Source organism: Streptomyces sp. NPDC091412 (assembly GCF_044756885.1).
Taxonomy (GTDB): Bacteria; Actinomycetota; Actinomycetes; order Streptomycetales; family Streptomycetaceae; genus Streptomyces.
The window spans coordinates 723,617-781,287 of sequence record NZ_JBIVTV010000001.1; the positions used below are offsets into that span (position 1 = coordinate 723,617).

Consider the following 57,671-nt stretch of genomic DNA (forward strand, 5'->3'; position numbering starts at 1 on the left):
AGCGGTACGACACGGCGGAACGGCCCGGCGGTGACCGCGAGTTCGTCGCCGAGCCGGATGAGGTCCAGTTCCTCGCGTATGGCGCCGGGCAGCGGGATGTGCCACACGAGGACCCCGTCCTCGGTGAGCCGGTCGGTCACGGGCCACTCGACCGGCGCGCTCGCCGGGTTCACGCCGGGCACGGCGAGGGCGGCGAGATCGTCCAGGCCGCGCGGGTCCCGGCCCAGGTGGGCGGCCGGGTGGACGGCGTACGTCTCCCGCCACTCGTCGAGGGTCTTGCGCTGCTGTGCGACCGGACCGGCCAGCCAGGAGTCCGCGGCGGTCTCCGGCAGGACCCGGCCGGCGACCAGGCACTCCACGGCCAGTCCGCGCACGGCCAGGCCCAGGGCGGCGCTGCGGACGGCGTCGGCGCCGGCCGGGCCGGGCTCGGCGACCAGGCGTACGCGGGTGGCGCGGTCGGCGAGGACCGCGGCCACGGCGGCGAGTTCGACGTCCCAGCGTGCCGCCGTCTCGTACAGCCACTCGGCCGGCATGGGGACGCCGGCGAGGCGGCCGAGCACCGGCCGCAGAGCGCGGGCCGCCTGCCGCTCGGGCGGGAGCAGCCGGCGCAGATAGCGGCGCAGTTCCCCGGGCAGCGCGAGCAGGGCGAGTGCCTGCGGTGCCGGGGGCAGGTCGACGACCAGCAGTTCGAACCGCTCCGACAGGGCCGCGTCGCGCAGCGCGCGCAGCAGGGCGAGTTCCTCGGCGCCCGGCAGCGGCGTGACCTCCTCGGTGTCCAGGCGGGAGGCCCCGAGAAGGTCCAGTACGTTGCCCGCGCGGTCCTGGAAGGCGGTGAGGTCGGCCCGGAAGCCGGCCGCCGCGTCGGGGCGCCAGGCGGTCAGCCGCGGCGCGACGGGCACCGGCTCCGCACCCGTCGGCACCCCGAGCGCCGCGCCGAGGGAGTCCGTTCGGTCGGCGCTGAGCACGAGGGTGTCGACGCCGTCACGGGCTGCGGTCAGGGCGGTGGCGGCGGAAACGGTCGTACGGCCGCTGCCGCCCGGGCCCGTGATCAGGAGGGTGCGCATGACGTTGAACGGTAGCTGGCTTTGACGTCCCGGTCGCCCACGGGCGCCCTCCGCCGGTGTCGGCGGCGCGGCCTCCGGCTCCGTCGCGCCGACGCCCGGCGACGCGTGTCGCGGGTGGGCCCGCGCCGTCGGTCCGGGACCGCCCGCGGGCCGGGCGGGCCTTACTTCTCGCCCGACTCCACGCGCTTCTTCAGGCCCGCGAGGGCGCGGTCGATGATGACCTTCTCGGCCTTGCGCTTGATCATGCCGAGCATGGGGATCTTGACGTCGACGGTGAGGCGGTAGGTCACCTCGGTGGCGTACACGCCCGCGGGCCTGAGGACGTAGGAGCCGTCCAGGGAGCGCAGCATCTGGGACTTCACCAGGGTCCAGGAGACCTCGTGGTCACCGGTCCAGGTGTACGCGAGGGTCTGGTCGTCCTTGATGGCGCCCGCGTCCATGACCAGGCGGACCTGATGGGCACGGCCCTGGCCGTCGGTCTTGAGGACCTCGGCCTCCTTCACCTCGCCGGTCCAGTCGGGGTAGCGGGCGAAGTCGGCGATCACCTCCATGACCTCGGCCGGTGGCGCCTCGATCGTGATGCTCGAGCTGGTGTGTTCCGCCATCGCCGTGGCTCCTCCAGATGCGGGCCGGTAGTGCGGCCGGGTGAGGCCGGGGGTGCGCTCCTCGTGCGCACGTGTGTGCAGCGTGAAGGCTACCGCGCGGCCGACCGCCGGACTCCACCCCCACCTGCGCGCTCGGCCGGAATGCTCACCATTCGAGCACCCAGGGCCGGCCGCTCCCGGCGAAGTGCCCCACGTTCACGCATTCGGTCGCGCCGATCCTCATCCGCCGTACCAGCGGCTGGTGGACATGGCCGAAGAGGGCGTACCGGGGCCGGGTGCGGCGGATGGCCTCCAGCAGGGCCCGGCTGCCCCGTTCGAAGCGGCGCGCGACGGTGTCGTAGACGAGTTCCGGCACCTCGGGCGGGATGTGCGTGCACAGCACGTCGACCTCGCCGACCGCCTCGATCTTCGCCGCGTACTCCTCGTCGCCGATCTCGAACGGGGTGCGCATGGGCGTGCGCAGACCGCCGCCGACGAAGCCGAAAACACGGCCGCCGATCTCCACCCGCTGACCGTCGAGCACGGTGGTGCCCTCGCGGGCGTACTCCTGCCACAGGGCCGGCATGTCGACGTTGCCGTAGGTGGCGTACGTCGGGGTGGGGAACACGGCGAAGAGTTCCGCGTACTGCTTGCGCACCGCCTGCTCCATCACCGTGGCCCGGTCACCGTCGATGCCCGCCCACAGCCGGGCGCCGAACTCGCGTGCCTCGGTGAAGCGGCGGGCGGTGCGCAGCGCGACGATGCGGTCGGCGTTCTCCACGCCGAACAGGTCGGGGAAGATCCCGCGCGAGTGGTCGGCGTAGTCGAGGAAGAGGATCAGGTCGCCGAGGCACACCAGGGCGTCGGCGCCCTCTCCGGCTCGGGCCAGGTCGCGCGCGTTGCCGTGCACGTCGCTGACCACATGGATACGCGTTCTGCCGTGACGGGCCGGTGTGGGTGCCATGACGATCAAGCGTAGGCGGGCGTGGCATACGTGAACAGTGGCGGCCGGAAACGGCGTTACTGGCCGGTCATTCGGCGGGTCGACTACTGTGCGCAGGGGAACATCGATCCGTGTGACGCAGCGAACATCTCGCCGGATCCCCCTGTCGAAGAAGCATACCGACGGGTAACGTCCGGCCCGTCCAGTCGTTTCTGGATTTCAACAACGTCGTGGCGCCGGCGCCCTATGAGGAGCAGCAGTCTTGCGCGAGTTCAGCCTTCCGGCTCTGTACGAGGTCCCTGCGGACGGGAATCTGACCGACATCGTCCGCAGAAACGCCGCGCAGCATCCCGACGTCGCCGTCATCGCGCGCAAGGTGGACGGCGCCTGGCGGGACGTCACGGCACGGGCCTTCCTCGCCGAGGTGCACGCCGCCGCCAAGGGGCTGATCGCCTCCGGCATCCAGCCCGGCGACCGGGTGGGCCTGATGTCCCGTACGCGCTACGAGTGGACGCTGCTGGACTTCGCGATCTGGAGCGCGGGCGCGATCACCGTGCCGGTGTACGAGACCAGTTCGCCGGAGCAGGTGCGGTGGATCCTCGGCGACTCGGGCGCGACCGCCTGCGTCGTGGAGCTGGACCAGCACGCCGCCGCCGTCGACGCGGTGCGCGACACGCTGCCCGCGCTGAAGAACGTCTGGCAGATCGAGGACGGCGCGATCGAGGAGCTCGGCCGGGCCGGGCGGGACATCAGCGACGCCATGGTGGAGGAGCGCGGCTCGCTGGCGAAGGCCGACGACCCGGCGACCATCGTGTACACCAGCGGCACGACCGGCCGCCCCAAGGGCTGCGTGCTCACCCACCGCGCCTTCTTCGCCGAGTGCGGCAACGTCGTGGAGCGGCTGCGCCCCCTGTTCCGCACGGGCGAGTGCTCGGTGCTGCTCTTCCTGCCGCTGGCGCACGTCTTCGGCCGGCTGGTCCAGGTCGCCCCGATGATGGCGCCGATCAAGCTGGGCTGCGTCCCGGACATCAAGAACCTCACCGACGAGCTGGCCGCGTTCCGCCCCACGCTGATCCTCGGTGTCCCGCGGGTCTTCGAGAAGGTCTACAACGGGGCGCGCGCCAAGGCGCAGGGGGACGGCAAGGGCCGGATCTTCGACAAGGCGGCCGACACGGCGATCGCCTACAGCAAGGAGCTGGACAGCCCCTCGGGCCCCTCGCTCGGGCTGCGGATCAAGCACAAGGTGTTCGACAAGCTGGTCTACGGCAAGCTGCGCGCGGTGCTCGGCGGGCGCGGCGAGTACGCCATCTCCGGCGGCGCCCCGCTCGGCGAGCGCCTCGGGCACTTCTACCGCGGTATCGGCTTCACGGTCCTGGAGGGCTACGGCCTGACCGAGTCCTGCGCGGCGACCGCCTTCAACCCCTGGGACCGGCAGAAGATCGGCACGGTCGGCCAGCCGCTGCCCGGCTCGGTGATCCGCATCGCCGACGACGGGGAGGTGCTGCTGCACGGCGAGCACCTGTTCAAGGAGTACTGGAACAACCCCGGCGCGACCCGGGAGGCGCTGGCCGACGGCTGGTTCCACACCGGTGACATCGGCACCCTCGACGAGGACGGCTACCTCAGGATCACCGGCCGCAAGAAGGAGATCATCGTCACCGCCGGCGGCAAGAACGTCGCCCCGGCCGTGATCGAGGACCGTATCCGGGCGCACGCGCTGGTCGCGGAGTGCATGGTGGTGGGCGACGGGCGGCCGTTCGTCGGCGCGCTGGTCACCCTCGACGAGGAGTTCCTGCGCCGCTGGTGCGCCGAGCACGGCAAGCCGGCCGACTCCACGGCGCAGACGCTGCGCGACGACCCGGACCTGAACGCGGCGATCCAGGCGGCGGTCGACGACGGCAACGCCGCGGTGTCGAAGGCGGAGTCGGTGCGCAAGTTCCGCATCCTGCCCTCCCAGCTCACGGAGGACTCGGGTCACCTCACCCCGTCGCTGAAGCTCAAGCGGAACGTGGTGGCACAGGACTTCGCGGACGAGATCGAGACGCTCTACGCCAAGTAGCGCGCCGCTCCCCTACAGCAGTTCCCGGAGCCGCTGGGCCAGCAGGTCCCACCGCCACTTCTCCTCGACCCAGGAGCGTCCGCGCTCCCCCATGCGGCGGCGCAGCTCGGCGTCCCCCAGGAGCGTGACGACGCGGTCGGCGGTGTCCTCGGGGGAGCCGCCGCGCACGACCCAGCCGGTCTCGCCGTCGAGCACCGCGTCGGGGGCGCCGCCGGAGTCCCCGGCGACGACGGGCAGCCCGGTCGCGGACGCCTCCAGGTAGACGATGCCGAGCCCCTCGACGTCGAGTCCGCCGCGCCGGGTGCGGCAGGGCATGGCGAAGACGTCACCGGCGCCGTAGTGCGCGGGCAGCTCGGCCCAGGGGACCGCGCCCGTGAAGCGCACGGAGCCGGCCACCCCGGTCCGCTCCGCCAGGGCGCGCAGCTCCTTCTCGTACGGGCCACCGCCGACGATCAGCAGCACGGTGTCCCGTTCGGCGGCCAGGATCCGCGGCATGGCCCGGATCAGCGTGTCCTGCCCCTTGCGCCTGACCAGCCGTGAGACGCACACGACGACCGGCCGGTCGGTGAGCCCGAGCCGGGCCCGCACCTCGTCACCGCCCGAGCCGGGGTGGAACGTCTTCTCGTCCACGCCCGGGGGCAGTCGCACCATCCGGCCGGCCGCCTCGGGCGTCAGCGCGGTGGCGATCCGGGAGCGGGTGTACTCGCCGAGGTAGGTGATCGTGTCCGTCGACTCCCCGACGCGGCGCAGGAGTCCGCGCGCCGCGGGCAGTTGCGCCCACCCCGCCTCGTGCCCGTGGGTGGTGGCCACCAGCCGCTCGGCGCCCGCCCTCCGCAGGGCCGGCGCCATCAGCCCGAGCGGCGCCGCCGCCCCGAACCACACCGCGGTGCACCCGTGTTCGCGCAGGAGTCCGACAGCGCGCCGGGTCGCGCCCGGCGTCGGCAGCAGCATCGTGGTGCGGTCGCGTACGACGGTGAAGGGCTGCTCCGCGTCGAACGCGGCCGTCGCCTCGGCACCCTCCCGGCCCCGCTTCCAGGTGGAGGCGTAGACGACCAGCCGCTCCGGGTCCAGCCGCAGCGCCATGTTGTGCAGGAACGCCTGGATCCCACCCGGCCGGGGCGGAAAGTCGTTGGTCACGATGAGGGTCTTGCGCACACCGGCCGACCCTACCGAACCCGACCGGGGCACCCGGCCACGGCCATGCCACCCGCCCCGCACCGGCCCCCCGGGAGATCATGTGCCCCGCACCACGAATCGCGCGAACCACGCAAACTGATCGGAACCATCGGACCGGTCGGGCTCACGGGAGAGGACCGAGGTGGACGGGACAGGTACCCGGCGCAGGCTCACCGGGGTACTGGCGGTCTGGGGTGTCAGCCGGGCCGTGTTGGTGCTCCTCGTGTTCAAGGTGTTCGTCCTCGCGGGGGCGGAAGACGTCACGGCGGACGTGTCGGTGATCTACCAGGGCTGGTACGAGGTGCTGCGGCAGGGTGGCTTCCCCGTCGGCGACGTCACGTGGCAGTACCCGCCCGCCGCCGCGCTGGCGATCCTCTCCCCCGCCACCCTGCCGTTCCTCGGCTACACCGCGGCCTTCCACGTGCTGGCGCTGCTGGCCGACCTGGCGGTGCTGTGCCTGCTGCTGTGCGCCGGGCGGCGGGCCGGCCGGCCGCTGCGCGGTGCCTGGGTGTGGACGGCGGGCGCGCCCCTGCTCGGCCCGATCCTGTACGCGCGCTACGACGTGATGGTGACCGCGGTGGCCGTGGCCGCGCTGCTCGCGGGCGTCCGTCACCCGCGCGCGATGGGCGCGCTGGCCGGCTTCGGAGCGCTGCTGAAGGTGTGGCCGGTCCTGCTGCTGCCCGGCCTCCGGGGTGCTGCCGGGCGCCGTGCGTGGACGGCGGCGGCACTGACCGCGGCGCCGCTCGCCTCGCTGTTCGCGCTCACCATGCCCGGCGCCCTGTCCTTCGTGACCGCGCAGCGCGACCGGGGCGTGGAGGTGGAGTCGCCGGCCGCGCTCGTCCTCCACGTGGCCCGGCACCTCGGCTGGAACGGACAGGTGCTGCTCACCTACGGCTCGCTGGAGTTCGTCGGCCCGTACACCGACGTGGTCGGCACCGCGTCCCTGGCCCTGACCGCGGCCGCCCTCGGCTGGCTGGTGCTGTGGCGGCTGCGGGCCCGCCGCTTCCGCCCGCACACGGCCGCCCAGGCCGCGTTCACGGCCGTACTGCTGTTCACGGTCACCAGCCGGGTCCTCAGCCCCCAGTACCTGGTGTGGCTGATCGGGCTGGCCGCCGTCTGCCTGTGCTTCCGGGACGACGGCATGCGGCTGCCGGCCGGCCTCGTCCTGGCGGCGGCCCCGGTGACGGCCCTGGAGTTCCCGGTGTACTTCGCGCACGTCGTCGCGAGCGACCGCCTCGGCGTCACCCTCCTGCTGCTGCGCAACGGCCTGCTGGTGGCCGCGGGCGTGACCGCCTGCCGGGCCCTGTGGCGCTCGACGGTCACCGCCGCGCCCCGGACGCGGGCACCGCACCGGGCCGCCCGGCCCACCGCCCGGCTCGATCAGCCCAGCTGACGTCCGAGATACGCGTGCCACTGCTCGGTGAACCGGTCCAGGGTGGTGCCGAGGACCTTCCGCAGGGCGTCCTCGACCGCGCCCTCGCGGGTGCCGTGCGCGCCGACGGAGCGGTAGAAGTCGTCGAGGCGCCGCTCGCCCCACTGGTCGGCGATCATGCGACAGGCCATCCAGCCGCTCTCGTACGCCCGGGCGAGCCGGGCCGGGTCGCCGGCGAAGCCGAAGTCCTCGTCGGACGGCAGCGCGGCGGGAACCTCCCCGTCGGTCACGGCGCGCCGCAGTTCGGGCGCGACCTGGTCCGGGGGGCGGCCGGTGCCTCGGTAGCCGACCCAGTCGGCGTAGCCCTCGGAGAGCCACAGCGGGGTGGCGGCGTTGGTGTGGGCGCGAGTGGCGACGTGGGTCGTCTCGTGGGTGAGGACGACCTGCTTGCCGAGCGACCCGAGCATGCCGTAGGCGGCGGGGTTGACGATGATCCGGTCCGCGGGCGCCCGGCCCGCGCCCCCGGTCTCGCCCGTGGTGACGGCGGCGATCCCGCGGTAGTTGGAGGCGGGCGAGCCGAGCAGTCCGGCCATGCCCTCCAGGGACTTGGGCACCAGCAGGACGACGTGCCGGCTCCAGTCCGTGCCCCACGCGTCCGACACCGCGGGTATCGCGCGGTCGGCCAGGCCCGCGTAGCCGCGCAGGACCGCGTCGCCGTGTCCGACGCCGAGCACGAGGCTGCTCCGCCCGTGCACCACCGAGACCGTGCCCTGATCCCACAGCTGCTCGGCGGACTTCTTCTCCGGCCGGTCGGAGTCGACGTACCACTTCCCGTCGGCGCCGGTGGACAGGGTCAGCGTGCGGCCCACGGTGACGGGCGCCTTGTCGTACCCGGTGACCCGGTAGCGCAGTTCGGCCCGCGCGACCGCGGTGTCGCCGCCGCGGCGCAGGCTCTTCAGCCGGTAGGACCAGTCCGTCAGCGGGACGGCCCGCAGCCGCGCGTACGGGGCCCGGGTCCCGGTGGCGGCGTACGCCTTCGGGTCGTGGTGCAGGACCGCCGCCGCCCGCCGGTCGAGCACCCGCTGCACCTCGGCCTTCGCGGTGTCGGCCGCGGACGGCCCGCCGCAAGCCGTCAGGGACGCGAGCAGCAGGCACACCACCGTCACCGAGGATTTCGACGCCCGCCCACGACCAGCCATTTCCCGATCGTACGGCGGCACCGGGACGGCCGTCAGACCCTGGTGACCGACGAGACCGGCATCATGTTCACCGGGTCGTAGCGCACCGGAGCGCCCGGATGGGGCGCGTGGATCACCCGGCCGTTGCCCGCGTACATCGCGACATGGCCGGCGTCGGAGCGGTAGACGACCAGGTCGCCGGGCCTGGCCTGGGACAGCGGGATCCGCCGGCCCGCGTTGCGCTGCTCCTGCGAGGTACGCGGCAGATGCACCCCGGCCTGCGCGTACGACCACTGCATCAGGCCCGAACAGTCGAATCCCGTGGGCCCGCTGGCGCCCCAGATGTAAGGGCGGCCGAGGGCGGAGCGGGCGGCGGCGAGGGCGGCGGCCGCGCGGACCGAGGCGGCCGGTCCGGCGTCGAAACCGGGGAGGAAGTCCTCGCGGCCGGAGCGGGAGGCCCGGTCGTAGGCCTCGCGCTCCGACGGGGACAGGGAGCCGAGGAGTTGGCGGGCCCTGGCGAGCTTCTGCTCGACCGTCCGCTTGTGGGTCGCGACCGCCTTGCGGCTCTTGTCCAGTTCGGCGAGGGCGCGGGTGGCCTCGGCGCGGTCCTGGGAGAGTGCGCGCAGCGCCCGCCGCAGGTCCTTCAGTTCGCCGGTCTGGTGGTCGGTGATCCGGTCGAGCGTGGCGGCCCTGTCGAGGTATTCGGCCGGGTCGTGGGAGAACAGCAGGGCGATCGACGGGTCGAAGCCGGAGCGGTACTGGGCTCCGGCCAGCGAACCCAGCGATTCCCTGAGGTCGTTGACGCGCTGCTGCCGTCGGGCGATGCGGTCCTGGAAGTCCCGCACCCGGGTGCGCAGGAGGTCGGCGCGCTCGCCGGCCTTGTCGAAGGCCTCGGTCGCCTTCTCGGCCTCCTGGTAGAGGCGGTCCACCTCGGACCGGGCGTCGCCGTGCGGAGCGGCGACGGCCGAGGTGGCCGGAACGGCGCCGAGGGCGGCGGCCGCGGCGGACAGAACGCAGAACGCGGCGCCCGCGCCCCGGTCGAACCCGGACGGTGCCGGGCGGCGATGAGACCCCACGGGAAGCCGTACTCCCTCCACTGGCGGACACTGACCGCTTCCCGGGGCCGAGACGCCGAGCGCCCGTCCTGCGGGAAACGCGCCAGACAGTAGCCGCGCGGACACACGGCGACCAAAGCCGCGGAGGGGGCACCGAACACGGGCGCCCCGCCTCTGACGCAGGTCATCGGCGGGGCGTGGGGTCACCGTGGGGTGCCGGGATTCGCCCGTTCGGGCGAGTACGAGGCGTGCTCCCGGGGTGGCGTCAGATGCGGACGCCGAACTGGAAGGGCATGTTGTTGATCGACTCGTAGCGCACGACGGTGCCGGTGCGCGGGGCGTGCAGCACCTGGCCGTTGCCCGCGTAGAGGCCGACGTGGTGCTGGTCGCCGTAGAAGATGACCAGGTCGCCGACCTGGAGCTGGCTCTGCGAGTAGATCCGGGTGCCCGCGTTGGCCTGCGCCTGGGAGGTGCGCGGGATGCTGACACCGGCCTGGGCGTAAGCCCAGGAGGTCAGACCCGAGCAGTCGTAGGAGGACGGGCCGGTGGCGCCGTAGACGTAGGGTGAGCCGATCTTGGTCTGGGCGGCGGAGAACGCGGCGCCGGCCCGGCCGGAGGCGGGGGTGGAGCTGCCCAGCTGCACGCGGTCGGCGGAGGCCCGGCTGGCCCTGTCCTGCTCGGCGGCGAGCGCGGCCTTCTCCGCTGCGGTGAGGCTGTTCAGGAGCCGCTGCGCCTCGGCGAGCTTGCCCTGGACCTCGCTCTTCTTCTTGCCCAGCTCGGTGCGGGTGGCGGCGAGGTCCTTGAGCTTCGAGGAGGCCTCGGACCGCTCCTGGCTGAGCTCGCGCTGCTTGTCCTGGATCTTCTTCAGCGCCTCGACCTGCTGGCCGCTCAACTGGTCGAGCGTGGAGGCCTTGTCGAGGTAGTCGTCCGGGTCGGCGGACAGGAAGAGCTGGAGCGACGGATCTATCCCGCCGGTGCGGTACTGGCCGGCAGCCATCGAACCGAGGCCGTCGCGGAGCTTGTTGAGCTCCTGCTGGCCGCGGGCGACGTTGTCCTGGATGGTGGAGATCTCCTTCTGGAGCTTCTCCTGCTTCTCCTTGGCCCCGTTGTACTTCTCGGTGGCCTGCTCCGCCTGCTCGTAGAGCTCGTCGACCTTGGACTTGACTTCGTCCTTGCTCGGCTTCGCGCTCGGGGCGGCATTGGCGGCCTGGGCACTGATGGCTACAGCCGCTGCCGCCGCGGTGGTGAGCACGGTCACGCGCGCACGGCTGGGTTGCTTGGGTCGACGGTGGGACGCCACGGAAGCGAGCTCCTTCTTCTGAGTGATCACCCGCTCGGAGGTTCGAGGCTCGACCCTAGTGACCTCATCGTGATGAATTCAAATCCTGAGGCGGAAAATCCCACCAGTCACTTCATTCTTTGCCCATAACTCACCGGCAGTGAGGACCACTTGACCCTGCGTCGCGTGACGCTTCCGGTGAATTCGGGAATGCTGCCTGTATGTTGCGCTTGAGGCTTACGTAGCCCTACGTCCGGTTTCAGCCGCGCGAGAGCCGCTTCAGCAGCACCGCCGAGGCCACCGGCCGCGCCCCCGCCTTCGCGATCCCGTCGGCGACCTCACGGTCGGTCGAGACGACGATCACCGGACGGCCGGGCGGCTCGGCCCGCACCAGCTGACGGATCAGCTCGTCCGCCGTGACCCCCGGCTTGGAGAACAGCACCCGCACACCGCGCGGCGGCGCGAGGAGCACCGGCGCGACCAGCTCGGCCCCGTCGAAGACACAGGTGACCTCGGCGCCGGTCTGCGCGGCGAGCTGCGACAGCTGCCCCAGCAGCCTCAGCCGCTGCTTCTCCAGCGGCATCTGCGGATAGCCGGTCTTGGTGACGTTGTAGCCGTCGACGACCAGATGGGCCTGCGGCAGCGCGAGCAACTGGTCGAGGATCGCCGGGTCGTGCTCGGACAGCGCGCGGGCGGCGATGTCCTTGGGGGTCATCCGGCCCGGCTCGACCGCGTCCACGGTCTCCGCCGGCCGCACCGACACCGGCGGCAGCGCCAGCTCCCGGCGCAGCCCCTGGGCCGCGTCGAGGACGGTGTCCAGCAGCAGCCGCACCCGCATGTCCTCCACGCTGCGCCCCTCGCGGGCCGCCCTGCGGGCGGCTTCCAGCGCGGCCTCCGCCTCCCCCAGACGCGCCTTGAGCCGCCGGGCCTCGCTCTCGGCGGACGACACCTGCGCCTGCCCCTCGGCGCGCAGGGCCTCGATGTCGCTCCGCGCCTTGCGCAGCGCGGCCTCACCGCGCTTGACGTCGCTGTGCGCGGCCCGCAGCTTGCGGTGCAGCGACTCGGCCTCTTTCCTGGCGGCGTCCAGCTCGGCCCGCAGCCGCTCGGTGTCGGCGCGGGTCTGCTCGCGGGCCGCCGCCAGCTCGGCGCGCAGCCGCTCCAGTTCGGCGCGGCTCTCCTCGTCGGCGCGCTCGGCGTCCACCCGCTGGGCCTCCTCGCCCGCGGCGGCGACCAGCTTCACCCAGCCCGGCGGGCGCAGTACGTAGGCCGCGGCCGCCACGTCGAGCGGATCCGCGGCCGGGGGCGGCGAGCCGGAGTCGAGGGCACCCGACAGCTCGGGCTGGTCCTCTTTGAACTTCTCGCCGATGCGCTGGCGGAACAGCGGATCGGTCTCCAGCGCGGCCGCCATCGCGTTGCCCGCGAACTTCGCCCGGCGGCTGGGGGTGAACCGGGCGTACTGCCGCAGCTGCGGCGGCAGCTCGGCGAACGTCAGCGTGCCGAAGGAGTCGGAGACGATCTGAACGACCCGGTGGCGCACTCCGTCGGGCAGGGGACGGTCGAGCACCTCGGCGGTGCCGTCGCCCGGCCCCCCGCCTTGTGTCTCCGCCATCCGTCACCCCAATGCCTCTGTGCTTCGCGGACCCCCGCGGGGGTCGCCTGTGCGGGCCCGCTCCGCTCAGGAGCCGGCGCCCGGCCTGTCCACGAGTTCCACCTGGTCCACGGCGTTGCACCAGCGGCAACGCACCGACTCGATCGTCTCACTGACCACCTCGCGCTCCTCGACCTGCGGCTCTCCGGCCAGATCGAGGTGGACGTACTCGACGACCTTCGACGAGCGGGTCACGTCGAAACGGGTGAGGTTGCCGCACAGGGTGCAGCGCCACCGGGTCGTGGCGGTCGGCAGGGGAACCGTCATCGCGACTGTTCGCTTCCTTCTGTGTCCATGACGCGCCAGCTTCCCTGGGCGTGTGGCACGTAACCCTACGGCCTGGCGGCGACTCGGCGCCGGTCCGTCCACGGCGGCGAGGCGGTCTGTGCGCTTGCGTCCGGTTACGCCATGCTCTGTGCACATGATCGGCAACAGGTACACGGTGGCCGCCCGGACGATCAGGGCGGCCAGGACGGTACGGAACATGCAGGCGCCGGTGACGTGCGCCCTGATCGTCCTGTGCTGTCTGATCTTCGTGGCCGGCCCGGCGGCGGGCCTCAATCCCTCCTACGGCACGGGGGACGCGCTGCTGCTCGCCCAGCGGGCCTATTTCCGGCGGTGGGGCGTGATCCCCGCTGATTTGTTCACCGGCTCGTTCCGGGCCGCCCTCACCCCCGCGACGGCCCTGTTCGTGCACGGCAGCTGGGTGCACCTGCTCGGCAACATGCTCTTCCTCTACGTCTTCGGGGCGATGACCGAGGAGCGCATGGGCCGCGTCCGGTTCACGCTGTTCTACGTCGGCTGCGGCTACCTGGCCCTGGTGGGCTACGCGGTCGCCAACGCCGCCTCCGGGCAGAGCCTGGTGGGGGCCTCGGGCGCGATCTCGGCGGTCCTCGGCGCGTTTCTCTACCTGTTCCCCAGCGCCCGGGTGACCAGTCTCTTCCCGTTCCTGTTCTTCCTGCCGCTGCGCTTTCCCGCGTGGGTGGTGCTGCCCTTCTGGGCGGCCCTCCAGTGGCTGGCCGCCGGGCGCGCCGCCGAGGGACCGCAGGTCGCCTACCTGGCCCACGTGGTGGGCTTCGCCCTGGGCTTCGCCTGCGCGTGGGCCGGGTTCGGCCGGAAGACTAGAGTGAAGGCCGCCCCTGCTCCGGCCCCCGAGGGAGAGAACCAGCCGTGATCACCGCGATCGTCCTCATCAAGACCAGCGTGGACCGGATCCCCGAGATCGCCGAGCGGATCGCCTCACTGGACTCGGTCAGCGAGGTCTTCTCCGTCACCGGCACGTACGACCTGATCGCCATGGTCCGGGTGCGGCAGCACGAGGACCTGGCGGAGGTCATCCCGGGGCGGATCAGCAAGATCCCGGGCGTCGAGGGGACGGACACGCACGTGGCCTTCCGCACCTACTCGCAGCACGACCTGGAGGCGGCGTTCGCCATCGGGCTGGACTCCTGACCGCCCCCGGCTCCTGAGCGGGCGGATCACACCGCGGGCACGCAGCGGCCGCCCTCCGTGCGGTACGTCCACTTCGCGCCGTCCCTGACCAGCTCCCGCACCGCCGCCACGAAGCGGTCCACGTGCTCGTCGGGCGTGCCCGCGCCGAAGCTCACGCGGATGGCGTTGAGGGACTTCTCGCCCGGGGCGGCCTCGGGCGAGCCGCACTCGCCCTGGCTCTGCGGATCGCCGCCCAGCAGGGTGCGGACCAGGGGGTGGGCGCAGAAGAGGCCGTCGCGGACGCCGATGCCGTACTCGGCGGAGAGGGCGGCGGCGAAGTGGGAGCTGTTCCAGCCCGCCACGACGAAGGAGATCACTCCGACCCGCGGGGCGTCGTCGCCGAACAGGGAGAGCACCCTGACCTCGGGCACCTCGGCGAGGCCCGCCCGCACCTTGCGGATCAGGTACCGCTCACGCGCGACGAGGTCGTCGAAACCGGCCTCGGTCAGCGCCGTGCAGGCCGAGGCGACGGCGTAGGCGCCGATGACGTTCGGCGACCCGGCCTCGTGGCGGGCGGCCGACTCGTGCCACCGCACGTCCACGGACCCGTCGGCACGCCGCGCCACCGTGCGGCTCGCGCCGCCGCCCGCGAGGTACGGCTCGGCCTCGCGCAGCCAGTCGGCGCGGCCGGCGAGGACGCCGGAGCCGAACGGGGCGTACAGCTTGTGGCCGGAGAAGGCGACCCAGTCGACGTCGAGGTCGCGGACGGACACCGGGTGGTGCGGGGCGAGCTGGGCGGCGTCCAGGACGATCCGGGCGCCGTGCGCGTGGGCGGCGGCGGCCAGCTCCCGCACGGGCCACAGCTCGCCGGTGACGTTGGAGGCGCCGGTGACGCACACCAGGGCGGGGCCGTGGGGGTCGCGGCCGGCGAGGGCCCGCTCCAGGGTCGCCACGGCCTGCTCCGGGGTGCGCGGGGCGTCGAGGCAGGTCACCCGCGCGTCCCGCCACGGAAGCAGCGAGGCGTGGTGCTCGGTCTCGAAGACGAAGACCTGGCAGTCCGCGGGCAGCGCCCGGGCGAGCAGGTTGAGGGAGTCGGTGGTGGACCGGGTGAAGACCACCTGGTCCTCCGCACGGCAGTCCAGGAACTCCGCGACCGTGTTCCGGGCGTTCTCGAACAGGTCGGTGGAGAGCTGGGAGAGGTAGCCGGCGCCGCGGTGGACGCTGCCGTAGTACGGCGCGTACGCCGCCACGTCGTCCCAGACGCGCTGGAGGGCGGGCGCGCTGGCGGCGTAGTCGAGCGCCGCGTAGGTGACCTCCCCGCCGGTGACGAGCGGAACGGTGACGTCCCGGCCCAGCACGGGCAGCGGGGCACGGACGGACTGGCCGGCGGCGGCGACGGTGGGGACGGCGGAAACGGACATGGGTGAACTCCCGTGAAAGCAGGCGAAATCACCACGCGAGCGGGCACGGCTCGAGCGTGGAGAAGGGTGAAATGGGTGATGCGGAGGCGGGGCTCTACGCCCTAACGCATTCGCTTGCTCACGGGAGGCTCCCTCGTACGACCAGGACCCCTGGTGATGCGAGGGGTCCGCGCTTGCCGTGGGCCTCGCTGCCTACGGCCTGGTCTTCACCCGGGGCACCCCGCCACGGACGGAGGGTTGCCGGACAGCCGGCCGGGGCCACATGGCTGTCACTCATGACCTGTTTCAGCATCCTGCCACACGATCTTCCACGCGCAAGGCGCAGTCCGGATCGTGGACTGCGCCTTGCGACGGGAGGTTCGGGTCTCAGGCGTTGCTGACGGCCACCCAGCGCTCCAGCGTGCGCTTGGCGGACCCGGAGTCGATCGACTCCGCCGCGCGGTCCATCCCGGACCGGATCTGTTCGGCAAGGGTGCCCGGACCCGGCCGCAGGGCCACCAGCGCCGCCGCGGAGTTCAGCAGGACGGCGTCCCGTACGGGCCCCTGCTCTCCGTCCAGCAGGCGGCGGGCCACCTCGGCGTTGTAGGAGGCGTCACCGCCCCGCAGCGCCTCCACGGGCACCAGTTCGATGCCGACGTCCCGCGGGTCGAAGCGCTCCTGGGTCACCTTGCCGTCCCGGACGATCCAGACCTGGGAGGTGGCGGTCGTGGTGAGCTCGTCGAGGCCGTCGTCGCCCCGGAAGACCAGGGAGGAGTGGCCGCGCTCGGCGAAGACGCCGGCGACGACCGGTGCCATGCGCGGGTCCGCGACCCCGACGGCCTGGGCCCGCACCCTGGCCGGGTTGGTCAGCGGGCCCAGCACGTTGAAGACCGTGCGGATGGCCAACTGGCCGCGGGCGGCGCCCGCGTGGCGCAGCGCCGGATGGAACTTGATCGCGAAGCAGAAGGTGATTCCGGCCTCCTGCGCGACCTCGGCCACCCGCCGCGGCGTCAGCTCCAGATTGACGCCGAGCTTCTCCAGTACGTCGGAGGCTCCGGAGGCGGAGGACGCGGCCCGGTTGCCGTGCTTGACGACGCCGGCGCCCGTGCCGGCCACGACGATCGAGGACATGGTGGAGATGTTCACGGTCTTGGCGCCGTCGCCGCCGGTGCCGACGATGTCGACGGTCTCGCCGGGCACCTCGATCACATTGGCGTGCTCGTACATCGTCCGGACCAGGCCGGTGATCTCCTCCACCGTCTCGCCCTTGGCCCGGAGGGCCACCACGAACCCGGCGATCTGCGCGTCGGTCGCCTCGCCGCGCATGATCAGGTCCATCGCCCAGGCGGTCTCGTCGGCGGTGAGGTTCCGGCCGTCCAGCAGGCCGTTCAGCAGGGCGGGCCAGGAGCGGCCCGCCGCGGTGTTGCCTCCAGCGGGGGTCACAGCGTTCATATGCCGCTCCTGGGTCGGTGTCCCGTATGCGGGACGCGAGTCTTCGAACAGGTCCACCCTATCCAGCCCCGGGCATGGCGAAGGGCCCCGTCCGGGGATCGGACGGGGCCCTTCGACCGTGGCGTGGCGACGCTCAGCGGTCAGTGATCAGTGGTGGCCGTGGCCGCTCGTGATCTCCCTGTACTCCTCGACGGTCGGCTTCGGGATCTGGTTGTCCTCGCCGTAGTACGCGTTGCTGAGCTTGGCGCGCAGCTTCTGCGAGCCCTTGATCTTGCGCTCGACGCCGTTCTCGTCGACCGCCGGACCGATCTCGGCCGGCTCGTACTGGTCGTGCGCCGTGAGCGTGTAGAGCTGCTCCTGGCTGAGCGGCTCGTGGACCTCGATGAACTCACCGTGCGGCAGGCGCTTGATGATGCCGGTCTCGCGACCGTGCAGCACCTTCTCCTTGTCGCGGCGCTGGAGGCCGAGGCAGATCCGCTTGGTGGCGACGAACGCGATGATCGGTCCGACGAAGAAGCCGATCCGGACGAACCAGGTGACCGCGTTGATCGACAGGTGGAAGTGCGTGGCCCACAGGTCGTTGCCGCCGCCGACCAGCGTGATCATGTACATCGTGATCCAGGCGACACCGAACGCGGTACGCGTCGGGGCGTTGCGCGGACGGTCCAGGATGTGGTGCTCGCGCTTGTCGCCGGTGATCCAGGACTCGATGAACGGGTAGAGCGCCAGCGCCGCCAGGACCAGACCGAAGAGGACCAGCGGGATGAACACGCCCAGGACGAGCGTGTGGCCCCAGAAGTTGACCTCCCAGCCCGGCATGAAGCGGACCAGACCCTCGGCGAAGCCCATGTACCAGTCGGGCTGGGCGCCGGTGGACACCTGGTCCGGACGGTACGGGCCGATCACCCAGATCGCGTTGATCTCCACGAGCGCCGCGATCATCGCGAGGACACCGAAGACCAGGAAGAAGAAGCCGCCGGCCTTGGCCATGTACACCGGCAGCAGCGGCATGCCGACGACGTTCTTGTTGCTCTTGCCGGGACCCGCGAACTGCGTGTGCTTGTGGTAGAAGACCAGGATCAGGTGGGCCACCACCAGGCCCAGCATGATGCCGGGCAGCAGCAGGATGTGGATCGAGTAGAACCGCGCCACGAAGTCGTGACCGGGGAACTCGCCGCCGAAGAGGAAGTACGAGATGTACGTGCCGACGATCGGCATGGACAGGATCGCACCCTCGGTGAAGCGGACACCGGTGCCGGAGAGCAGGTCGTCCGGGAGCGAGTAACCGGTGAAACCGGTGAACATGCCCAGGGCGAACAGCAGGAAGCCGAACAGCCAGTTGATCTCACGCGGCTTGCGGAACGCGCCGGTGAAGAACACGCGCATCATGTGCACGAACATGCCGGCCAGGAAGATCAGCGCGGCCCAGTGGTGGATCTGCCGGATGAGCAGACCACCGCGCACCTCGAAGGAGATGTGCATGGTCGAGTTGAACGCCTCGGACACCAGCTGACCCTGCAGCGGGACGTACGAGCCGTTGTACACCACCTCGCTCATCGAGGGGTGGAAGAACAGCGTCAGGTACACACCCGTGAGGATGATGATGATGAAGCTGTAGAGGCAGACCTCGCCCAACATGAACGACCAGTGGTCGGGGAAGATCTTGCGCATGTTGGCCTTGGCCAGGGAGTAGATCCCGAGCCGGCCGTCGGCCCAGTCGGCGAGCCTCTCGCCGGCCGGTGCCTGCCCGCGAGAGCGGCCCGCCGCGCCTGCGGCAGACGGATTCGTGTTGGCTGCTGATGTACTCATCCGCGCTCCCAGAATGCAGGACCGACGGGCTCCGCGAAGTCGCCGAGCGCCTGGAGGTAACCCTCGCTGTCCACGCCGATGCGCAGCTGCGGCAGAGCGTGGCCGGCGGGGCCGAAGATCACTCGGGCACCGTCGGAGAGGTCGAAGGTGGACTGGTGGCACGGGCACAGGGCGTGGTGCGTCTGCTGCTCGTACAGGGAGATCGGGCAACCCACGTGGGTGCAGATCTTCGAGAAGGCGACGATGCCCTCGTGGCCCCAGTCGAGTTCGCGCTTGTCCTTGATGTCGGCCGGCTCGAGCCGGATGATCATCAGGGCGGCCTTGGCGATCTCGTTGGCGAAGTCCTCGTCCGTCTCCTTCAGACCGTCCGGCATCGCGAAGGTGAGCGAGCCGACGGAGACGTCCTCGGGACGCAGCGGCAGGTTGGTGTTCATGTTGACGAGGCGCTTGCCCTTGGCCCACAGCGTGTGGCGCAGGCTGGTCCCGGGCAGCGGGCCCAGGTCGCGCAGCAGCATGACGCCGGACAGCGGCACCAGCGTGAGCGCGCCGAGCATCGTGTTGCGGATCAGCTTGCGACGGCCGATCGCCGACTCCTTGGCCCCCTGCTTGAAGTCCGCGTGGACCTTCGCACGGACCTCGGGGGACGCCGCGATCGGGTGACGCTCGTCGGCGACCTCGACGTCGGACATCAGGGTGCGGGCCCAGTGGACCGCGCCCGCGCCGATCGCGAACAGCGCCACGCCCAGCGTGAGGCCGAGCGCGAAGTTCAGCGCGTTGATGTGCCCGAGCGGGAAGACGAAGATCGACTTGTCGTGCGGGATCGTCACATACGAGGCGATGAAGCCGATGGTGGCCAGCATCGACACCGTGAACATCAGGGCGACGGCGCGCTCGGAGCGCTTGGCGGCCCGCTCGTCGATGTCCTGGATCCGGTGCTCGTGGGGCGGCAGTCCCGGGTCGGCGAACGGGGCCCGCTCGTCCGCCACGGAGACCGCGCCGCGCCCGTGCTCGTGGGCTGCCTGCTCTGCGGGCAGGCTCTCTTCAGGAATGTCTTGGCTACTCATGACTTCTTGGCCTTTGCGGTCCGAGCGGCGACCCAGACGGCGACCGCGACAAGGGCACCCAGCCCGAAGATCCAGGCGAACAGACCCTCGGTGACCGGTCCGAGGCCACCCAGGTCCATACCGCCCGGGGTCGTGGTCTCGTCACCGTTGACCGCATCGAGGTACGCGATGATTTCCTTCTTGTTCTTCTCCGTCAGCAGCGTGTCGGGGAAGGAAGGCATGTTCTGCGGGCCGGTCTGCATGGCCTCGTAGATGTGCTTGTTGCTCACACCCGTGAGGTCCGGGGCGTACTTGCCGTGCGTCAGCGCACCGCCCTTGCCGGTGAAGTTGTGGCACTGGGCGCAGTTGGTGCGGAACAGCTCACCGCCCTTGGCGGCGTCCGCGCCCTCAGGGCTGTACTGGTTCTTCGTCGGCACGTTGGGACCAGCACCCAGGGACGCGATGTACGCGGCGAGCTGGTCGATCTCGGCCTGGTTGTAGATGACCTTCTTGCGCGGGATCTGCGCGCCCGGCTGCTGGGCCGGCATACGGCCGGTGCCCACCTGGAAGTCGACCGCCGCCGCGCCCACACCCACCAGGCTGGGACCGTCAGTGGTGCCCTGCCCACCGGTGCCGTGGCAGCTGGCGCAGCCGACCAGATAGAGCTTCCTGCCCTCCTCGATGGTGAGGGACTGGGCGGTGTCCTCGGCCTTCGCCTTGCTCGCGGGCGCGAACGCGGTGTACAGCCCCCCAGTGGCCGCCAGCGCGAAGAGTAGGACGACGACCGCCGCCAGCGGATGGCGTCGTCGTGCGGAGAGCTTTTTCACGGATTACCCCGGTGTCAGGATCTTCTGCGTCGATGCTTTGCGGACTTGGATCGGTTCGTCGGCTACTTGATCAGGTAGATCGTGGCGAAGAGTCCGATCCAGACGACATCGACGAAGTGCCAGTAGTAGGACACGACGATGGCCGCGGTCGCCTGCTCGTGAGTGAACCTCCGGGCCGCGTAGGTGCGGCCGAGGACCAGCAGGAAGGCGATGAGACCGCCCGTCACATGCAGCCCGTGGAAGCCGGTGGTCAGGTAGAACACCGAGCCGTACGGGTCGGAGGACAGCGAGATGCCGTCCTTCTTCACCAGTTCGGTGTACTCGAAGATCTGACCGCCGATGAAGATCGCACCCATGATGAAGGTGACGATGAACCAGCCCCGGAGCTTCTTCACGTCACCGCGCTCGGCGGCGAAGACGCCGAGCTGGCAGGTGAGTGAGGAGAGCACCAGGATCGTGGTGTTCACCGACGAGAAGGGGACGTTGAGAGCGCCCGCCATCTCCTTCCAGTGCGCCGGACCCGTCACCGATCGCAGGGTGAAGTACATCGCGAAGAGGGCCGCGAAGAACATCAGCTCGGAACTCAGCCAGATGATGGTTCCGACGCTGGTGAGGTTCGGTCGGTTGACCGACGGGTGCGCGTGCCCGGTTTCTACTGTCGTTGCTGTCGCCACGCCGACATTATGTCGGTCGCTTATCCCGCCCTCACCCCGGGGGGTGCCGTTCGGAGTGTCCCGGGGGTGTGCTCTGCCCGAACGGCCCCTCGAAGGGCTGTTCCAACCGCTGTCTACCACGAGTTGAAGGGGGTAGCATCCGCGCCATCGGTACCCGGAAGTTCCCGACAGTTCCCGACGGGGTTTTCCCGACCAACGACGCGGAGGAACAATGCAGGCGACCGCCACGGTGCTGGTCTACAGCGACGACGCCAACACCCGGGAGCAGGTGCGGCTGGCGAGCGGCCGCCGACCCGCTCCGGACGCCCCCGTGGTGGAGTTCCTGGAGTGCGCCACGCCCGCCGCGGTCCTCAAGGAGCTGGACCGGGGCGGCATCGACGTCTGTGTCCTGGACGGCGAGGCCGTGCCCATGGGCGGCATGGGGATGTGCCGGCAGATCAAGGACGAGGTCTTCAACTGCCCTCCGGTGCTGCTGCTCATCGGGCGGCCGCAGGACGCGTGGCTGGCCACGTGGAGCCGTGCGGACGCCGCGGTCACGCTTCCGGTGGAACCGGTGGAGTTCGCCGCCGCTCTGGCCTCCCTGCTGCGCAAGAAGGCGCTGAGCGGCGTCTGAGGCACTCGGGCGGGGCCCGGCGGACGGCCCCGCCCTGTGCGGCCGCGGGCCGTCCGTGTCCTCGTCCGGGCCCCGCCGCGCCGCGTCTCACACACCCTGCGGGGTCAGCCGCGCCTTGTTCGTCTGCGCCACGGCGCCGTCGGCGCCGGCGATGGCACTGCCCTGGACCCACTTCGGCCAGGGCATGTTCCAGTCGCCGAAGCCGTTGTCGAAGAGCTCCATGCTGTGGCCGGCGGAGTTGACGACCTGGACCAGGTCGCCCTCGTGGACGGTGTTGAAGAACCAGGAGGCGTTGGGGGTGCTCATGCCGGTGCAGCCGTGGCTGACGTTGGCCGCTCCCTGGGAGCCGACGGACCACGGGGCGGCGTGGACGTACTCGCCGCTCCAGGTGACGCGGGTGGCGTAGTACACCGGCAGGTCGTACGAATCGCTGGAGCCCGCGGCGATGCCGACGGTGGAGCTCTTCATCTGGACGTAGTACTGCTTGGCCAGCACGACCTTGATCCCGTTGCGGGTCTCGAAGCCGGGCTTGCCGGTGGTGATGGGGATCTCCTTGATCTTCTCGTCGTTCCTGTAGACCGTCATCAGGTGCTTGGCGGCGTCCGTGACCGCCACGATGCGGTCACCCGTGGTGATCTTCAGCGGCTTGGCCGCGCCGCCCCGCAGCTTGTCGCTGATCTTGATGTTCTCCAGGTTGCTGCGCGCCTCGACGGTGGCGTTGGCGGGCCAGTAGTCCTGGGGGCGGTAGTGGAGCTCCTTGTCGTTCACCCAGTACCAGGAGCCCTGCACGGCGGGCTTGGAGTCGACCCTGAGGGCACGCTCGACGACGGCCCGCTGGGCCTTGTCCTTGATGGGCTGGTCGAGTTCGGCCGTGATGGGCTGGCCGACACCGTAGGTGCCCGCCTCCGGCCCGAACTTGACGTTCAGGAGCTGCCGGCCCGTGGGCTTGTTCGTGTCGAACGTGAGGACCTTGCGGCCGGGCCTTCCGTCCTCGTCCTCGGTGCTCACGCGGACCGTGTAGTGGGCGCCCCCGGCGAGCGGTGAGGTGCTGTGCCAGCGGCTGCCGTCGGCAGCCAGCTCGCCGGAGACCTGACGCCCCGTGGCGTCCACGGCCGTGACGTCCGTGATGCGCCCGTCCTCGCTCTGAGCGGTGACTTCCAGGGGCTTGTCCGGGTCGGCCTTCTTCCCGGCGTCCGTGGGGCCGCTGAAGGAGATCTGGTCCGCCGCGTCGTACGGGTAGGCAGCCAGCGGATTGCCGTCCGAACCGCAGGCAGTGGCACTCGTGCCGAGGGCGGCGACCAGCAGGACGGCTCCCGCTCCGCGGGAAATCACAGTGGTGCTCATGGCCCTTACGCTAGGTAGCTTCGTCACCTCCGGCACGGTGACTCACCCGTCCGAGGGAATTTTCGAGGGGATAAGTCAACCAAAAGAGGGAGTCCGGACTCTCCAGGTGGAGAGTCCGGACTCCCTGGTGTTCAGCGATGCTCGGCGCTGGTTACTGGGTGCGGTTCTCGCCGCGGTAGTACTCGAAGACCCAGCCCCATACGGAGATCATGATGATGGGCGCCGCGAAGTACACGAGCCACCAGCCGACCGCGATGCCGAGGAAGGCCAGCGCGCCACCGATGCCGAGGCCGAGCGGCTGCCAGCTGTGCGGGCTGAAGAAGCCCAGCTCGCCGGCGTCGTCCGCGACATCGGCCTCCTTGTCGTCCTGGGCGCCCACGTCGACCCGCCGGGCCGTGAAGCCCAGGTAGAAGCCGATCATGATGGACAGGCCGAAGGCCATGAAGAGCGCCGTCGCGCCGACCGCTTCCTTCGACCACACGCCGTAGACGATGGCGGTGATGAGCAGGAAGACGCTCAGCCACATGAACATCTTGCCCTGGATCTTCACTTGCCGGCCTCCTTGCCGCCAGCGAGGGCTGCCGTCCCGTGACCGGCGTTCTCGAGCTGGTCGAGCGCGGCGATCTCGGGGTGGTGCAGGTCGAACGCCGGGGATTCGCTGCGGATCCGCGGCAGGGTGAGGAAGTTGTGGCGCGGCGGCGGGCAGGAGGTCGCCCACTCCAGGGAGCGGCCGTAGCCCCACGGGTCGTCGACGCCGACCGGCTTGCCGTACTTGGCCGTCTTCCAGACGTTGTAGAAGAACGGCAGGACCGACAGGCCGAGCACGAACGAGAAGATCGTCGACAGCGTGTTCAACGCGGTGAAGCCGTCGGCCGCCAGGTAGTCGGCGTACCGGCGGGGCATGCCCTCCACGCCCAGCCAGTGCTGGACCAGGAAGGTGCCGTGGAAGCCGATGAACAGCAGCCAGAAGGTGATCTTGCCGAGCCGCTCGTCGAGCATCTTGCCGGTGAACTTCGGCCACCAGAAGTGGAAGCCGGCGAACATCGCGAACACCACGGTGCCGAAGACGACGTAGTGGAAGTGCGCCACCACGAAGTACGAGTCCGAGATGTGGAAGTCCAGCGGCGGCGCGGCCAGGATCACACCGGTCAGACCACCGAAGACGAAGGTGATCAGGAAGCCGGTCGCCCACAGCATCGGCGTCTCGAAGGAGAGGCTGCCCTTCCACATGGTGCCGACCCAGTTGAAGAACTTCACACCGGTCGGGACCGCGATCAGGAAGGTCATGAAGGAGAAGAACGGCAGCAGCACGCCACCGGTGACGTACATGTGGTGCGCCCACACCGTCACCGACAGACCGGCGATGGCGATCGTCGCGCCGATCAGACCCATGTAGCCGAACATCGGCTTGCGGGCGAAGACCGGGATGATCTCACTGACGATGCCGAAGAACGGCAGCGCGATGATGTACACCTCGGGGTGCCCGAAGAACCAGAACAGGTGCTGCCACAGCAGCGCGCCGCCGTTGGACGCCTCGAAGATCTGGGCGCCGAACTTGCGGTCCGCCTCCAGCGCGAGCAGCGCCGCCGCCAGCACCGGGAAGGCCAGCAGGACCAGCACGGCGGTCAGCAGCACGTTCCAGACGAAGATCGGCATGCGGAACATGGTCATGCCGGGCGCGCGCATGCAGATGATCGTGGTGATGAAGTTGACCGAGCCGAGGATGGTGCCGAAGCCGGACAGGGCCAGACCCATGATCCACAGGTCGCCGCCGAGGCCCGGCGAGTGCACCGCGTCCGACAGCGGGGTGTAGCCGAACCAGCCGAAGTCGGCGGCACCCTGCGGGGTGAGGAAACCGCCCACCGCGATCAGCGAGCCGAACAGGTACAGCCAGTAGGCGAACATGTTCAGCCGCGGGAAGGCCACGTCCGGGGCGCCGATCTGCAGCGGCATGATCCAGTTCGTGAAGCCCGCGAACAGCGGCGTCGCGAACATCAGCAGCATGATCGTGCCGTGCATCGTGAACGCCTGGTTGAACTGCTCGTTCGACATGATCTGCAGGCCCGGACGGGCCAGCTCGGCGCGCATGAGGAGCGCCATCACGCCGCCGATGCAGAAGAACGCGAACGACGTCGCCAGGTACAGCGTTCCGATCGTCTTGTGGTCGGTGGTCGTCAGCCACTTCACCGCGAGATTGCCCGGTTGCCTGCGCCGGACCGGCAGCTCGCTCTCGTAAGAGTCCTCAGCTGCCGCGGCACCCTGAGGTTCGTTGAGGATGCTCACAGCTTGTTCGTCTCCCGGTTCTTCTCGTGGCTCGTCTGCGCGATGCCTGCGGGAACGTAACCGGTCTGCCCCTTCTTGGCGAGGTCCTTGAGGTGCTGCTCATAGCGCTCGGGCGAGACGACCTTCACGTTGAACAGCATCCGGGAGTGGTCCTGGCCGCAGAGCTCGGCGCACTTGCCCCGGAAGGTGCCCTCCATGGTGGGGGTCACCTGGAAGGAGTTGGTGTGGCCGGGGATGACGTCCTGCTTCATCAGGAACGGCAGCACCCAGAACGAGTGGATGACGTCGCGCGAGGTGAGGATGAAGCGGACGGTCTTGCCCTTGGGCAGCCACATCGTCGGACCGGGGTTGCCGTTCTGCGGGTTCCGCGTGCCCGGAATGCCGTAGTCGTAGACACCGCCGGCGTTCGCCGGGAAGTCCGCCTTGAACCGGTCCGGAATCGCGTTCAGGTTCTTGTCGGTCTTCGCGTCGCCCGACGAACCGGCGACGGGCTCGATGTAGTTGAAGGCCCAGCTCCACTGGTAGCCGACGACGTTCACCGTGACGTCCGGCTTCTTGGAGAGGTCCAGGAGCTTGGACTCGTCACGGGCCGTGAAGTAGAAGAGCACCGAGACGATGACGAGGGGGACCACCGTGTACAGCGCCTCGATGGGCATGTTGTACCGGGTCTGCGGAGGAACCTCTACCTTGGTGCGGCTGCGCCGGTGGAAGAAAGCACTCCACAGGATCAGACCCCACACCAGGCAGCCGACGGCGAGCGCGGCCGCCCAGGACCCCTGCCACAGCGAGAGGATCCGGGGAGCCTCTTCCGTGGTCGGGGTGGGCATACCCAGCCGGGGAAAGTCCTTGTATGTGCAACCGGTTGCGGTCGCCAGGACCAGGCCCGCAGTCAGTGCCTGCAGCAGCTTCCGCCGCATCGGGCGCCGCGGCGAGCGGTCGGAGCCGTTGGGACTCACGTAGCGCCTTCCCGAGAGTCTCGCCCGCGCTGTTCGGCTGCGGCCTTCTCGCTGGTCGGTCGCGGCCCCGCGTCGGGCAGGGGTTTGGATGTTTATGCGGACCAAACCCTACTGGACGCCTTCCGGCGGGTCGCGGGGAGGGTGCCATACGCGCCGCGGGTCAGCCCGAAGGGGTGGGATACCCCTTCGTGGGCCGGTTTGTGAGGGGGGTTCGGGGCGCCCGATGAGGTATGTATGCGCCCCTTGTCGTGGCTGCGGGCGGGTTGTGGTCTCCCGTGCCCGGGCGGCGAAGCCGCACCTCGGCGCTGTCCCGTGTGCCTTCGGAGCGCTTAGCGTTGACGTGTGGCCTACTTCGACGCTGCTTCCAGTGCTCCCCTTCATCCCGTCGCCCGGCAGGCTCTGCTGGCCGCCCTCGACGAGGGGTGGGCCGACCCCGCTCGTCTCTACCGGGAGGGGCGGCGGGCCCGGTTGCTGCTGGACGCGGCCCGGGAGGCGGCCGCGGAGGCGGTGGGGTGCCGGGCCGACGAGCTGACGTTCACCTCGTCGGGGACACGGGCGGTGCACAGCGGGATCACGGGGGCGCTGGCGGGCCGCCGCCGCGTCGGACGCCACCTGATCGTGTCAGAGGTCGAACACTCTTCGGTCCTCCATTCCGCCGAGGCGCACGAGGCGGACGGCGGGTCGGTCACGCGGGTGCCGGTCGACCGGCAGGGCACGGTGGCCGTGGAGTCGTACCGGGCGGCGCTGCGCGAGGACACCGCGCTGGCCTGTCTTCAGTCGGCCAACCACGAGGTGGGCACCGAGCAGCCGGTCGCCGAGGTGGCCGCGGTGTGCCGGGCGGCGGGCGTGCCACTGCTGGTGGACGCGGCGCAGTCGCTGGGCTGGGGTCCGGTCGGCGGCGACTGGTCGCTGCTGACCGCGAGCGCCCACAAGTGGGGCGGGCCGTCCGGGACCGGGCTGCTCGTCGTGCGCAAGGGGGTGCGGTTCGCGCCGCGCGGACCGCTGGACGAGCGGGAGTCGGGCCGGGCGGCCGGGTTCGAGAACATCCCGGCGATCGTGGCGGCGGCGGCCGCGCTGCGGGCGGTGCGGGCGGAGGCGGCCGAGGAGGCGGTACGGCTGCGGGAATTGACGGAGCGGATCCGGGCGCGGGTGCCGCGGCTGGTGCCGGACGTGGAGGTCGTGGGCGACCCGGTCCGCCGGCTGCCGGGGGTCGTCACCTTCTCCTGTCTCTATGTCGACGGGGAGACATTGCTGCACGAGCTGGACCGTGAGGGCTTCTCCGTCTCCTCCGGTTCGTCCTGCACGAGCAGCACGCTGACGCCGAGCCATGTCCTCCGCGCGATGGGCGTGCTGAGCGAGGGCAACGTGCGGGTGTCGCTGCCGCCCGGGACGCCGGAGGAGGAGGTCGAGCGGTTCCTGGCCGTCCTGCCGGGCGTGGTGGCGGGGGTACGGGAGAAGCTCGGGGCGCCGGCCGGGACGGCACCGGCCGCCGTGCGGGAGGACACGCTGGTCGTGGACGCCCTCGGCAGGCGCTGCCCGATCCCGGTGATCGAGCTGGCCAAGGTCTTCGGGGACGTACCGGTCGGCGGCACGGTGCGCGTCCTGTCCGACGACGAGGCGGCACGGCTGGACATCCCGGCGTGGTGCGAGATGCGCGGGCAGGAGTACGTGGGCGAGGAGCCGGCGGACGTGGGTTCGGCCTACGTCGTCCGCCGGGTCTCCTAGTGCTGTGGCCGGAAAGGTTTGCCGGGAAGCTCGCGGCGTCCGGTGCTGGGGGCACCTCCCACGCCCTTCGGGCAGTGGGGGAGCCTCGCAAGGCGGAGCATGGCCCGCGTACGGGATGTACTCGGGTGATGCGACAACGCGGCGTGGGGGTACCCCCGGCCGAAGGCTGGGGGAGTGCCGTGCCGGGCGTCGCGAGCCGGTGAACCTTTCCGGTCACAGCACTAGGTTCCTCTGCGGTTCCTCCAGGTTCCGCAGGGGCCCGCCCGACGCTCCGTCAGGCTCAGGCGAGGTGGGCGCGGACCTCGCGGGCCGCGTCGTCGCCGTAGGCCTTGGTGAAGCGCTCCATGAAGTGGGCCCGGCGCAGCTGGTACTCCTGGGTGCCCACGGTCTCGATCACCAGGGTGGCCAGCATGCAGCCGACCTGGGCGGCGCGCTCCAGGGAGACGCCCCAGGCGAGGCCGGAGAGGAACCCGGCGCGGAAGGCGTCGCCCACGCCCGTCGGGTCGGCCTTGCGCTCCTCGTCCGGGCAGCCGACCTCGACCGGGTCCGCGCCGGCCCGCTCGATGCGCACGCCGCGCGAGCCGAGGGTGGTGACGCGGTGGCCGACCCGGGAGAGGATCTCGGCGTCGTCCCAGCCGGTCTTGGACTCGATGAGGCCCTTCTCGTACTCGTTGGAGAAGAGGTACGTCGCCCCGTCCAGCAGTATCCGGATCTCGTCGCCGTTCATCCGGGCGATCTGCTGGGAGAAGTCGGCGGCGAACGGGATGGCGCGCGAGCGGCACTCCTCGGTGTGCCGGAGCATCGCCTCCGGGTCGTCCGCCCCGATCAGGACCAGGTCGAGACCGCCGACGCGGTCGGCGACGGTCTTGAGCTCGATGAGGCGGGCCTCGCTCATCGCGCCCGTGTAGAAGGAGCCGATCTGGTTGTGGTCGGCGTCGGTGGTGCACACGAACCGGGCGGTGTGCAGGGTCTCGGAGATACGGACCGAGGAGGTGTCGACGCCGTGCCGGTCCAGCCAGGCCCGGTACTCGCCGAAGTCCGGTCCGGCGGCGCCCACCAGGACCGGCCTGGTACCGAGCTGGCCCATGCCGAAGGCGATGTTGGCGCCGACCCCGCCGCGCCGGACGTCCAGCTGGTCGACCAGGAAGGAGAGCGAGACCGTGTGCAGCTGATCCGCGACGAGCTGGTCGGCGAAGCGGCCGGGGAAGGTCATGAGGTGGTCGGTGGCGATGGAGCCGGTGACTGCGATGCGCACGGCGTGGACGCTCCTGGAGTCAGGGGGATTGACAGTTCACGCTACCCGCTCCCGCGTCCGGCGCCCACGCCGCCGCTCGCCGGTCCGGAACCGCGCCCGGAACTCCCCCACCGGACGGCACCCGACCGGGTCACCGTCCCCACCATCCGGGGACGACCGGGGGCACCACTCCACTGTCCGGAACGACCGGGGCCACCACTCCACTGTCCGGAACGACCGGGCCGCCGTCCAACCTCCGGGACGACCGGGCCACCGGTCCAACCCCGGGGCCCCGCCGGGTCGCCGTTCCACCGTCCGGGACCCGGTCGGCGTACGGCCCGGGACCCGACCGGTGTACGGGCCGGGATCCGACCGGTGTACGGGCCGGGATCCGACCGGCGTACGGGCCGGGATCCGACCGGTATACGGACCGGGATCCGGCCGGCGCAGAAACCGGGACCCGATCGGCGTACGGAAGGGAACCGCGCGCTCCCCCGTCACGTCCCATCGCTGTCCCCCTCCCGGGGGATACGGGATACGACCCACCGGCCCGCATCTTTGTCAGGGTCCGGTCAGGGTCACGGGAGCAGCACTTGCGCAGCCGAAGGAGCGATGCGGTGAACACCGAGCGACCCGACCACGACGACGAGTCCACGGGCACCGCCGAGGAAGCCCTGGACGGGGGGAAGACCTCGGAGCCGGAGGCTTCGGGGCCGGAAGCTTCGGGGCCGGAAGCCCAGGCCGGGCCGGGGTCCGGGACCCAGTCCGAGCCCGGGGCCGGAGCCCAACCGGAGGCCGGGTCCGGGACCCAGTCCGAGCCCGGGGCCGGAGCCCAACCGGAGGCCGGGTCCGGGACCCAGTCCGAGCCGGAGGGCCGGCCCGGGGCCGGGCCCGAGGGGCACTCCGGGCCCCGGGCCGAGCCCGAGCCCAAGGTCCGGTCCGGATCCCAGGCCGGGTCCGAGCCCGCAACCAGGTCCGGCAAAGCCCAGTCGCAGCCCGAGGCCGGGTCCGGGCGCGGGTCCGAGCCCGCAGCCAGGCCCGGGGCCGAACCCAAAGCCCGGTCGCAGCCCGAGGCCGAGTCCGGGGCCGACGTCAGGTCCGGGGCCGATGTCAGGTCCGAGGCCGAGGCCGGGGCGGGGCGCAGGGCCGGAGCCGGAGCCGAGACTGAGGTCGGGGCCGAGGCCGGGTCCGAGTCGGCGAGTGGGACCGGGGGCGCGGTCACGCAGGTGCCGAAGGGCACGACGGAGGGCCGCGGCCCGGATGACGCGAAGGTCTCGGAGGCCCCACAGGTCCCTGTTACCGCGGGAGCCTCGCAGGGGTCGGTGGGCTCGGACAAGGCGCCGCACGTCCCGGAGGCCCCCAAGCCCCCGCAGGTCCCGCAGGTCCCGCAGGGGGCCGAAGTCCCGGAGACCCCGCAGATCCCCGAGGCCCCGGAGCCTCCGCACGTTTCTGAGGTGCCGGACGTCACCGGCGACTCGGAGCATGGCGGCCGGCCCGGCGGGAAGCGGACCCTGGGGCGGTCGCCCGTGGTGATCGCCTCCGTTGCCGCCGCCGTGTTGCTGGTGGGTGGCGGTGGGGTCGTGCTCGCCGCGGATCCCGGTGGGCGTACGGACGGGGCGGCGGTGCCCGGTGGGCACGGGACACCGAGGCCGCTGGTCCTCGACGGGTACTCCGCCCCGGGCGCCGGAGCCGGTGACGGCGGTACGAACGGCATCGCGCCCGGTGAGCCCAACCCCTACGGCACGACCTACCGGGTCACCGGGCCACTGCCCGAGGGGCCCGGCTCCGCGCCGGTGTACCGGGCGCGGGGCGAGGTCACCCGGGACGAGGTGGCCAAGCTCGCCGAGGCACTCGGCGTCGACGGGACACCCGTGGCCGACGCCCAGGCGTGGCGGGTCGGGTCCGGGAAGGACGGTTCCGGGCCGGTCCTGCGCGTCGAGCGGACCGCGCCGGGGTCCTGGACGTTCAGCCGGTACGCGCCCGGCACCGACGACTGCAAGGGCGCGCTGTGCGGGCACGACCCGGCGGCCCCGCCCGTCCACCCGGTGAGCGCGGCGGCGGCGCTGAAGGCGGCGGCCCCGGTGCTCAAGGCCCTGGGACAGGACGACGCCAAGGTGGACGCGGCCCAGATCATGGGCGACCAGCGGGTCGTCAATGCCGATCCGCTGGTCGGCGGGCTGCCCACGTACGGCTGGACGACCGGCCTGAGCATCGGGCGGCAGGGCGAGGTGATCGGCGGCAGCGGTCAGCTGAAGGCGCCGGTGAAGGGCGATACCTACCCCGTGCTGAGCGCGCGCAGGACGCTGGACCTGATGAACACCGCCCCGCGGGCCGACCACCGCATGGGCACCGGCGGCTGCGCCAGTCCCGTACCGCACAAGGACCGTCTGGAGGCGCCGTGCGGAACGTCGGGCTCCGCCCTCGCCACGGAGGCCCCCGCCCCGGAGAACGCCGTCACGATCGGCAAGGCGGTCTTCGGTCTGGCCGCGCACTCCTCCGGGGGGCAGCGGATGCTCGTCCCGTCCTGGCTGTTCGAGGTACAGGCACCGGCCGGGCAGGGCGCCCGCACCACGGTGACGTATCCGGCCGTCGCCCCCGAGTACCTGACCTCGTCGGCGCCGCCGTCCGGGCAGTCGAGTCCGGAGCCGAGGCGCTCGGACGGCGCCCCGGTCACGCGTGACGTGAAGGTGACCGGCTACCGCACCGAGGGCGAGGAGCTCACCGTCCGCTTCGAGGGCGGGGTGTGCGCCGACTACCGGGCGTCGGCGCGGGAGAGCTCCGGCCGGGTGACGGTCACGGTGACCCAGACCCAGCAGCCGGACACGGTCTGCATCCTGATCGCCAAGGTGTACCACCGCACCGTGCACCTGGACCGGCCGCTCGGCGACCGGAAGGTGGTCGGCACGGACGGGCGGGAGATCCCCCTGGAGCGGCCGGGGGCACGGCTGCCGGGGTCGCCCTCGCTCGCCCGCTGACGCCCGCGCGGACCTGCGGGCGAACGGGCGGAACACAGGAAGAACAGGAAGGCGGCGGACCCGCAAAGGGGCCGCCGCCTTCTGTGTCCTGCCGTGCCCGGATCAGCTGAAGGAGTCGCCGCAGGCGCAGGAACCGGTCGCGTTCGGGTTGTCGATCGTGAAGCCCTGCTTCTCGATCGTGTCCACGAAGTCGATGGTGGCGCCGATCAGGTAGGGGGCGCTCATGCGGTCGGTGACGACCTTGACCCCGCCGAAGTCCTTCTCCACGTCGCCGTCGAGGGAACGCTCGTCGAAGAAGAGCTGGTAGCGCAGGCCGGAGCAGCCGCCGGGCTGGACGGCGACGCGCAGGGCGAGATCGTCACGGCCTTCCTGGTCGAGCAGGGCCTTGACCTTGGACGCGGCGGCGTCGGTCAGGATGATGCCGTCGGTGACGGTGGTGGTCTCGTCCGATACGGACATCTACATCTCTCCCGGGTTGTACGGAGACTGCTTGCCGACGAGTGCAACCGGCAAGGCCGCGGAATCATTCCGGGCCGGGCGCGTGCTTTTTCTCTTCTGCTCCAGGCTCGTCCACCTCATGCTCGCACACGGGTGGGAAAGCGGACAGCGGCCTGTGGACGGAGGCCGCCGGGGTGCCGGCGGACCCCACTCGGACCGGCGCTGGGCCCCGACCGGGTTCAAGGCCGGTACAGGCCGGGTTCAGGCCGGGTTCAGGCCGGGTTCAGGCCGGGTTCAGGCCGGGTTCAGGCCAGTAGGGACAGCGCGGGTTGAGGCCGATGTGGACAGCCCGGATGCCGGGATTCACGTCACATGGACACTATGACGATCGTCAAAGTGACGTGAAGCAGCTATGATTGATAGCGTCAGTTCGACGAAAAGTAGAAAGGGTGCGTGTCGTGACCACCGCCCAGACCCAGGACCTCGACGTCCAGCCGACCCCGCTCGCCCTCCTGCTTCTCGGCCGCGAGGCCGACCCGAAGAGCGAGCGCGGCGTCGAGTGCCCCGGTGACCTGCCCGCCCCGTCCGACCCGGACCTGGTGGCGCGAGCCCGCGCGGCCAAGGAGAAGCTCGGCAGCAAGGTCTTCGTGCTCGGCCACCACTACCAGCGCGACGAGGTCATCCAGTTCGCCGACGTCACGGGCGACTCCTTCAAGCTGGCCCGGGAGGCGGCCGCGCGCCCGGAGGCCGAGTACATCGTGTTCTGCGGTGTGCACTTCATGGCCGAGTCCGCGGACATCCTGACCTCCGACGAGCAGAAGGTCGTCCTGCCGGACCTGGCGGCCGGCTGCTCCATGGCCGACATGGCCACCGCCGAGCAGGTCGCCGAGTGCTGGGACGTGCTCACCGAGGCCGGGATCGCCGACCAGGTCGTCCCGGTGTCGTACATGAACTCCTCCGCCGACATCAAGGCCTTCACGGGCAAGCACGGCGGCACCATCTGTACGTCGTCGAACGCCCAGCGGGCGCTGGAGTGGGCCTTCCAGCAGGGCGAGAAGATCCTGTTCCTGCCCGACCAGCACCTCGGCCGGAACACGGCCGTACGGGACATGGGCATGTCGCTGGACGACTGCGTCGTCTACAACCCGCACAAGCCGAACGGCGGACTGACCGCCGAGGAGCTGCGGGCGGCGAAGATGATCCTGTGGCGGGGCCACTGCTCGGTGCACGGCCGCTTCAGCCTGGACTCGGTGAACGACGTCCGGGAGCGGATCCCCGAGGTGAACGTGCTGGTGCACCCCGAGTGCCGGCACGAGGTCGTGGCTGCGGCGGACTACGTCGGGTCGACCGAGTACATCATCAACAAGCTCGACGCCGCGCCGGCCGGCTCCAAGTGGGCCATCGGCACGGAGCTGAACCTGGTGCGCCGGCTGGCGAACCGTTACGCCTCCGAGGACAAGGAGATCGTCTTCCTCGACAAGACGGTCTGCTTCTGCTCCACGATGAACCGCATCGACCTGCCCCACCTGGTCTGGGCCCTGGAGTCCCTGGCCGAGGGCAACCTGGTCAACCGCATCCAGGTGGACAAGGAGACGGAAGGCCACGCAAAGCTCGCCCTGGAGCGCATGCTGGCACTGCCGTAGCGGCTCCGGCCCGCACGGACGCGGTTCGTACGGGAAAGGCCCGGCCCACGAGCGTGGACCGGGCCTTCCGCGTTTGCTCACACGGTGTGCCTACACGCCGGCGGGTTCCAGCACCTTCTCCTCGCCTGCCGCCCGCTTCGCCTCGCGCTTCTTCGCGCGGCGCTCCTTGCGGAGCTCCAGCATGGCGTAGAGCGTCGGGACCAGCAGCAGGGTCAGCAGGGTGGAGGTGATCAGGCCGCCGATCACGACCACGGCCAGCGGCTGGGCGATGAAACCACCCTCGCCGGTGACGCCCAGGGCCATCGGGAGCAGGGCGAAGATCGTGGCCAGGGCCGTCATGAGGATGGGGCGCAGCCGGTGACGGCCGCCTTCCACCACGGCCTCGACGATCCCGTACCCGCGCTCGCGGTACTGGTTGACGAGGTCGATCAGCACGATCGCGTTGGTCACCACGATGCCGATCAGCATCAGCATGCCGATCATCGCCGGGACGCCCATCGGCGTGCCCGTGAGGATCAGCAGACCGAGCGCGCCGGTGGCCGCGAACGGGATGGAGACCAGCAGGATCAGCGGCTGGGCCAGCGAGCGGAAGGTCGCGACCAGCAGCATGAAGACGATCGCGATCGCCGCCAGCATGGCCAGGCCCAGGTTCTTGAAGGCGTCGCTCTGGTCGGAGGTGACGCCCCCGATCTCGGCCGTCGCGCCCGCGGGCAGCTTCAGCGAGCTGATCTTGGACTGGAGGTCCGTGCTGACCGCGCCGGTGTTGTCACCGGTCGGCTTGGCCGTGATCGTGGCGGCGCGCTGACCGTCGATCCGGGTCATCGACACCGGCCCGTCGACCAGCTTGACGGTCGCGATGTCACCGAGCTTCACCGGGCCGAGCCGCAGGTTCTTCAGCTCGTCCAGGGTCGTCGCCGGCTTGGCCGACCGGATCACGACGTTGCGCTCGGTGTCGTCCAGCATCGCCTTGGCCGCGGTGGTGCCCTTGACCGCCTGGGCGACGGCCATGCCGAGGCTCTGGTCGGTGAAGCCGGCCGCCGCCGCCTTGGAGTTGGCCCGCACCGAGATGCGCGGCACGCTCTGCGACAGGTTGCTGGTGACGTCGGTGACGTCCTTCAGCCCGGCGACCGCCGTGCGGACCTGCTCGGCGGCCTGACTCAGCGCGTCGGAGTCGCCCGCCTTGACGACCACCTTCAGGTCCTGGTCGCCGAAGCCGCTGCCGGCCGCGATCGTGGTGGTGCCGATGCCGGACAGCTTGTGCAGGCGGTCCTCGATGCGGGTGCGCACGTCGTCGGCGGACGCGGAGTCCTCGATCATCACCTGGTAGGAGGCGCGGTTGGTGTCCGTGCCGCCGCCGAAGGCCGCCATGAAGCCGGAGGAGCCGATCGTGACCTGATAGTCCTTGACCCCGTCGACCCCGGCGAGCTCGCGCTCGACCTTGCGGGCCGCGGCGTCCGTCGCCGCCAGGCTGGTGCCCGGCTTCAGCTGCTGCTTGACGCTGAGGACCTTCTGGTCGCCGGCGTCGAAGAAGTTCGTCTTCAGCAGCGGGGTCATGCCGAAGGTGACGAACAGGACGACGACCGCGATCAGCACGCTGGTCAGCCGCCGCCGGGTGGCGAAGCGCAGGACGGGGACGTAGAGGCGCTGGAGGCGGCTGGCGGCCTCCTTCTCCTCGGCCCGGCGGCGGGCCTCCTCGGCCTGGGCGGGCGTGCCCTTCGGCGCGCGCAGGAACCAGTACGACAGCACCGGCACGACCGTCAGCGACACCAGCAGCGAGGCGAGCAGGGCCGCGGTGACGGTGAGGCTGAACGGGCCGAACAGCTCGCCCACCATGCCGCCGACCAGGCCGATCGGCAGGAACACGGCGACCGTGGTGAGCGTGGAGGACGTCACCGCGCCGGCCACCTCGCGCACCGCGGTGAGGATGGCCTCGCGGCGCTCCTCGCCGTAGCCGAGGTGGCGCTTGATGTTCTCCAGGACCACGATCGAGTCGTCGACGACCCGGCCGATGGCGATGGTCAGCGCGCCCAGCGTCAGCATGTTCAGCGACAGGTCGCGGGTCCACAGCACGATCAGCGCGAGGACGACGGAGAGCGGGATGGACACCGCCGTCACGAGCGTGGAGCGGACCGAGGCCAGGAAGGCCAGGATGACCAGGACCGCGAAGAGCAGGCCGAGCGCGCCCTCGGTGGTCAGGCCGTCGATGGCCTTGGCCACGGCCGGGCCCTGGTCGCTGACGACGGTGATCTTCGCCCCGGAGCCGAGCGCGTCGTGCAGGGCGGGCAGCTTGTCCTCGACGGCGTTCGAGATGGCGACCGCGCTGCCGTCGTGGTCCATGGTGACGACGACGGAGAGGCTCGGCTTGCCGTCGGTGCGGGTGATGGAGTCGGCCTTGGCCGGCTCCTGCTTGACGGTGGCGACGTCGCCGAGCCGGACCGGCTTCTTCGCGCCCGCACCGGCACCCGGGCCCTCGCCGGCGACCATCAGGTCCTGGATCTGCTTCAGCGAGGTGAAGCCGCCGCCGACCTGGACGGTGCGGTTGGCGCCGTTCTCGTCGAAGGAACCGGCCGGGAGGGTGGCGCCGCCCGCCTGGAGCGCCTGGCTCAGGGCGGCGGAGCCCAGTCCGGCCGCGGCGAGCTTCTTGTCGTCCGGGGTGACGGTGACCTGGAGGTCGCGTACGCCGTCGACGGAGACCTGGCCGACGCCGTCGATCTTCTTCAGCTCCGGTACGACCGACTTGTCGAGCTGGTCGGCCAGGGCCTGCTGGTCCTTGTCGGAGGTGACGGCGAGGACGACGGTGGGCATGTCGTCGGTGGAGCCGGCCACCACCTGCGGGTCGACGTCGCTCGGGAGCTGGGCGCGGGCCCGGTTGACGGCCTGCTGGACGTCGGCGACGAGCTGCTTGGTGTTGTTGCCGTAGTCGAAGGACGCCATGATCACGGCGTTGCCCTCGCTGGCCGTGGAGGTGACGCCGGTGATGCCGTCGACGGCCTTGAGGCTGTTCTCGAGCGGCTCGACGACCTGCTTCTCCACGACGTCCGGGGACGCACCCTGGTAGGGCGCCAGCACGGACACCACGGGAAGCTCGATGGTGGGCAGCAGCTGCTGCTTGAGCTGGGGTATCGCGATCGCCCCGAAGACGAGCGCGATGATCGACATCAGCCCGATCAGGGCCCGTTGCGCGAGGCTGAATCTGGACAGCCAGGACATGGGTCAGGGTCTCTATTCTGTGAGCGGCGGGCGGCACGGGCGCGCAGGGGGCGCCACCCCTACACCTTCGGGCATGCGCGGACGGCGATCCGTAGCCCCCTGGTCCATTTCCGCCCGGGGCTCCTACTCCCTGCGCAGTACGCGCGTGTGCACCGCGCTCCACCCCTGGACGTACCCGCCGTGCCGGGCCGGGTGCGGCCGTACGGGCCGCTCACTGCGGCCTGGGACGCACCAGTCCGGACTCGTAGGCGATGACGACGAGTTGGGCCCGGTCGCGGGCGCCGAGCTTGGCCATGGCCCGGTTGACATGGGTCTTCACGGTCAGCGGGCTGACCTCCAGGCGCTCGGCGATCTCGTCGTTGGAGTATCCGCCGGCGACCTGGACGAGCACCTCGCGCTCCCGCACGGTCAGCGCGTCCAGCCGCGTGGGCCGGGCCTGGTCGCGGCCGTCGTCCGACGCGCCGGCCTGCGCGAGGAAGCGGGCGATCAGACCCTTGGTGGCCACCGGGGACAGCAGCGCGTCGCCCTGCGCCGCGATCCGGATGGCGCTCAGCAGTTCCTCGGGTTCGCTGCCCTTGCCGAGGAAGCCGCTGGCGCCCGCGCGCAACGAGCGCACCACGTAGTCGTCCACCTCGAAGGTGGTGAGGATGACCACGTGCACCTGGGCGAGGGAGGGGTCGGAGCTGATCATGCGGGTGGCCGCGAGGCCGTCGGTGCCGGGCATGCGGATGTCCATCAGCACCACGTCGGCCCGCTGCTCCTTGGCGAGCCGTACCGCCTCCGCGCCGTCGGACGCCTCCCCCACCACCTCCATGTCGGGCTCGGAGTCGACGAGCACCCGGAAGGCACTGCGCAGCAGCGCCTGGTCGTCGGCGAGCAGGACACGGATCGTCATGCGGGGTCCCCCGGGGCACGCGTACGGGTCTCGACCGGCAGGATCGCATGGACGCGGAAGCCGCCCCCGTAGCGGGGGCCGGTGGTGAGGGCGCCGGCCAGGGCGGTGACCCGCTCCCGCATGCCCAGCAGCCCGTGTCCGCCGCCCGCCTGCGGTTCTACGGCCTCGCCGGCCCCGTCGTCCAGGACCGTGATCTCGATGTGCGGTCCGACGCGTACGACGCTGACCTCGGCCTTCGCGTGGGTGCCCGCGTGCTTCTGCACATTGGTGAGCGCCTCCTGGATGACCCGGAACGCGGCCAGGTCCACGGCGGCCGGCAGGGTGGTGCCGTGGTCGGCGCGGGCGACCTCGACATGCAGTCCGGCGCTGCGGAAGGTGCCGGCGAGGTCGTCGAGGCGGTCCAGGCCGGGGGCCGGTTCCGTGGGGGCCTCCGGGTCGCCGGACTGCCGGAGCAGGCCCACGGTGGCCCTCAGTTCGTCGAGCGCGGAGCGGCTGGCCTCCCGGACGTGGCCGAGGGCCTCCTTGGCCTGGTCGGGCCGCTTGTCCATGACGTGGGCGGCCACCCCGGCCTGCACGTTGACCAGGGCGATGTGGTGGGCGACGACGTCGTGCAGGTCGCGGGCGATGCGCAGGCGCTCCTCGGCGACGCGGCGGCGGGCCTCCTCCTCACGGGTGCGCTCGGCGCGCTCGGCGCGTTCCCTGATGGCGTGCACGAAGGCGCGGCGGCTGCGGACGGCGTCACCGCCGGCGGCGGCCATGCCGGTCCAGGCGAAGATCGCCAGGTTCTCCTGCGCGTACCAGGGCATCGGCCCGGCGAGCATGGCGGCGCCGGTCAGCACGGTCATGGCGGTCAGGCCCAGGCGCAGGGTGGTGAGGCGGTCGGTGGCGGCCGCGACGGTGAAGAGGGCGACCACGGCGGACATGGCCACGGGGGCGCGGGGGTCCCCGGTGACGAACTCGACGACGGACATGGTGCCGGCGACGGCGAGGACGGTGCGGGGGGCGCGGCGGCGGAAGACGAGGGCGGCGGCGCCGAGGACCATGAGGACCAGGCTGAGCAGCTCGGGCCGGCGTACCCCCCAGCTGACGACGTGGTCGCCGCGCGGGCCCACGAAGGAGCCGACCACCATGCACACGAGGACGCCGGCCGCGAGGGCCGCGTCCAGTGCGAGGGGGTGCGCCTTCAGCCGGCATCGGGCGCGGTCGAGGGTGGTCACGCCTGACTACGGTACGGGGTCGCGCGCCGCGGGGGGACGGCGCCGGGTGCGGGCCCCGGGACGGCTCCCGTCCGGGGGCTGCCGTGCTCCCCGGACAGGCTGTCCTTCCTCACCGGGCCTCACCGGGCCTCACCGGGCCCCACCGGGCCGCACTCGGGCGTCACTAGGGCCTCATCCGGGTCTCAACCGGGGATGAGTCCGTCGTCGCTCAGCAGGTCCCGGACCTCCTCCAGGGTGGCGTCCGCGGCGGGGAGGATCAGGTCGGACGGCTCCAGGGAGTCGTCCGGCACGGGCTCGCCCAGTTCGCGGACCCTGGACAGCAGGGCCGCGAGGGTGCGACGGAAGCCGGGACCGTCGCCCTTCTCCATCTCGGCCAGGAGTTCGTCGTCCAGCTTGTTCAGGTCGGCGAGGTGGCCGTCGGCCAGCCTCACCTGTCCCTCTCCCATGATCCGTACGATCATGTCGCCCTCCTAGGCGTGGCCCCGGCTGTCGGTGACATGGCGTGCCTCGACGCGGCTCACTGCTTGTCGAAGCGGGGGGTGTCCTGCGGCTGCTGCTGGGGCCGGCCCTCGCCCGTGCCGCCTTCGATCGCCTGCCGGTCCGCGGACGAGCCGCCGGCCAGCTCCGCCTTCATGCGCTGAAGCTCCAGCTCTACATCCGTACCACCGGAGAGCCGGTCCAGCTCGGTCTGGATGTCGTCCTTGGCCAGCCCGGAGGGGTCGTCCAGGGCGCCGGAGGCGAGCAGCTCGTCGATCGCGCCGGCCCGGGCCTGGAGCTGCGCGGTCTTGTCCTCGGCCCGCTGGATGGCCAGGCCGACGTCGCCCATCTCCTCGGAGATGCCGGAGAACGCCTCGCCGATCCGGGTCTGCGCCTGGGCCGCCGTGTAGGTCGCCTTGATGGTCTCCTTCTTCGTACGGAAGGCGTCGACCTTGGCCTGCAGGCGCTGGGCCGCCAGGGTGAGCTTCTCCTCCTCGCCCTGGAGCGTGGCGTGCTGCGTCTGAAGGTCCGTCACCTGCTGCTGAAGCGCGGCACGGCGGGAGAGCGCCTCGCGGGCCAGGTCCTCGCGGCCCAGCGCGAGCGCCTTGCGGCCCTGGTCCTCCAGCTTTCCGGACTGCTGCTGCAGCTGGTTCAACTGGAGCTCCAGACGCTTGCGGCTGGTCGCCACGTCCGCGACACCGCGCCGCACCTTCTGCAGTAGCTCCAACTGCTTCTGGTACGAGTAATCGAGGGTCTCGCGCGGGTCCTCGGCCCGGTCAAGGGCCTTGTTCGCCTTCGCGCGGAAGATCATCCCCATACGCTTCATGACACCGCTCATGGGCTTCGCGCGCCCCCTTCTGACGGACTCCAGCTCACAGCTCTGCGACAGAACCCACAGTACGGGCCCTGCGACCATTACCGCACTGTTCGGGAGCGGATACGGTCATCCCCGAGGACGACTGCGTCCGCTACCCCTCCGGCGCAGGGAGGAGATGCCCCCCTGACCACCGGGCGACGACGGTCGCGACGTCCCCTCTGTCCCCCTACAGACGATCGGTGTTGCCGGATCGTTCCCCGAGGGACTGGGGTCCATGCGGGTCAAGCCCTTACCCTTGGGTTTTGTGTTCCGTAGCCGTGCCAAGGATGAGAAGACCCCGGTCGCCGACAAGGCACCGGTGAGCGTCTCCAAGCAGACCCGCGACCCGCAGGCCCCCAAGGGCCGCCCCACGCCCAAGCGGAGTGAGGCGCGCTCCCAGCGCCGCAGCGTCGCCAACACGTCGATGACGCGCAAGGATGCCGCGAAGCGGCAGCGCGAGGAGCGCCGAGTCCAGTTGGAGCGGCAGCGCCAGGCGCTGGCGAGCGGCGACGAGCGCTATCTGCCGGCCCGCGACAAGGGCCCGGTCCGCCGGTTCGCGCGGGACTTCGTCGACTCGCGGTTCAACATCGCGGAGTTCTTCCTGCCGATGGCCGTGGTCATCCTGGTGCTGAGCATGATCCGGGTGCCGGCGCTGCAGAACATCGCGCTGCTGCTGTGGCTCGTGGTGATCGTCCTGATCGTGCTGGACTCGGCGGCCAGCGGCTTCCGGCTGAAGAAGCGCCTGAATGAGCGCTTCCCGGACCAGAACAAGCGGGGCGCGGTCGCCTACGCCCTGATGCGCTCCCTCCAGATGCGCCGGCTCCGGCTGCCCAAGCCGCAGGTCAAGCGTGGGGAGCGGCCCTGAGCGCGACCGCTTTCTCCGAGGGTGCCGCGGACGCCTGGCTGAACAAACTGGGTGGGCTGCGTGATGTCGTACGACAGGAACTGGTGGCCCGGCAGCTCGACGAGCAGATAGCCGGACGGTTCCCGGTCGGGCAGCGGCTGCGGGTGCTCGACGTGGGGATGGGCCAGGGCACGCAGGCGCTGCGGCTGGCCCGGGCCGGGCACCAGGTCACCGGGCTCGAACGGGACCAGACGATGATCTCCGTGGCCCGTGCCGCGCTGGCCGCCGAGCCTGAGGGCATCCGGGCGCGGGTGCGGATCGTCGAGGGCGACGGCCAGGACACCGGCGTGCACTTCCTGCCGGGCAGTTTCGACGTGGTGCTGTGCCACGGGGTGCTGATGTACGTCGAGGAGCCGGACCCGCTGCTCGCGGGGCTGGCGCGGATGCTCGCGCCGGGCGGTCTGCTGTCGCTGCTGGTGCGCAACGGCGACGCGCTGGCACTGCGCCCGGGGCTGTCCGGCGAGTGGCCGACGACACTGGCCGCGTTCGACACGACGGCGTACCGCAACCGGCTGGGGCTGGACGTGCGGGCGGACCGGCTCGCACACCTGACGGCGACGCTCGCGGGGATCGGGGCGCCGCTGCGGACCTGGTACGGGGTGCGCGTCTTCACGGACACGGCGGCCGACGACGCGGAGCCACCGGCCGACACCGAGACGCTGGAAACACTCCTGGCAGCCGAGGAACGAGCCGGCCGGACGGACCCCTACCGCGCGGTGGCGGCCCTCCTGCACCTGTGCGGCGTACGCGGCTGACACCCCACAGCCGCCCGCCCATGCGGGGCGGCACGCCGCCGAGAACCCGCGGCACCTGTACGGGGCGCGCCGCTGACCAACGGCCAGACGAGTACGGGGTACGCCGCCGCCGGCCGGCCGCGCCTGTGCGGGGATCGCCGTCGAGGACTGGCCGCACCCGTGCGAGGTGCACCGCTGAGGACCCGCTGCACCTGCACGGGGTGCGCTGCTGACCACCGGCCGCACGTCTGCAGGGGGTACGCGCTGACGATCAGCCGCGTCTGGGCGCTAGGCACCGCTGATGACCAGCCGGCCCTGTACGGGGAGCGCCGCTGACGACCAGTCGCACTCGTGCGAAGGCGTAAGCCGACCATCGGTCACACCTGCGTGGGAAGGCGCCGCTGGAGACCCGTGCACCCGTGTGGGGGCGTCGCTGACAGCCGGCCGCAGCCGTGCGGGGCGCGCCGTCGGCCACCGGTCGTGGACCTGCGAGGTGTGCCGTCGGGGGGGCAGTGATCGCCGCTCGTTCGGGGGAGCAGCGGAAGCCGGGGGCGTGGCGTGCGGAGAGACTCGGGGTATGGATGTCTCCTTCCGTGGTCCGCGGCCGGTCGTTCTGCTGGCCGCCCTCGTCGGCTGCGTCGCGGTGCTGTCCGGGTGCCACGGTGCGGCCGACCCGCAGGCGACGACCGGCGCGTCCAAGGACCCCGTCGGCGCCCGCCGACCCGCCGCGGCCTCGGCGAACGACCTGCAGAGCGACTACATGCGGGTGATCAAGGAGGCACTGCCGTCGGTCGTGCAGATCCAGTCCGGCAACCAGCTGGGGTCCGGGGTCGTGTACGACGACAAGGGGCACATCGTCACCAACGCGCACGTCATCGGGTCCGGGAAGACGTTCAGCGTGACCACGGCCAACAGCGAGACGTCGCTCACCGCCACCCTGGTCTCCTCGTACCCGGACCAGGACCTCGCCGTCGTCAAGCTGGGCAAGGTGCCGCACGGGCTGAAGGCGGCCACCTTCGGCGAGTCGGGGAAGGTCGAGGTCGGGCAGATCGTCCTGGCCATGGGTTCGCCGCTGGGGCTGTCGTCGAGCGTGACCCAGGGGATCGTGTCGGCGACCGGCCGCACCGTCAGCGAGGGGAGCGACGGCGGCACGGGGGCCACGATCGCCGGCATGGTGCAGACGTCGGCCGCAATCAACCCGGGCAACAGCGGGGGCGCGCTGGTGAACCTGAACGGTCAGGTCATCGGAATCCCGACACTCGCCGCCGCCGACCCGCAGCTCGGGGGCAGCGCGGCGCCCGGCATCGGCTTCGCGATCCCGGCGTCGACGGTGAAGACGATCGCCGGGCAGATCGTGCGGTACGGCAAGGTCGTCAACTCCGGCCGGGCCGCGCTCGACATCACCGGACGCACCGTCGTCGGCATGGACTACGAGCCCGCCGGGGTCGCGGTGGTGGACGTGAAGGCCGGCGGGGCCGCGGCACGGGCGGGGATCCGGTCCGGAGACATCATCACCAAGGTCGGCGGCCAGGACATCACCACCATCACCTCGCTGTCGGAGGCGCTCGCCGCCGACCGGCCGGGCCAGCGGACCACGGTGACGTTCTCGCGCGACGGCAGCCAGAAGACGGTGGACGTGACGCTGGGCGAGCAGTGAGCGGGGGCGGCCGGCCACCGGCGGCCGCCCGGCCCGCCTACGCCGAGGCCTCGTCCGCGTGCAGGCTCATCGGGCCGTAGATCTCCTTGGCGTCCTCGAACAGCCACACCTGGTCGGCGCCGCCGTCGAGCAGGGCCTTCCAGTTCTCCCCGATCCAGGACTCGGCGTCGCCCTGCGTGGTGAACTCCTCGGGCTGCACCGCGGGCTGGACCTCCGTCCCGTCGGCCGTCTCGAACCGCCACGTCCATGCCGCCATGTACGCCTCCCTGGTGTGAGCACACTGCACAGCGCGGGCCGGACCCGGTCCGGCCCCCTGCCCCGCAGCCTAGGGCCTCTCGTGAACTTCCCGCCCGTGCGGTGGATCATGCCCCCCGTACACCGGATCAGGCACGCCCGCCCGGACCGACGGCAAGCGCCGCGCTTCCCCGTCGGCCCGATCCGCCGTACCGACCCCGGCACGATCCGCCGTACAGACCCTGGCCGGATGCGCGGGACCCGAGGCGACAGGCGAAAATCGGGTCCGTGGACGTGACTCTGCTCGGCACCGGTGCCCCCGCGGGACTGCCCCGCCCCGACTGTCCCTGCGCGGCCTGCGCGACCGCGCTCGGCGCGGACGCGCGGGCGGCGACCGCTCTGCTCGTGGACGGGGCGCTGCTGCTGGACCTGACCCCCGGCGCGGCGTTCGCGGCGGCGCGGGCGGGGCATTCGCTGGGCGGCGTGGCGCAGGTGCTGCTGTCACACCCGCACGACGGGCCGGCGGTCGAGGTGCCGGCCGGTCTGCCGCAGCCGGAGCGGGTGCCGGACGGGCGGGAGCTGACGCTGCTGACAGGGCATCGGGTGCGGGCCGTGGCGCTGGACGCCCCCGGCACCGGGTACGCGGTGACCGGCCCGGACGGGCGGCGGCTGCTGTACCTGCCGCCGGGCGGCGCGCCGGCCGGTCTGGAGGAGGGCTCCGCGGAGACGTACGACATGGTCCTGTCGGACGTGGTGGGACGCCCCGACGCGCTGGCCAAGCTGCGGGCGGTCGGGGCGGTGGGGCCGACCACGGACGTCGTCGCGGTCCACCTCGACCACGACGTGCCGCCGGGTCCGGAGCTGCGCCGGCGGCTCGCGGCGGCGGGGGCGCGGGCCGTGCCGGACGGTACGACGCTGGCGGTCGGGGCGTACGAGGACGTACCGGACGTGCCCCGGCGCACGCTCGTGCTCGGCGGGGCGCGGTCGGGCAAGTCGGTGGAGGCCGAGCGGCGGCTGGAGACCTATCCCGGCGTGCTGTACGTGGCCACCGGCGGCACCCGCGGCGGGGACACCGAGTGGGCGGCCCGGGTGGCCGCGCACCGGGAGCGGCGGCCGGGCTCGTGGCGCACGACCGAGACGTGCGACCTGGTGCCGCTGCTGGCGCAGGACGGCCCGCCGCTGCTCGTCGACTGCCTGTCGCTGTGGCTGACGGACGCGATGGACTCCGTCCGCGCCTGGGACGACGCCGAGTGGGCGGGCGGCGGCGAACTCGCCCTGCGCGAACGGGTGACCGCCCTGACCGGCGCCCTGCGCGCCACCCGGCGCACCGTGGTGGCGGTCTCCAACGAGGTCGGCTCCGGCATCGTCCCCGCCACCGCCTCCGGCCGCCGCTACCGCGACGAACTCGGGCGCCTGAACGCCGCGTTCGCCGCGGAGTGCGAACACGTCCTGCTGGTGGTGGCCGGTCAGGCACTGGTGCTGCGCGGCTGACCCGGTTCGGGCGGCGGGCCGGGGGGAGAGCCGGTCAGGGCAGGGGGCGGCGGGCGACGACGCGGTAGGTGTTGGAGAGGCCGGGGGCGCGGCGCAGGAGGGGCGAGAGAAGGAGATCCAGGATCGCCACCGCGTTCACCAGGGGGCCGGCGAGGGCGGTCAGGGCGGTGCGCAGGGTGTGCTGGAGGCCGGTGGGCGGGTTGTCGCGCCAGGGGGCGTCGGTGGCGGGCAGCACGTGGGCGAGGAGCAGGGCGACGGCCGCCGACAGGTCGTTGGGTCTGTGCGGGGTGCGGCGGTCGGTGGCGAGGATGGTGCAGCCCTGGGACTCCAGTTCCGCGCGGAGGTTGTCCAGCGGCAGCAGGTGGAGATGGCGCGGCTGGCCGTGCGGCAGCCACCACCTGCCCAGCAGCCGGGCGGGCACGCAGTGCGGGTCGGGCAGTTCGATCAGCAGGTGCCCGCCGGGGCGCAGCACGGTGAGGGCGCCCCTCAACTCCGCACGGGGATCCGGTACATGGGCCAGGTGGTGGAAGACGCTGACCACGTCGTAGCGCCCGCGCAGCCGCTCCGCGATGTGCGGGTCGGCCAGGTGCCCGACGTGGGCCTCCTCGACCCACCCCTGCTCGCGGGCCCGCTCCACGCGCTGGGTGGGGTCAAGGCCGTCGAAGGCGGTGTACGGGAACACCTCCCGCGCCGCCCCGGGGAAGTGGCCGTGGCCCGTGCCGACGTCCAGCCAGCTCTCCGGCTCCCCCACGGTGCTCATCAGGCGCGCGTCGGACCGGTGCCGCCGGCGGCCGCGGCGGGCCACGAGCACCGGGGCCGCGAGTCCCTCCGGGTCCTCCTCGTCGAAGTCCCGGTGGTAGAAGGCCAGTCCGGCCGCCGTGAGCCGGGGGTTCTGGAAGGCGTGGCCGCACTCCCGGCATTCGTCGACGGTGAACGTGCCCGGCTTGTGCTGGAGCAGGTCCGGCGCGCGCAGCCGGGTGCGCAGCCGACCGGAGCCGCACCACGGGCAGTCCGCACGGGGCGGCTCCTGGAAACGTCCGGTGCCCTCGGCGAGTTCGGCGGCGTAGGCGAGGCGGCGCGGGTCGTAGAACCCCGGGGCGTACGGCAGGGGCGGCATGGGCGGCTCCCGGTGGGTCACTGCGGAACAAGTCACTGCAAAGGGAACGTATGGGATCCGGATCTTGGCCGGAAAGACGCCGTACGGGTGTGGTGGCGATGTGGCGCCGCCCGGTTGGATCAGGGCCGGTACTGTTCGGCGAATGAGCTCGCTGAATCTCGACGACTTCACCGATCTGATCGAGCGCCCGGACGGCGGCCTGCGCCGTGACGCCGAGGCGCGCCGGGAGCGTCAGATCGTGCCGCCCGGTGCGCTGGGCCGTCTGGACGACCTGGGTGAATGGCTGGCCTCGGCGCAGTCCGCCGTGCCGGTGCGGCCGGTCGAACGGCCGAAGGCGGTGCTGTTCGCCGGCGACCACGGGGTCGCGGAACTGGGTGTGTCGGTGCGCCCCGCGGGCGGTGCCGAGCAGCTGGTACGGGCGGTACTGGAGGGCGGCCGGCCGGTGTCCGTGCTGGCCCGGCGGCTCGGCGTGCCGGTGCGGGTGGTCGACATGGCGCTGGACTGCGCGCCCGAGTCGCTGCCCGAGGACGTCGTACGGCACCGGGTGCGGCGCGGCAGCGGGCGCGTCGACATCGAGGACGCGCTGACCCTCGAGGAGGCGGAGGCCGCCTTCCGTGCCGGTGTGGCGGTGGCCGACGAGGAGGCCGACTCCGGTACGGACCTGGTGGTACTGGGCGACATCAGCGTCGGCGGGACCACGCCGGCCGCCGTGCTGATCGCCGCGCTGTGCGGGACGGACGCCTCGGTGGTGACGGGCCGCGGCGGCGAGCCGATCGACGACCTGACGTGGATGCGCAAGTGCGCGGCGATCAGGGACGCGCTGCGGCGGGCCCGGCCCGTCCTCGGGGACCAGTTGCAGCTGCTGGCCACGGTGGGCGGCGCCGACCTCGCCGCGATGACGGGTTTCCTGTTGCAGTGCGCGGTGCGGAAGCTGCCGGTGATCCTGGACGGCGTGGTGTCGGCGGCGTGCGCGCTGGTGGGGCAGCGGGTGGCGTTCCGGGCGCCGGACTGGTGGCTGGCCGGTCACGACAGCGGCGAGCCGGGCCAGGCCAAGGCGCTGGACCGGATGGCGCTGGAGCCGCTCGTGGACCACGGCGTACGGGTCGGCGAGGGGACGGGGGCTCTGCTGGCGCTGCCCCTGGTGCAGAGCGCCGCCGCGCTGGCCGCGGAGCTGCCCGAGCGCCCGGAGGACCCGGAGGCCCCGGACACCAAGGCGACCGAGGCCGAAGCGCCCGAGGAGAAGGCGGCCGAAGACGGGAAGGCCGAGGAGAAGGCAGCCGAGGAGTAGCCACGCGAGGGCCGGCGCCCTCTCCTGCCCCTCGACGGAACCCGCCCCGACCGGACACCGGCCGCCGCCCAATGCGGCGCGGGCACGGCCCGGCGGAGCCGCGCCCCCGGCGCCCGGCGAAGGGACATTCACGGGAACCCATCGACACCGCCCGCCGGGCGTCCTCGCCGCCCGCCGCGGCGAAGGGACGCCCACGAGGGCGCCGCCCACCGACATCACCGGCCCGCACCCGCAACGGAACCCACCCCCCGTCCGGACACCGGCCGCCGCCCAATGCGGCACGGGCACGGCCCGGCGGAACCGCGACCCTGACGCCACCGAACCACGCACCCTCGCCACCCGCCGCCCGCCGGCCGCGGCGAAGGGGCGCCCACCTGGGGCGGTACCCACCGGCACCGCCCGGCCGGGCGTCCTCGCCGCTCGCGCACCGCGGGGCGACGTCGCCCCCGGATCCGTGCGGGAACACGGCGATCAGCCGCGAAGGACCGGACGGCCACCCGCGCGCGGCGGGCCCCCGCACCCACGGACAGCGGACCGCGTCGCGCACGGACGGCGGGCGAAAAGGGACGTTCATCGGGGCGGCGCCCATATGATCACTGTTCATGGGAGATGCCCGAATTGCCGTGCGTGAGGAGCGGGCCCCGGTTCGTGGGGCCGAGGCGGGACGGCCGGGCGGCGGGGCCTCGCGGCGGGCGGCCGCGTTCGCCGTCTGGTACCTGCGGGCGGCCGCGTTCGTCAACTTCCTCAGCGCGGCGTGGGTCTCCCTGGGGCAGGACGTGCGGCGGCACAACCAGGAGGACCTCTTCACGCCGTACCTGCTGACCGCCGGCTTCGCCTCCGGCGTGTTCGCCGCGTTCCTGGCCATCACCATGCGGCGGCGCAAGCGGGCCGCCTGGATCCTGAACCTGGCGCTGTCCGGGTCGTTCCTCGCGCTGTTCGCGTTCACCATGACGTTCCCGGAGATCCGCCGCTCGGCGCAGAACTGGATCTCCCTGGCCCTCACCGCCGCCTTCGTCGCCGCGCTGCTGCTCGGCCGCCGCGAGTTCTACGCCAAGGGCGACCGTGCCAACCCGCGGCTCGCCGCCGCCGTCGGCCTCGGCGGGCTGCTGGCCTCCTCGCTGCTCGCCGCGCTGCTGGTGACGGTCACCAACCAGGCGCCGGACGCGGCCCGTTCGACGTACCTCCAGCGCTGGCACTACGGCACGCTGCGACTGGTCTCGGTCGCCGCCTCCGAGGCACGCTTCCCCGACATCCACACCCCGAACTGGGTGAACGTGTCGATCAACGTACTGTCCACGGCCCTCGTCCTCGCCGTCCTGTACGCCGCCTTCCGCTCCCGCCGCGCCGTCGACCCCCTCACCGCCGACGACGAGAGGCGGCTGCGGGAACTGCTGGAGCGGCACGGCGAGCGCGACTCGCTCGGCTACTTCGCGCTGCGCCGGGACAAGAGCGTGTTCTGGTCGCCGACCGGAAAGGCCGCCGTCGCCTACCGCGTCCTCGGCGGGGTGTCCCTGGCCTCCGGGGACCCGCTCGGCGACCCGGAGGCCTGGCCCGGCGCCATCGAGGGGTGGCTGGCCGAGGCGCGGGCGCACGGCTGGAGCCCGGCTGTGATGGGCGCGAGCGAGGAGGCCGGCACGGTGTACGCGCGGCACGGTCTCGACGCTCTGGAACTGGGCGACGAGGCCGTGGTCGAGGTCGACGGCTTCACCCTGGACGGGCGGGCCATGCGGACCGTGCGGCAGGCCTACAACCGGGTCGCACGGGCCGGGTACTCGGTGCGTGTCCGGCGGCACCAGGACATCCCCGCGGACGAGATGGCGTACCTGGTCGACCGGGCGGACGACTGGCGGGACGGGCCCACCGAACGCGGCTTCAGCATGGCGCTGGGCCGGCTCGGCGACCCGCGGGACGGGCAGTGCGTGATGCTGGAGTGCCATGACGCCGACGGCGAGTTGAGGGCCCTGTTGTCCTTCGTGCCGTGGGGGCCGCACGGGCTGTCCCTGGACGTGATGCGGCGCGACCGGCACGCCGGCAACGGGCTCATGGAGTTCATGGTGCTCGACCTGCTGCGCCGCGCCCGGGAGATCGGGATCACCCAGGTCTCGCTCAACTTCGCCGTGTTCCGCTCGGTCTTCGAACGGGGGGCGCGCCTCGGTGCCGGACCGGTGCTGAGGCTGTGGCGTTCGCTGCTCGGACTGTTCTCCCGCTGGTGGCAGATCGAGTCGCTGTACCGGGCGAACGCCAAGTACCGGCCCATCTGGGAGCCGCGGTTCCTGCTCTTCGAGAAGAGCGCGGACCTGCTGCGCATCGGCCTCGCCGCGGCGCGCGCGGAGGGGTTCCTGGAGCCGCCGGAACCGCCGAAGTGGCTGCACCGAGGACACCTGGAGACGCAGGGATGACCGCACTGGCCCGCTGGGCACGCGCCGAATGGGGGCTGCTGTACGCCACCGTGCGCGAGCCACTGCCGAAGCGGCGCCTGCGGGCCGTTCCGATGACCGCCGGAGCGGTGAGCCTGACAGCGGTGCTCCATCTGGTGCAGAACCAGTCCTGGGGTTACGGCCTGGTGCAGCACCTCGGGGCCGTACGGGCGGATGAGCCGCTGTGGCTCGCGCTGCTGCGCACTCCCCTGTCGCTGTTCGTGCCCGCGCTGGACCTGCCGGTGTGGGGCGCGCTGGCGCAGATCCTGTGCGTGTTCGGCATCGCCGAGATCTGCCTGGGCCGGCCCCGGACCCTCGCCGTCGCCTACGTCGCCACCCTCTCCGGAACCCTGTACGCGCGCCTGGGCGTCGCCCTCGGCCCGCACCACCCGCTCGGCCTGCCCGGCACGGACGCGCAGTTGGTGGACACCGGCCCGTCGGCGGCCGTGGTGGGCCTCGCGATCTACATCGGCTGGCGCTACGGGGCGTACGTCACGGCGGGCGCGGTGATCGCGGCCATGGCGCTGGAGGTCGGGCTGAAGCAGAACCTGGCCGGCAAGGAGCATCTGGCGGCGATCGCGGGGGTGCTGCTGCTGTGCGCGCTGTCGGCGGCCCGGCACCGGGTGCCGCGCGCCGCGGTGTCATCTGCGCCCGGGCAGGCGGGCCGGCTGCTGGTCCGGTTTGCCGCCGATCCAGTCCTGGAACGCCCGGCGGGGGCCGGACCAGCGGCGGTCGTGTCGGTCGGCGCGCCGTCCGGCGCGGGCCAGGGCACGCGGGCGGTGGCGGTAGAAGCGCCTGGCCCAGTAGGAGTCGGGGCGGGCCAGACGCATCGCGCCGAACAGCGCGACGAACGGAATGATCACGCCGAACAGGGCGATGCGGCCCTTGCCCTTGCTCAGGGCGATCAGGGAGAAGACGAAGTTCACGACCACGCTCGTGATGACCGCCCCGCGGTCCTGCAACTCGGCCTGGGACAGGTTGTTGACGCCGAACGGGGAGAACCCGGCAAGCACCAGGGCGACCAGCGCCGCGGTGAGCGCCACGACCTCGACGCTCTTGCGGCCCGACTCGGTCCAGTAGACGTCGTCCAGGTGCAGGATCAGCGCGAACTCGTCCAGCACGAGGCCCGCGCCGACGCCGAAGACGACCGCGAAGATCGCCGTGGCGGCCTCGTGCCGGCCGCTGCTGGCGACCACTCCGAAACCGCCGAGGATGGTGAGGACGACGCCGGGCACGGCGTGGTGGATGTGCAGTCCACCGGCCTTGACGTTGCCGAAGGGGCCCTTCCCGGCGCGGATCAGCCGAGTGATCACCCGGGTGACCACGAAGGTGAGGACGAAGGCGGCCAGCGCCAGGAGCAGGGGCAGCTTCCCGGGTTCGACGATGTTCCGCTCCAGCCAGTGCCCCATGTATGCAGTGTGCCGCCTTCCCCGGTCGCCCGCCCGCCCGCCGAAGGGCACACGCAGGTCCCGTAGTCTGCCCGCGTGTTCAGGATCCCCTCGCCGCACGGGCCGCGGTTCGCCTTCGGCACCCTCACCGTCCTTCCGGTCAGGGTGAGCCGCTGGGACCGCGGGGCGGCGCGCGGCGGGATGCTCTGCGCGCCGCTCGCCGGACTCGTGGTCGGGGTGGCGGCGGCGGCCGTGGGACTGCTGCTGCTCCTCGCCGGCGCCGGCGCGCCGCTCGCCGCCGTCGCCACCGTCGCCGTGCCCGCCGCGCTGACCCGCGGACTGCATCTCGACGGGCTCGCCGACACCGCGGACGGGCTCGGCAGCGGCAGGCCCGCCGAGGACGCGCTGCGGATCATGAAGCAGTCGGACATCGGCCCCTTCGGGGTGATCACCCTCGTGTTCGTGCTGCTCGCCCAGGTGGCCGCGCTGACCCGGGCCTACGACGGATCCTGGGCCCGCGGCGCGCTCGCCGCCGTCGTGTCGGCCACGGTCGCCCGGCTGGCCCTGACGCTGGCCGCCCGCACCGGGGTGCCGGCCGCCCGGCCGGAGGGACTGGGCGCCACGGTCGCCGGGGTGGTCCCGGTGCCGGGCGCGTTCGGCGCGGCCCTCGTGGTCGCGGTGGCCGCCGTGGCTGCGGGCGCCTTCCTCGGCGCCCACCTCTGGGTGCTCACGGCACTGGCGGTGGTCGCCGCCCTGGCCGCCGCCGAACTCCTCCTGCGCCACTGCACGCGCCGCTTCGGCGGTGTGACGGGCGACGTCTTCGGCGCGCTCGCCGAGACGGCGGCCACCACGGTGCTGGTCGTCCTGGCCCTGCGCTGAGCCGGGCGGTTCAGCAGGTCCGGCGCCACGCCCCCAGTTCGTACGTCTTCAGCAGCGAGCTGAGCCTCAGCCGCCGGGACTGCGCGCAGAAGCGGCTCGTCGGCAGCTCGTACTCGGCGTGGAACACCGCCTTGCCCGCCGCGACGAAGGGCTCCAGATCGGCGCATTCGCCGTACTGGGCGCACTGTTCGTTGACCGCGAAGTCGAAGTCCGCCACCAGCCGCGGGATCTGGTCCAGGTCGTTCTTCAGGCCCACCGCCATGCCCCGGTCGTGGGCCAGCTTCGCCACCAGGCGGTTGTAGCGGAGCTGGTCGGCGGCCGTCAGCGGAAAGCCGGTGCGGTTCCTGTAGCCGTCCATGTTGTCCGGCTCCACCGCGTCGAAGCCCTTCTCGCGGCACATGTCGAGGCGGGCCGCCATCAGGGGTCCGAGGACGTCGGTACGGCGGATGTCGAGCCAGCGCTCGCCGTCCCAGCCGTTGCCCCGGCCGAGGACGGAGGCCGGGAACCTCCCCGCGTCCGGGCGGAACTCCTCCCAGGCGCCGGTCGAGAGGTAGCAGATCACCCTGCGGCCCTCGCGGTGCAGCCGGGCGACCGTGGCCGCCGAGTGGTCGAAGCCGTCGATGTCGTAGACCTCGGCCGGTACGGAGGTGTCGAGACGGCCGCTGAGCTGCCACTGCCAGCTCGTGCCCGGACGCGGCTGCCAGCGTCCGGCGGCCGGGCGGGCGGCACTGTCGGCGCGGCCGTCGTCGCCGCCGGCACCGTCCTGGTGGGCGGCGCATCCCACGAGCAGCAGGAGTGCCGCAGTCGGCGCGAGAAGGCGCGTGATCAGTGCTCTCAACGGGCGGGCTCCCGGGTGCGGTGACGGGCGTACGTCCGACGATCATCGCCGATTCCATTGCCGTACAGGGAAGTTGCCCGCCCGGCCGGCGGTCCGGGCCTTCCGCCACCGCCGTCGGCGCCGCTTCCGGCCACCGGTGCCGGAACCGGGACGTGACGGCTGCGCCTCTCCCGGGTGAACACCCGCAGGAGTATTCGGCGCCGTGACGCGCGTAGGCTCGTGCCGGGTGTTTGCCTGCCCGGGTGAAGACCGCACCTTACGAAGGACTTATGGTCGGGCCCGGTCGACCCACCCGAATTCGGCCAACCACCTTTCACAGGGAAGCGAGATTTCACCACCGTGACTGCTCTCACTCTCAGCACCACCGCGGCGCCCGGCCTGCGGGCCGACGCGATCGTGGTCGGTGTCGCCAAGGACTCCGGATCGAAGTCTGGGGATCTGGTCGTAGCACCGGGCGCCGAGGCCGTCGACGAGGCGTACGACGGCAAGCTCGCCGGCGTCCTGGGGACCCTCGGCGCCTCCGGTGCCGAGGGCGAGGTGACCAAGCTGCCCGCGCCGTCCGGCTTCAAGGCCCCGCTCGTGCTCGCGGTGGGCCTCGGCCCGCGCCCCGAGAAGGACTCCGGCTACGGCGCCGAGGCGCTGCGCCGGGCCGCCGGCGCGGCCGCCCGTGCCCTCGCCGGATCGAAGAAGGCCGGCTTCGCGCTGCCGGTCGCGGACGCCGCCGACGCCGCCGCGGTCGGCGAGGGCGCGCTGCTCGGCGCGTACTCCTTCGACAGCTACAAGGAGAACGGCAAGGACGCCGAGTCCCGCAACGGCAAGGCGCCGCTCGGCGAGGCCGTGCTGCTCGGCGGCAAGGGCCGCGACAAGGCGTACAAGGCCGCCGTCGAGCGCGCCACCGCCCTGGCCGAGGAGCTCAACCGCTGCCGCGACCTGATCAACACCCCGCCGAACGACCTGAACCCGGCCGCCTTCGCCGCCGTCGCGCAGGACGCGGCCAAGGAGCACGGCCTGAAGGTGCAGGTGCTCGACGAGAAGGCGCTCGCCAAGGGCGGCTACGGCGGCATCCTGGGCGTCGGCTCCGGCTCGGCGTCGGCGCCGCGGCTGGTCAAGCTGTCGTACACGAACCCCAAGGCGAAGAAGCACCTGGCCCTGGTCGGCAAGGGCATCACCTACGACTCGGGCGGCATCTCGCTCAAGCCGGCCGGCCACAACGAGACGATGAAGTGCGACATGAGCGGTGCCGCCGCCGTGTTCGCCGCGGTCGTCGCCGCCGCGCGGCTCGGCCTCGAGGTCAACGTGACCGGCTGGCTGGCGCTGGCCGAGAACATGCCCTCCGGCTCCGCCACCCGCCCCGGCGACGTGCTGCGCATGTTCAGCGGCAAGACGGTGGAGGTGCTCAACACCGACGCCGAGGGCCGGCTCGTCCTCGCGGACGCGCTGTGGGCCGCCTCGCAGGAGAAGCCGGACGCGATCGTGGACGTGGCCACGCTGACCGGCGCGATGGTGCTGGCGCTGGGCAGCCGCACCTTCGGGATCATGGCGAACGACGACGCGTTCCGCTCCGCCATCCACGAGGCCGCGGAGGAGGTCGGCGAGGAGGCGTGGCCCATGCCTCTGCCCGAGCACCTGCGCAAGGGCATGGACTCCCCCACCGCCGACCTGGCCAACATGGGCGAGCGCATGGGCGGCGGGCTGGTCGCCGGCCTGTTCCTGCGCGAGTTCATCGGTGAGGGCATCACGTGGGCGCACCTCGACATCGCCGGGCCGGCGTTCAACGAGGGCGGTCCGTTCGGTTACACGCCGAAGGGCGGCACCGGTTCGGCGGTCCGCACGCTCGTGCGTCTCGCCGAACTCGCCGCCGCCGGCGACCTCGGCTGATTCGTCGCACGGCCGTCGTCCGGTCCGCCGGACGACGGCCGTGCCGCGTGGGCGCCGGTCGCGCCCGCGCGACGTGGGGTGTATCACACTCCAGCCCCGCGTCTCGTTCACTCCCGACAAGTGCGAAGATGGGCGTCGGCAGGACAGGGCCCCCACCGAAGGGCCGAAACTCAAGCGGCCGGACACCAGCCGCCTGCCGGTCACCGACGACCGGCGTACGGCGCACATGCATGGAGGACGTGACGTGGCGAACGACGCCAGCACCGTTTTCGACCTAGTGATCCTCGGCGGTGGCAGCGGTGGTTACGCCGCGGCCCTGCGCGGGGCGCAGCTGGGCCTGGACGTCGCCCTGATCGAGAAGGACAAGGTCGGCGGTACCTGCCTGCACCGGGGTTGCATCCCCACCAAGGCCCTGCTGCACGCGGGCGAGATCGCCGACCAGGCCCGCGAGAGCGAGCAGTTCGGTGTGAAGGCCAGCTTCGAGGGCATCGACGTGCCCGCCGTCCACAAGTACAAGGACGACGTCATCTCGGGCCTGTACAAGGGCCTTCAGGGACTCATCGCGTCCCGCAAGGTGACCTACATCGAGGGTGAGGGCCGGCTGTCCTCCCCCACCTCCGTCGACGTCAACGGGCAGCGGATCCAGGGCCGCCACGTCCTCCTGGCGACCGGTTCCGTGCCGAAGTCCCTGCCGGGTCTGCAGATCGACGGCAACCGCATCATCTCCTCCGACCACGCCCTCGTCCTGGACCGCGTGCCGAAGTCCGCGATCATCCTGGGCGGCGGTGTCATCGGCGTCGAGTTCGCGTCCGCCTGGAAGTCCTTCGGCACCGACGTCACGATCGTCGAGGGCCTGAAGCACCTCGTCCCGGTCGAGGACGAGAACTCCTCGAAGCTGCTGGAGCGCGCCTTCCGCAAGCGCGGGATCAAGTTCAACCTGGGCACCTTCTTCCAGAAGGCCGAGTACACCCAGGACGGGGTCAAGGTCACCCTGGCCGACGGCAAGGAGTTCGAGGCCGAGGTCCTGCTCGTCGCCATCGGCCGCGGCCCGGTCTCCCAGGGCCTGGGCTACGAGGAGGCCGGGGTCGCCATGGACCGCGGCTACGTCCTCGTCGACGAGTACATGCGCACCAACGTCCCGACCATCTCCGCCGTCGGTGACCTGGTCCCGACCCTCCAGCTGGCGCACGTCGGCTTCGCCGAGGGCATCCTGGTGGCGGAGCGTCTGGCCGGTCTGAAGACCGTTCCGATCGACTACGACGGTGTTCCGCGGGTGACCTACTGCCACCCGGAGGTCGCCTCCGTCGGCATCACCGAGGCCAAGGCCAAGGAGATCTACGGCGCGGACAAGGTCGTCGCCCTGAAGTACAACCTGGCCGGCAACGGCAAGAGCAAGATCCTCAAGACCGCGGGCGAGATCAAGCTCGTCCAGGTCAAGGACGGTGCCGTCGTCGGCGTCCACATGGTCGGCGACCGCATGGGCGAGCAGGTCGGCGAGGCCCAGCTGATCTACAACTGGGAGGCGCTGCCGGCCGAGGTGGCCCAGCTCATCCACGCCCACCCGACCCAGAACGAGGCGCTCGGCGAGGCCCACCTGGCCCTGGCCGGCAAGCCGCTGCACTCCCACGACTGACGCTTCACGTCACGGGCGCGACGACACAGACTTCCGTAATTCGTTAGGAGCAACCGAAACCATGGCGGTTTCCGTAACCCTTCCGGCGCTCGGCGAGAGCGTCACCGAGGGCACTGTCACCCGTTGGCTGAAGGCCGAGGGCGAGCGCGTCGAGGCCGACGAGCCGCTGCTCGAGGTCTCGACCGACAAGGTCGACACCGAGATCCCCTCGCCCGCCGCCGGTGTGCTGGCCTCCATCAAGGTCGCCGAGGACGAGACCGTCGAGGTCGGCGCCGAGCTGGCCGTCATCGACGACGGCTCCGGCGCCCCCGTCGCGGCTCCGGCCCCGGCCGCCGCCGAGGCTCCGGCCCCGG

General features: G+C 71.9%; 48 protein-coding genes, 1 pseudogene and 1 riboswitch (2 of these 50 running past the window's edge). Of the genes and pseudogenes, 19 read left to right on the plus strand and 30 right to left on the minus strand.

The annotated features are described in order from the left end of the window. The 3 genes from ACIQMV_RS03280 to ACIQMV_RS03290 form a co-directional block, all read right to left on the minus strand. Positions 1-1,064 carry the 5' portion of an ArsA family ATPase gene (locus ACIQMV_RS03280; RefSeq protein ID WP_402590742.1) on the minus strand. Its footprint begins 106 nt before the window's first position, so the window shows 1,064 of its 1,170 coding nt (coding positions 1-1,064); the start codon lies at positions 1,062-1,064; its stop codon lies off the left edge, out of view. Positions 1,065-1,225: 161 nt separating this feature from the next. Beyond that, entirely contained in the window at positions 1,226-1,669 is a 444-nt protein-coding gene (locus ACIQMV_RS03285; protein ID WP_141361656.1) for an SRPBCC family protein, read from the minus strand. Between the two features lie 145 nt (positions 1,670-1,814). After that, positions 1,815-2,612: a metallophosphoesterase gene (locus tag ACIQMV_RS03290; protein ID WP_141361654.1), complete on the minus strand. Its 798-nt coding sequence runs from the start codon at positions 2,610-2,612 to the stop codon at positions 1,815-1,817. 241 nt (positions 2,613-2,853) lie between these two features. On the opposite strand from ACIQMV_RS03290, the gene ACIQMV_RS03295 reads away from it, so the two are divergent. Continuing rightward, entirely contained in the window at positions 2,854-4,650 is a 1,797-nt protein-coding gene (locus ACIQMV_RS03295; RefSeq protein WP_402590745.1) for an AMP-dependent synthetase/ligase, read from the plus strand. Positions 4,651-4,662: 12 nt separating this feature from the next. On the opposite strand, the gene ACIQMV_RS03300 is transcribed toward ACIQMV_RS03295, so the two are convergent. Next, on the minus strand, positions 4,663-5,805 hold the full coding sequence (locus ACIQMV_RS03300; protein ID WP_402590747.1) for a glycosyltransferase family 4 protein: 1,143 nt from the start codon (positions 5,803-5,805) through the stop codon (positions 4,663-4,665). A 163-nt stretch (positions 5,806-5,968) separates the two neighbouring features. On the opposite strand from ACIQMV_RS03300, the gene ACIQMV_RS03305 reads away from it, so the two are divergent. Next, complete coding sequence (locus ACIQMV_RS03305; RefSeq protein WP_402590749.1) at positions 5,969-7,219, plus strand: glycosyltransferase 87 family protein; 1,251 nt, start codon at positions 5,969-5,971, stop codon at positions 7,217-7,219. On the opposite strand, the gene ACIQMV_RS03310 is transcribed toward ACIQMV_RS03305, so the two are convergent. From ACIQMV_RS03310 to ACIQMV_RS03330, 5 genes are all read right to left on the minus strand, one after another. Further along, entirely contained in the window at positions 7,207-8,397 is a 1,191-nt protein-coding gene (locus ACIQMV_RS03310; protein WP_402590751.1) for a hypothetical protein, read from the minus strand. The two genes, ACIQMV_RS03305 and ACIQMV_RS03310, sit on opposite strands and share 13 nt — an antisense overlap. Before the next feature lie 32 nt (positions 8,398-8,429). Beyond that, positions 8,430-9,452 (minus strand): NlpC/P60 family protein, encoded by a 1,023-nt coding sequence (locus ACIQMV_RS03315; RefSeq protein ID WP_402590753.1) that lies wholly within the window; start codon positions 9,450-9,452, stop codon positions 8,430-8,432. Between the two features lie 244 nt (positions 9,453-9,696). Continuing rightward, positions 9,697-10,731, minus strand: coding sequence for an NlpC/P60 family protein (locus ACIQMV_RS03320; RefSeq protein WP_402590755.1), 1,035 nt, complete (start codon positions 10,729-10,731; stop codon positions 9,697-9,699). Positions 10,732-10,969: 238 nt separating this feature from the next. Beyond that, a complete protein-coding gene (locus ACIQMV_RS03325; protein WP_402590757.1) occupies positions 10,970-12,319 on the minus strand; it encodes an NYN domain-containing protein in 1,350 nt (449 codons plus the stop codon). A gap of 66 nt (positions 12,320-12,385) precedes the next feature. Continuing rightward, positions 12,386-12,625, minus strand: coding sequence for a hypothetical protein (locus ACIQMV_RS03330; protein ID WP_100572306.1), 240 nt, complete (start codon positions 12,623-12,625; stop codon positions 12,386-12,388). A 154-nt stretch (positions 12,626-12,779) separates the two neighbouring features. On the opposite strand from ACIQMV_RS03330, the gene ACIQMV_RS03335 reads away from it, so the two are divergent. Next, complete coding sequence (locus ACIQMV_RS03335; protein WP_402590759.1) at positions 12,780-13,532, plus strand: rhomboid family intramembrane serine protease; 753 nt, start codon at positions 12,780-12,782, stop codon at positions 13,530-13,532. Beyond that, a complete protein-coding gene (locus ACIQMV_RS03340; protein WP_141361622.1) occupies positions 13,529-13,810 on the plus strand; it encodes an Lrp/AsnC family transcriptional regulator in 282 nt (93 codons plus the stop codon). Before ACIQMV_RS03335 ends, ACIQMV_RS03340 begins: the two co-directional genes overlap by 4 nt. A 26-nt stretch (positions 13,811-13,836) precedes the next feature. Here ACIQMV_RS03340 and ACIQMV_RS03345 read toward each other — a convergent pair whose 3' ends face one another. The 6 genes from ACIQMV_RS03345 to ACIQMV_RS03370 all read right to left on the minus strand — a co-directional run bounded on the left by ACIQMV_RS03345 (position 13,837) and on the right by ACIQMV_RS03370 (position 20,994). Beyond that, positions 13,837-15,210 (minus strand): aminotransferase class V-fold PLP-dependent enzyme, encoded by a 1,374-nt coding sequence (locus ACIQMV_RS03345; protein WP_402590762.1) that lies wholly within the window; start codon positions 15,208-15,210, stop codon positions 13,837-13,839. Positions 15,211-15,374: 164 nt separating this feature from the next. Then, positions 15,375-15,491: riboswitch (SAM riboswitch) on the minus strand. A gap of 85 nt (positions 15,492-15,576) precedes the next feature. Further along, on the minus strand, positions 15,577-16,641 hold the full coding sequence (gene trpD / locus ACIQMV_RS03350) for an anthranilate phosphoribosyltransferase (RefSeq protein ID WP_141361618.1): 1,065 nt from the start codon (positions 16,639-16,641) through the stop codon (positions 15,577-15,579). 147 nt (positions 16,642-16,788) lie between these two features. After that, a complete protein-coding gene (locus ACIQMV_RS03355) occupies positions 16,789-18,450 on the minus strand; it encodes a cytochrome bc complex cytochrome b subunit (RefSeq protein WP_141361616.1) in 1,662 nt (553 codons plus the stop codon). After that, a complete protein-coding gene (locus tag ACIQMV_RS03360; protein WP_402590765.1) occupies positions 18,447-19,514 on the minus strand; it encodes a Rieske 2Fe-2S domain-containing protein in 1,068 nt (355 codons plus the stop codon). The genes ACIQMV_RS03355 and ACIQMV_RS03360 overlap by 4 nt, the downstream gene beginning before the upstream one ends. Next, positions 19,511-20,320, minus strand: coding sequence for a c-type cytochrome (locus ACIQMV_RS03365; RefSeq protein WP_141361612.1), 810 nt, complete (start codon positions 20,318-20,320; stop codon positions 19,511-19,513). Before ACIQMV_RS03365 ends, ACIQMV_RS03360 begins: the two co-directional genes overlap by 4 nt. Positions 20,321-20,382: 62 nt before the next feature. Then, positions 20,383-20,994: a heme-copper oxidase subunit III gene (locus ACIQMV_RS03370; RefSeq protein WP_100572299.1), complete on the minus strand. Its 612-nt coding sequence runs from the start codon at positions 20,992-20,994 to the stop codon at positions 20,383-20,385. 211 nt (positions 20,995-21,205) lie between these two features. On the opposite strand from ACIQMV_RS03370, the gene ACIQMV_RS03375 reads away from it, so the two are divergent. Further along, complete coding sequence (locus ACIQMV_RS03375) at positions 21,206-21,607, plus strand: hypothetical protein (RefSeq protein WP_225074338.1); 402 nt, start codon at positions 21,206-21,208, stop codon at positions 21,605-21,607. 87 nt (positions 21,608-21,694) lie between these two features. On the opposite strand, the gene ACIQMV_RS03380 is transcribed toward ACIQMV_RS03375, so the two are convergent. From ACIQMV_RS03380 to coxB, 4 genes are all read right to left on the minus strand, one after another. Beyond that, on the minus strand, positions 21,695-22,951 hold the full coding sequence (locus ACIQMV_RS03380) for an Ig-like domain-containing protein (RefSeq protein WP_402590768.1): 1,257 nt from the start codon (positions 22,949-22,951) through the stop codon (positions 21,695-21,697). A 151-nt stretch (positions 22,952-23,102) separates the two neighbouring features. Continuing rightward, positions 23,103-23,501, minus strand: a complete 399-nt coding sequence (locus tag ACIQMV_RS03385; protein ID WP_141361606.1) for a cytochrome c oxidase subunit 4 — start codon at positions 23,499-23,501, stop codon at positions 23,103-23,105. Continuing rightward, a complete protein-coding gene (gene ctaD, locus ACIQMV_RS03390; protein WP_141361604.1) occupies positions 23,498-25,234 on the minus strand; it encodes a cytochrome c oxidase subunit I in 1,737 nt (578 codons plus the stop codon). The genes ACIQMV_RS03385 and ctaD overlap by 4 nt, the downstream gene beginning before the upstream one ends. Continuing rightward, positions 25,231-26,190: a cytochrome c oxidase subunit II gene (gene coxB / locus ACIQMV_RS03395; protein WP_100572294.1), complete on the minus strand. Its 960-nt coding sequence runs from the start codon at positions 26,188-26,190 to the stop codon at positions 25,231-25,233. Before coxB ends, ctaD begins: the two co-directional genes overlap by 4 nt. Before the next feature lie 342 nt (positions 26,191-26,532). Here coxB and ACIQMV_RS03400 point away from each other — a divergent pair, with 342 nt between their 5' ends. Next, a complete protein-coding gene (locus ACIQMV_RS03400) occupies positions 26,533-27,915 on the plus strand; it encodes a cysteine desulfurase/sulfurtransferase TusA family protein (protein WP_402590769.1) in 1,383 nt (460 codons plus the stop codon). A 280-nt stretch (positions 27,916-28,195) separates the two neighbouring features. On the opposite strand, the gene ACIQMV_RS03405 is transcribed toward ACIQMV_RS03400, so the two are convergent. Beyond that, positions 28,196-29,170, minus strand: coding sequence for a carbohydrate kinase family protein (locus ACIQMV_RS03405; RefSeq protein WP_141361600.1), 975 nt, complete (start codon positions 29,168-29,170; stop codon positions 28,196-28,198). Positions 29,171-30,567: 1,397 nt separating this feature from the next. On the opposite strand from ACIQMV_RS03405, the gene ACIQMV_RS03410 reads away from it, so the two are divergent. Further along, positions 30,568-32,124: a hypothetical protein gene (locus ACIQMV_RS03410; protein WP_402590975.1), complete on the plus strand. Its 1,557-nt coding sequence runs from the start codon at positions 30,568-30,570 to the stop codon at positions 32,122-32,124. Between the two features lie 102 nt (positions 32,125-32,226). Here the strand turns inward: ACIQMV_RS03410 and erpA are convergent, their stop codons facing one another. Continuing rightward, the gene (gene erpA / locus ACIQMV_RS03415) at positions 32,227-32,583 is read right to left on the minus strand and encodes an iron-sulfur cluster insertion protein ErpA (protein ID WP_402590770.1); all 357 of its coding nucleotides are present in this window, start codon (positions 32,581-32,583) and stop codon (positions 32,227-32,229) included. A 437-nt stretch (positions 32,584-33,020) separates the two neighbouring features. Between erpA and nadA the strand changes: the two genes are divergently transcribed. Continuing rightward, positions 33,021-34,205: a quinolinate synthase NadA gene (gene nadA, locus ACIQMV_RS03420; protein WP_401771582.1), complete on the plus strand. Its 1,185-nt coding sequence runs from the start codon at positions 33,021-33,023 to the stop codon at positions 34,203-34,205. Positions 34,206-34,295: 90 nt separating this feature from the next. Here the strand turns inward: nadA and ACIQMV_RS03425 are convergent, their stop codons facing one another. From ACIQMV_RS03425 to ACIQMV_RS03445, 5 genes are all read right to left on the minus strand, one after another. Next, positions 34,296-37,415 (minus strand): efflux RND transporter permease subunit, encoded by a 3,120-nt coding sequence (locus ACIQMV_RS03425; RefSeq protein WP_402590771.1) that lies wholly within the window; start codon positions 37,413-37,415, stop codon positions 34,296-34,298. A 211-nt stretch (positions 37,416-37,626) separates the two neighbouring features. Continuing rightward, positions 37,627-38,310, minus strand: a complete 684-nt coding sequence (locus tag ACIQMV_RS03430; protein WP_402590772.1) for a response regulator — start codon at positions 38,308-38,310, stop codon at positions 37,627-37,629. Further along, the gene (locus ACIQMV_RS03435) at positions 38,307-39,527 is read right to left on the minus strand and encodes a sensor histidine kinase (RefSeq protein WP_402590773.1); all 1,221 of its coding nucleotides are present in this window, start codon (positions 39,525-39,527) and stop codon (positions 38,307-38,309) included. The genes ACIQMV_RS03430 and ACIQMV_RS03435 overlap by 4 nt, the downstream gene beginning before the upstream one ends. A gap of 182 nt (positions 39,528-39,709) precedes the next feature. Then, positions 39,710-39,988, minus strand: a complete 279-nt coding sequence (locus ACIQMV_RS03440; RefSeq protein ID WP_141361586.1) for a hypothetical protein — start codon at positions 39,986-39,988, stop codon at positions 39,710-39,712. A 56-nt stretch (positions 39,989-40,044) separates the two neighbouring features. Beyond that, a complete protein-coding gene (locus ACIQMV_RS03445) occupies positions 40,045-40,842 on the minus strand; it encodes a PspA/IM30 family protein (RefSeq protein WP_172632992.1) in 798 nt (265 codons plus the stop codon). A 283-nt stretch (positions 40,843-41,125) separates the two neighbouring features. Here ACIQMV_RS03445 and ACIQMV_RS03450 point away from each other — a divergent pair, with 283 nt between their 5' ends. From ACIQMV_RS03450 to ACIQMV_RS03460, 3 genes are all read left to right on the plus strand, one after another. Next, positions 41,126-41,725: a DUF3043 domain-containing protein gene (locus ACIQMV_RS03450; protein WP_141361584.1), complete on the plus strand. Its 600-nt coding sequence runs from the start codon at positions 41,126-41,128 to the stop codon at positions 41,723-41,725. Between the two features lie 83 nt (positions 41,726-41,808). Continuing rightward, positions 41,809-42,519: a bifunctional 2-polyprenyl-6-hydroxyphenol methylase/3-demethylubiquinol 3-O-methyltransferase UbiG gene (locus ACIQMV_RS03455; protein ID WP_225074470.1), complete on the plus strand. Its 711-nt coding sequence runs from the start codon at positions 41,809-41,811 to the stop codon at positions 42,517-42,519. Between the two features lie 556 nt (positions 42,520-43,075). Continuing rightward, positions 43,076-44,155 (plus strand): S1C family serine protease, encoded by a 1,080-nt coding sequence (locus tag ACIQMV_RS03460; protein WP_402590774.1) that lies wholly within the window; start codon positions 43,076-43,078, stop codon positions 44,153-44,155. 37 nt (positions 44,156-44,192) lie between these two features. On the opposite strand, the gene ACIQMV_RS03465 is transcribed toward ACIQMV_RS03460, so the two are convergent. Continuing rightward, a complete protein-coding gene (locus tag ACIQMV_RS03465; RefSeq protein ID WP_141361578.1) occupies positions 44,193-44,411 on the minus strand; it encodes a hypothetical protein in 219 nt (72 codons plus the stop codon). Positions 44,412-44,677: 266 nt separating this feature from the next. Between ACIQMV_RS03465 and ACIQMV_RS03470 the strand changes: the two genes are divergently transcribed. After that, on the plus strand, positions 44,678-45,880 hold the full coding sequence (locus tag ACIQMV_RS03470; protein ID WP_402590775.1) for a bifunctional adenosylcobinamide kinase/adenosylcobinamide-phosphate guanylyltransferase: 1,203 nt from the start codon (positions 44,678-44,680) through the stop codon (positions 45,878-45,880). A gap of 34 nt (positions 45,881-45,914) precedes the next feature. Here the strand turns inward: ACIQMV_RS03470 and ACIQMV_RS03475 are convergent, their stop codons facing one another. Further along, entirely contained in the window at positions 45,915-46,997 is a 1,083-nt protein-coding gene (locus ACIQMV_RS03475; RefSeq protein WP_402590776.1) for a class I SAM-dependent methyltransferase, read from the minus strand. A 142-nt stretch (positions 46,998-47,139) separates the two neighbouring features. Between ACIQMV_RS03475 and cobT the strand changes: the two genes are divergently transcribed. From cobT to ACIQMV_RS03490, 3 genes and pseudogenes are all read left to right on the plus strand, one after another. Then, positions 47,140-48,285 carry a nicotinate-nucleotide--dimethylbenzimidazole phosphoribosyltransferase gene (gene cobT, locus ACIQMV_RS03480; RefSeq protein ID WP_402590777.1) on the plus strand — a complete coding sequence of 382 codons (1,146 nt, stop codon included), beginning with the start codon at positions 47,140-47,142 and terminating at the stop codon, positions 48,283-48,285. 602 nt (positions 48,286-48,887) lie between these two features. Next, entirely contained in the window at positions 48,888-50,684 is a 1,797-nt protein-coding gene (locus ACIQMV_RS03485; RefSeq protein WP_402590778.1) for a phosphatidylglycerol lysyltransferase domain-containing protein, read from the plus strand. Then, positions 50,681-51,325 (plus strand): annotated as a pseudogene (locus ACIQMV_RS03490) (hypothetical protein); the annotation flags it as partial. The gene ACIQMV_RS03485 and the pseudogene ACIQMV_RS03490, both read left to right, overlap by 4 nt. An 18-nt stretch (positions 51,326-51,343) precedes the next feature. On the opposite strand, the gene ACIQMV_RS03495 reads toward ACIQMV_RS03490, so the two are convergent. Further along, positions 51,344-52,111 carry a hypothetical protein gene (locus tag ACIQMV_RS03495; protein ID WP_402590780.1) on the minus strand — a complete coding sequence of 256 codons (768 nt, stop codon included), beginning with the start codon at positions 52,109-52,111 and terminating at the stop codon, positions 51,344-51,346. A gap of 75 nt (positions 52,112-52,186) precedes the next feature. On the opposite strand from ACIQMV_RS03495, the gene ACIQMV_RS03500 reads away from it, so the two are divergent. Further along, positions 52,187-52,969 carry an adenosylcobinamide-GDP ribazoletransferase gene (locus ACIQMV_RS03500; protein WP_402590781.1) on the plus strand — a complete coding sequence of 261 codons (783 nt, stop codon included), beginning with the start codon at positions 52,187-52,189 and terminating at the stop codon, positions 52,967-52,969. A 10-nt stretch (positions 52,970-52,979) separates the two neighbouring features. On the opposite strand, the gene ACIQMV_RS03505 is transcribed toward ACIQMV_RS03500, so the two are convergent. Next, positions 52,980-53,807 (minus strand): endo alpha-1,4 polygalactosaminidase, encoded by an 828-nt coding sequence (locus ACIQMV_RS03505; RefSeq protein ID WP_402590783.1) that lies wholly within the window; start codon positions 53,805-53,807, stop codon positions 52,980-52,982. 339 nt (positions 53,808-54,146) lie between these two features. Between ACIQMV_RS03505 and ACIQMV_RS03510 the strand changes: the two genes are divergently transcribed. The 3 genes from ACIQMV_RS03510 to sucB form a co-directional block, all read left to right on the plus strand. Beyond that, positions 54,147-55,685, plus strand: a complete 1,539-nt coding sequence (locus ACIQMV_RS03510) for a leucyl aminopeptidase (RefSeq protein WP_402590785.1) — start codon at positions 54,147-54,149, stop codon at positions 55,683-55,685. 244 nt (positions 55,686-55,929) lie between these two features. After that, positions 55,930-57,318: a dihydrolipoyl dehydrogenase gene (gene lpdA / locus ACIQMV_RS03515; RefSeq protein ID WP_141361564.1), complete on the plus strand. Its 1,389-nt coding sequence runs from the start codon at positions 55,930-55,932 to the stop codon at positions 57,316-57,318. Positions 57,319-57,379: 61 nt separating this feature from the next. After that, positions 57,380-57,671: the 5' portion of a 2-oxoglutarate dehydrogenase, E2 component, dihydrolipoamide succinyltransferase gene (gene sucB / locus ACIQMV_RS03520; RefSeq protein WP_402590786.1), read on the plus strand. It continues 1,490 nt past the right edge of the window; only the first 292 of its 1,782 coding nucleotides appear in the window; the start codon lies at positions 57,380-57,382; its stop codon lies off the right edge, out of view.

Bases quoted from the DNA above. Each gene is read 5' to 3' on its own strand.
- ACIQMV_RS03285 (WP_141361656.1), bottom strand. From the start codon at position 1,669: ATGGCGGAACACACCAGCTCGAGCATCACGATCGAGGCGCCACCGGCC.
- ACIQMV_RS03290 (WP_141361654.1), bottom strand. From the start codon at position 2,612: ATGGCACCCACACCGGCCCGTCACGGCAGAACGCGTATCCATGTGGTC.
- ACIQMV_RS03310 (WP_402590751.1), bottom strand. From the start codon at position 8,397: ATGGCTGGTCGTGGGCGGGCGTCGAAATCCTCGGTGACGGTGGTGTGC.
- ACIQMV_RS03325 (WP_402590757.1), bottom strand. From the start codon at position 12,319: ATGGCGGAGACACAAGGCGGGGGGCCGGGCGACGGCACCGCCGAGGTG.
- ACIQMV_RS03330 (WP_100572306.1), bottom strand. From the start codon at position 12,625: ATGACGGTTCCCCTGCCGACCGCCACGACCCGGTGGCGCTGCACCCTG.
- ACIQMV_RS03335 (WP_402590759.1), top strand. From the start codon at position 12,780: ATGATCGGCAACAGGTACACGGTGGCCGCCCGGACGATCAGGGCGGCC.
- ACIQMV_RS03345 (WP_402590762.1), bottom strand. From the start codon at position 15,210: ATGTCCGTTTCCGCCGTCCCCACCGTCGCCGCCGCCGGCCAGTCCGTC.
- trpD (WP_141361618.1), bottom strand. From the start codon at position 16,641: ATGAACGCTGTGACCCCCGCTGGAGGCAACACCGCGGCGGGCCGCTCC.
- ACIQMV_RS03355 (WP_141361616.1), bottom strand. From the start codon at position 18,450: ATGAGTACATCAGCAGCCAACACGAATCCGTCTGCCGCAGGCGCGGCG.
- ACIQMV_RS03360 (WP_402590765.1), bottom strand. From the start codon at position 19,514: ATGAGTAGCCAAGACATTCCTGAAGAGAGCCTGCCCGCAGAGCAGGCA.
- ACIQMV_RS03375 (WP_225074338.1), top strand. From the start codon at position 21,206: ATGCAGGCGACCGCCACGGTGCTGGTCTACAGCGACGACGCCAACACC.
- ACIQMV_RS03380 (WP_402590768.1), bottom strand. From the start codon at position 22,951: ATGAGCACCACTGTGATTTCCCGCGGAGCGGGAGCCGTCCTGCTGGTC.
- erpA (WP_402590770.1), bottom strand. From the start codon at position 32,583: ATGTCCGTATCGGACGAGACCACCACCGTCACCGACGGCATCATCCTG.
- ACIQMV_RS03425 (WP_402590771.1), bottom strand. From the start codon at position 37,415: ATGTCCTGGCTGTCCAGATTCAGCCTCGCGCAACGGGCCCTGATCGGG.
- ACIQMV_RS03430 (WP_402590772.1), bottom strand. From the start codon at position 38,310: ATGACGATCCGTGTCCTGCTCGCCGACGACCAGGCGCTGCTGCGCAGT.
- ACIQMV_RS03440 (WP_141361586.1), bottom strand. From the start codon at position 39,988: ATGATCGTACGGATCATGGGAGAGGGACAGGTGAGGCTGGCCGACGGC.
- ACIQMV_RS03445 (WP_172632992.1), bottom strand. From the start codon at position 40,842: ATGAGCGGTGTCATGAAGCGTATGGGGATGATCTTCCGCGCGAAGGCG.
- ACIQMV_RS03460 (WP_402590774.1), top strand. From the start codon at position 43,076: ATGGATGTCTCCTTCCGTGGTCCGCGGCCGGTCGTTCTGCTGGCCGCC.
- ACIQMV_RS03465 (WP_141361578.1), bottom strand. From the start codon at position 44,411: ATGGCGGCATGGACGTGGCGGTTCGAGACGGCCGACGGGACGGAGGTC.
- ACIQMV_RS03475 (WP_402590776.1), bottom strand. From the start codon at position 46,997: ATGCCGCCCCTGCCGTACGCCCCGGGGTTCTACGACCCGCGCCGCCTC.
- cobT (WP_402590777.1), top strand. From the start codon at position 47,140: ATGAGCTCGCTGAATCTCGACGACTTCACCGATCTGATCGAGCGCCCG.
- ACIQMV_RS03485 (WP_402590778.1), top strand. From the start codon at position 48,888: ATGGGAGATGCCCGAATTGCCGTGCGTGAGGAGCGGGCCCCGGTTCGT.
- ACIQMV_RS03495 (WP_402590780.1), bottom strand. From the start codon at position 52,111: ATGGGGCACTGGCTGGAGCGGAACATCGTCGAACCCGGGAAGCTGCCC.